This window comes from Streptomyces sp. NPDC002057 (genome assembly GCF_040296665.1).
Taxonomy (GTDB): Bacteria; Actinomycetota; Actinomycetes; order Streptomycetales; family Streptomycetaceae; genus Streptomyces.
The window spans coordinates 1-56783 of sequence record NZ_JBEOXR010000047.1 but is presented as its reverse complement, the minus strand read 5'-3'; the positions used below and the strand labels follow the sequence as shown (position 1 = coordinate 56783).

At 70.0% G+C, this 56783-nt stretch carries 49 protein-coding genes and 5 pseudogenes (1 of these 54 running past the window's edge); 25 read left to right on the top strand and 29 right to left on the bottom strand.

Going from position 1 to position 56783, the window contains the following annotated elements; genetic code table 11:
- A protein-coding gene (locus tag ABT129_RS29060; RefSeq protein ID WP_351907499.1) for a zinc-binding dehydrogenase crosses the window boundary here: on the top strand, positions 1-881 show its 3' portion. It extends 247 nt beyond the left edge of the window; only the last 881 of its 1128 coding nucleotides appear in the window; the start codon falls outside the window, past its left edge; it ends in the stop codon at positions 879-881.
- 222 nt (positions 882-1103) lie between these two features.
- Here ABT129_RS29060 and ABT129_RS29055 read toward each other — a convergent pair whose 3' ends face one another.
- Complete coding sequence (locus ABT129_RS29055; RefSeq protein WP_351907497.1) at positions 1104-1337, bottom strand: tetratricopeptide repeat protein; 234 nt, start codon at positions 1335-1337, stop codon at positions 1104-1106.
- Positions 1338-1411: 74 nt separating this feature from the next.
- Here ABT129_RS29055 and ABT129_RS29050 point away from each other — a divergent pair, with 74 nt between their 5' ends.
- Both ABT129_RS29050 and ABT129_RS29045 read left to right on the top strand, forming a co-directional pair.
- Positions 1412-1672, top strand: a complete 261-nt coding sequence (locus tag ABT129_RS29050; protein WP_351907495.1) for a hypothetical protein — start codon at positions 1412-1414, stop codon at positions 1670-1672.
- A gap of 7 nt (positions 1673-1679) precedes the next feature.
- Positions 1680-1820 (top strand): annotated as a pseudogene (locus tag ABT129_RS29045) (IS5/IS1182 family transposase); the annotation flags it as partial.
- A gap of 122 nt (positions 1821-1942) precedes the next feature.
- Here ABT129_RS29045 and ABT129_RS29040 read toward each other — a convergent pair.
- Complete coding sequence (locus ABT129_RS29040) at positions 1943-2629, bottom strand: hypothetical protein (protein WP_351907493.1); 687 nt, start codon at positions 2627-2629, stop codon at positions 1943-1945.
- Positions 2630-3858: 1229 nt separating this feature from the next.
- Here ABT129_RS29040 and ABT129_RS29035 point away from each other — a divergent pair.
- Complete coding sequence (locus tag ABT129_RS29035; RefSeq protein WP_351907491.1) at positions 3859-4485, top strand: NPCBM/NEW2 domain-containing protein; 627 nt, start codon at positions 3859-3861, stop codon at positions 4483-4485.
- 334 nt (positions 4486-4819) lie between these two features.
- Entirely contained in the window at positions 4820-5269 is a 450-nt protein-coding gene (locus tag ABT129_RS29030) for a hypothetical protein (protein ID WP_351907489.1), read from the top strand.
- Between the two features lie 8 nt (positions 5270-5277).
- Here ABT129_RS29030 and ABT129_RS29025 read toward each other — a convergent pair whose 3' ends face one another.
- Together ABT129_RS29025 and ABT129_RS29020 are read right to left on the bottom strand one after the other, a co-directional pair.
- Entirely contained in the window at positions 5278-6168 is an 891-nt protein-coding gene (locus ABT129_RS29025; protein WP_351907487.1) for an SDR family oxidoreductase, read from the bottom strand.
- 49 nt (positions 6169-6217) lie between these two features.
- A complete protein-coding gene (locus ABT129_RS29020) occupies positions 6218-6844 on the bottom strand; it encodes a flavodoxin family protein (RefSeq protein ID WP_351907485.1) in 627 nt (208 codons plus the stop codon).
- On the opposite strand from ABT129_RS29020, the gene ABT129_RS29015 reads away from it, so the two are divergent.
- From ABT129_RS29015 to ABT129_RS29005, 3 genes are all read left to right on the top strand, one after another.
- Positions 6741-7214, top strand: a complete 474-nt coding sequence (locus tag ABT129_RS29015; protein WP_351907483.1) for a DUF317 domain-containing protein — start codon at positions 6741-6743, stop codon at positions 7212-7214. The two genes, ABT129_RS29020 and ABT129_RS29015, sit on opposite strands and share 104 nt — an antisense overlap.
- The gene (locus tag ABT129_RS29010) at positions 7165-7323 is read left to right on the top strand and encodes an aldehyde dehydrogenase family protein (protein WP_351907523.1); all 159 of its coding nucleotides are present in this window, start codon (positions 7165-7167) and stop codon (positions 7321-7323) included. The genes ABT129_RS29015 and ABT129_RS29010 overlap by 50 nt, the downstream gene beginning before the upstream one ends.
- 436 nt (positions 7324-7759) lie before the next feature.
- Positions 7760-9172 carry an MFS transporter gene (locus ABT129_RS29005; RefSeq protein ID WP_351907481.1) on the top strand — a complete coding sequence of 471 codons (1413 nt, stop codon included), beginning with the start codon at positions 7760-7762 and terminating at the stop codon, positions 9170-9172.
- Positions 9173-9190: 18 nt separating this feature from the next.
- On the opposite strand, the gene ABT129_RS29000 is transcribed toward ABT129_RS29005, so the two are convergent.
- Together ABT129_RS29000 and ABT129_RS28995 are read right to left on the bottom strand one after the other, a co-directional pair.
- Positions 9191-9397, bottom strand: a complete 207-nt coding sequence (locus tag ABT129_RS29000; RefSeq protein WP_351907479.1) for a hypothetical protein — start codon at positions 9395-9397, stop codon at positions 9191-9193.
- Between the two features lie 100 nt (positions 9398-9497).
- Positions 9498-9986: a MarR family winged helix-turn-helix transcriptional regulator gene (locus tag ABT129_RS28995; RefSeq protein ID WP_351907477.1), complete on the bottom strand. Its 489-nt coding sequence runs from the start codon at positions 9984-9986 to the stop codon at positions 9498-9500.
- A gap of 79 nt (positions 9987-10065) precedes the next feature.
- Here ABT129_RS28995 and ABT129_RS28990 point away from each other — a divergent pair, with 79 nt between their 5' ends.
- The 4 genes and pseudogenes from ABT129_RS28990 to ABT129_RS28975 all read left to right on the top strand — a co-directional run bounded on the left by ABT129_RS28990 (position 10066) and on the right by ABT129_RS28975 (position 14868).
- Positions 10066-12201: an MMPL family transporter gene (locus ABT129_RS28990; RefSeq protein WP_351907475.1), complete on the top strand. Its 2136-nt coding sequence runs from the start codon at positions 10066-10068 to the stop codon at positions 12199-12201.
- Positions 12202-12718: 517 nt separating this feature from the next.
- Positions 12719-13057, top strand: a pseudogene (locus tag ABT129_RS28985) (P-loop NTPase fold protein); the annotation flags it as partial.
- Positions 13058-13898: 841 nt separating this feature from the next.
- Positions 13899-14135 (top strand): annotated as a pseudogene (locus ABT129_RS38115) (IS5/IS1182 family transposase); the annotation flags it as partial.
- A gap of 211 nt (positions 14136-14346) precedes the next feature.
- Entirely contained in the window at positions 14347-14868 is a 522-nt protein-coding gene (locus ABT129_RS28975) for a pyridoxamine 5'-phosphate oxidase family protein (RefSeq protein WP_351907473.1), read from the top strand.
- Positions 14869-15123: 255 nt separating this feature from the next.
- Here the strand turns inward: ABT129_RS28975 and ABT129_RS28970 are convergent, their stop codons facing one another.
- The 3 genes from ABT129_RS28970 to ABT129_RS28960 all read right to left on the bottom strand — a co-directional run bounded on the left by ABT129_RS28970 (position 15124) and on the right by ABT129_RS28960 (position 19022).
- Positions 15124-15378 carry a DUF6479 family protein gene (locus tag ABT129_RS28970; RefSeq protein ID WP_351907471.1) on the bottom strand — a complete coding sequence of 85 codons (255 nt, stop codon included), beginning with the start codon at positions 15376-15378 and terminating at the stop codon, positions 15124-15126.
- A gap of 855 nt (positions 15379-16233) precedes the next feature.
- Entirely contained in the window at positions 16234-17421 is a 1188-nt protein-coding gene (locus ABT129_RS28965; RefSeq protein ID WP_351907469.1) for a PP2C family protein-serine/threonine phosphatase, read from the bottom strand.
- A complete protein-coding gene (locus tag ABT129_RS28960; protein WP_351907467.1) occupies positions 17418-19022 on the bottom strand; it encodes a sensor histidine kinase in 1605 nt (534 codons plus the stop codon). Before ABT129_RS28960 ends, ABT129_RS28965 begins: the two co-directional genes overlap by 4 nt.
- Before the next feature lie 114 nt (positions 19023-19136).
- On the opposite strand from ABT129_RS28960, the gene ABT129_RS28955 reads away from it, so the two are divergent.
- The 4 genes and pseudogenes from ABT129_RS28955 (at position 19137) to ABT129_RS28940 (ending at position 22964) form a co-directional block, all read left to right on the top strand.
- Positions 19137-19907: a response regulator gene (locus ABT129_RS28955; protein ID WP_351907465.1), complete on the top strand. Its 771-nt coding sequence runs from the start codon at positions 19137-19139 to the stop codon at positions 19905-19907.
- Positions 19908-20654: 747 nt separating this feature from the next.
- Entirely contained in the window at positions 20655-21080 is a 426-nt protein-coding gene (locus ABT129_RS28950; RefSeq protein WP_351907463.1) for a VOC family protein, read from the top strand.
- 9 nt (positions 21081-21089) lie between these two features.
- A pseudogene (locus tag ABT129_RS28945) lies at positions 21090-21318 on the top strand (YybH family protein); the annotation flags it as partial.
- Positions 21319-22094: 776 nt separating this feature from the next.
- A complete protein-coding gene (locus ABT129_RS28940) occupies positions 22095-22964 on the top strand; it encodes an IS5 family transposase (RefSeq protein WP_351907461.1) in 870 nt (289 codons plus the stop codon).
- A gap of 77 nt (positions 22965-23041) precedes the next feature.
- Here the strand turns inward: ABT129_RS28940 and ABT129_RS28935 are convergent, their stop codons facing one another.
- Together ABT129_RS28935 and ABT129_RS28930 are read right to left on the bottom strand one after the other, a co-directional pair.
- A complete protein-coding gene (locus tag ABT129_RS28935) occupies positions 23042-23530 on the bottom strand; it encodes a DUF4265 domain-containing protein (RefSeq protein WP_351907459.1) in 489 nt (162 codons plus the stop codon).
- A gap of 331 nt (positions 23531-23861) precedes the next feature.
- On the bottom strand, positions 23862-24767 hold the full coding sequence (locus ABT129_RS28930; RefSeq protein ID WP_351907457.1) for a LysR family transcriptional regulator: 906 nt from the start codon (positions 24765-24767) through the stop codon (positions 23862-23864).
- A 128-nt stretch (positions 24768-24895) separates the two neighbouring features.
- Here ABT129_RS28930 and ABT129_RS28925 point away from each other — a divergent pair, with 128 nt between their 5' ends.
- Positions 24896-25711: an inositol monophosphatase family protein gene (locus ABT129_RS28925; RefSeq protein ID WP_351907455.1), complete on the top strand. Its 816-nt coding sequence runs from the start codon at positions 24896-24898 to the stop codon at positions 25709-25711.
- Between the two features lie 43 nt (positions 25712-25754).
- Positions 25755-26351: an NADPH-dependent F420 reductase gene (locus ABT129_RS28920; RefSeq protein WP_351907453.1), complete on the top strand. Its 597-nt coding sequence runs from the start codon at positions 25755-25757 to the stop codon at positions 26349-26351.
- 289 nt (positions 26352-26640) lie between these two features.
- On the opposite strand, the gene ABT129_RS28915 is transcribed toward ABT129_RS28920, so the two are convergent.
- Both ABT129_RS28915 and ABT129_RS28910 read right to left on the bottom strand, forming a co-directional pair.
- Entirely contained in the window at positions 26641-27576 is a 936-nt protein-coding gene (locus ABT129_RS28915) for a sugar kinase (protein WP_351907451.1), read from the bottom strand.
- Entirely contained in the window at positions 27573-28259 is a 687-nt protein-coding gene (locus tag ABT129_RS28910) for a bifunctional 4-hydroxy-2-oxoglutarate aldolase/2-dehydro-3-deoxy-phosphogluconate aldolase (protein WP_351907449.1), read from the bottom strand. Before ABT129_RS28910 ends, ABT129_RS28915 begins: the two co-directional genes overlap by 4 nt.
- Positions 28260-28386: 127 nt before the next feature.
- On the opposite strand from ABT129_RS28910, the gene ABT129_RS28905 reads away from it, so the two are divergent.
- The 3 genes from ABT129_RS28905 to ABT129_RS28895 are packed head-to-tail and all read left to right on the top strand — an operon-like array spanning position 28387 to position 31198.
- A complete protein-coding gene (locus ABT129_RS28905; RefSeq protein ID WP_351907447.1) occupies positions 28387-29550 on the top strand; it encodes a mandelate racemase/muconate lactonizing enzyme family protein in 1164 nt (387 codons plus the stop codon).
- A 2-nt stretch (positions 29551-29552) separates the two neighbouring features.
- The gene (locus ABT129_RS28900) at positions 29553-30470 is read left to right on the top strand and encodes a dihydrodipicolinate synthase family protein (RefSeq protein WP_351907445.1); all 918 of its coding nucleotides are present in this window, start codon (positions 29553-29555) and stop codon (positions 30468-30470) included.
- Positions 30467-31198, top strand: coding sequence for an SDR family NAD(P)-dependent oxidoreductase (locus ABT129_RS28895; RefSeq protein WP_351907443.1), 732 nt, complete (start codon positions 30467-30469; stop codon positions 31196-31198). Before ABT129_RS28900 ends, ABT129_RS28895 begins: the two co-directional genes overlap by 4 nt.
- A 190-nt stretch (positions 31199-31388) precedes the next feature.
- Here ABT129_RS28895 and ABT129_RS28890 read toward each other — a convergent pair whose 3' ends face one another.
- From ABT129_RS28890 to ABT129_RS28855, 8 genes are all read right to left on the bottom strand, one after another.
- The gene (locus ABT129_RS28890) at positions 31389-32318 is read right to left on the bottom strand and encodes an SMP-30/gluconolactonase/LRE family protein (RefSeq protein ID WP_351907521.1); all 930 of its coding nucleotides are present in this window, start codon (positions 32316-32318) and stop codon (positions 31389-31391) included.
- Positions 32315-33142, bottom strand: coding sequence for an IclR family transcriptional regulator (locus ABT129_RS28885; protein WP_351907441.1), 828 nt, complete (start codon positions 33140-33142; stop codon positions 32315-32317). The genes ABT129_RS28890 and ABT129_RS28885 overlap by 4 nt, the downstream gene beginning before the upstream one ends.
- Before the next feature lie 215 nt (positions 33143-33357).
- The gene (locus ABT129_RS28880; protein WP_351907439.1) at positions 33358-34668 is read right to left on the bottom strand and encodes an ABC transporter substrate-binding protein; all 1311 of its coding nucleotides are present in this window, start codon (positions 34666-34668) and stop codon (positions 33358-33360) included.
- A gap of 70 nt (positions 34669-34738) precedes the next feature.
- A complete protein-coding gene (locus ABT129_RS28875) occupies positions 34739-35632 on the bottom strand; it encodes a carbohydrate ABC transporter permease (RefSeq protein WP_351907437.1) in 894 nt (297 codons plus the stop codon).
- Positions 35629-36564 (bottom strand): carbohydrate ABC transporter permease, encoded by a 936-nt coding sequence (locus ABT129_RS28870; protein WP_351907435.1) that lies wholly within the window; start codon positions 36562-36564, stop codon positions 35629-35631. Before ABT129_RS28870 ends, ABT129_RS28875 begins: the two co-directional genes overlap by 4 nt.
- 359 nt (positions 36565-36923) lie before the next feature.
- The gene (locus ABT129_RS28865) at positions 36924-38504 is read right to left on the bottom strand and encodes a glycoside hydrolase family 16 protein (protein WP_351907433.1); all 1581 of its coding nucleotides are present in this window, start codon (positions 38502-38504) and stop codon (positions 36924-36926) included.
- Positions 38505-38901: 397 nt separating this feature from the next.
- The gene (locus ABT129_RS28860; RefSeq protein WP_351907431.1) at positions 38902-41760 is read right to left on the bottom strand and encodes a helix-turn-helix transcriptional regulator; all 2859 of its coding nucleotides are present in this window, start codon (positions 41758-41760) and stop codon (positions 38902-38904) included.
- Between the two features lie 138 nt (positions 41761-41898).
- Complete coding sequence (locus ABT129_RS28855) at positions 41899-42507, bottom strand: O-methyltransferase (RefSeq protein WP_351907429.1); 609 nt, start codon at positions 42505-42507, stop codon at positions 41899-41901.
- 83 nt (positions 42508-42590) lie between these two features.
- Between ABT129_RS28855 and ABT129_RS28850 the strand changes: the two genes are divergently transcribed.
- Positions 42591-43031 (top strand): MerR family transcriptional regulator, encoded by a 441-nt coding sequence (locus ABT129_RS28850; protein ID WP_351907427.1) that lies wholly within the window; start codon positions 42591-42593, stop codon positions 43029-43031.
- On the opposite strand, the gene ABT129_RS28845 is transcribed toward ABT129_RS28850, so the two are convergent.
- A complete protein-coding gene (locus ABT129_RS28845; protein WP_351907425.1) occupies positions 43028-43411 on the bottom strand; it encodes a hypothetical protein in 384 nt (127 codons plus the stop codon). The two genes, ABT129_RS28850 and ABT129_RS28845, sit on opposite strands and share 4 nt — an antisense overlap.
- A gap of 523 nt (positions 43412-43934) precedes the next feature.
- Positions 43935-44849 (bottom strand): MerR family transcriptional regulator, encoded by a 915-nt coding sequence (locus tag ABT129_RS28840; protein WP_351907423.1) that lies wholly within the window; start codon positions 44847-44849, stop codon positions 43935-43937.
- A 93-nt stretch (positions 44850-44942) separates the two neighbouring features.
- On the opposite strand from ABT129_RS28840, the gene ABT129_RS28835 reads away from it, so the two are divergent.
- On the top strand, positions 44943-46703 hold the full coding sequence (locus ABT129_RS28835; protein WP_351907421.1) for an alpha/beta hydrolase: 1761 nt from the start codon (positions 44943-44945) through the stop codon (positions 46701-46703).
- A 185-nt stretch (positions 46704-46888) separates the two neighbouring features.
- Here the strand turns inward: ABT129_RS28835 and ABT129_RS28830 are convergent.
- Positions 46889-47781 (bottom strand): annotated as a pseudogene (locus ABT129_RS28830) (IS5 family transposase).
- A 70-nt stretch (positions 47782-47851) separates the two neighbouring features.
- Positions 47852-48712: a S1 RNA-binding domain-containing protein gene (locus tag ABT129_RS28825; RefSeq protein ID WP_351907419.1), complete on the bottom strand. Its 861-nt coding sequence runs from the start codon at positions 48710-48712 to the stop codon at positions 47852-47854.
- A 150-nt stretch (positions 48713-48862) separates the two neighbouring features.
- On the opposite strand from ABT129_RS28825, the gene ABT129_RS38110 reads away from it, so the two are divergent.
- Positions 48863-50140, top strand: coding sequence for a serine/threonine-protein kinase (locus ABT129_RS38110; protein ID WP_502981947.1), 1278 nt, complete (start codon positions 48863-48865; stop codon positions 50138-50140).
- A complete protein-coding gene (locus ABT129_RS28815) occupies positions 50047-50988 on the top strand; it encodes an outer membrane protein assembly factor BamB family protein (protein WP_502981950.1) in 942 nt (313 codons plus the stop codon). The genes ABT129_RS38110 and ABT129_RS28815 overlap by 94 nt, the downstream gene beginning before the upstream one ends.
- 504 nt (positions 50989-51492) lie before the next feature.
- Here ABT129_RS28815 and ABT129_RS28810 read toward each other — a convergent pair.
- The 4 genes from ABT129_RS28810 to ABT129_RS28795 form a co-directional block, all read right to left on the bottom strand.
- Positions 51493-51822 carry a hypothetical protein gene (locus tag ABT129_RS28810; protein ID WP_351907415.1) on the bottom strand — a complete coding sequence of 110 codons (330 nt, stop codon included), beginning with the start codon at positions 51820-51822 and terminating at the stop codon, positions 51493-51495.
- A 371-nt stretch (positions 51823-52193) separates the two neighbouring features.
- Positions 52194-54074: a serine/threonine-protein kinase gene (locus ABT129_RS28805; protein ID WP_351907413.1), complete on the bottom strand. Its 1881-nt coding sequence runs from the start codon at positions 54072-54074 to the stop codon at positions 52194-52196.
- A 251-nt stretch (positions 54075-54325) separates the two neighbouring features.
- Positions 54326-55030: a class F sortase gene (locus tag ABT129_RS28800; protein ID WP_351907411.1), complete on the bottom strand. Its 705-nt coding sequence runs from the start codon at positions 55028-55030 to the stop codon at positions 54326-54328.
- Positions 55031-55139: 109 nt separating this feature from the next.
- Positions 55140-55754 carry a hypothetical protein gene (locus ABT129_RS28795; protein WP_351907409.1) on the bottom strand — a complete coding sequence of 205 codons (615 nt, stop codon included), beginning with the start codon at positions 55752-55754 and terminating at the stop codon, positions 55140-55142.
- Positions 55755-56783 lie beyond the last annotated feature (1029 nt).

Sequence of the window (56783 nt, the reverse complement as noted above, 5' to 3'; positions counted from 1 at the left end):
CCGACCTGGAGGTCGGCGACCACGTGGTGCTCTCGTGGGTTCCCAGTTGCGGAACCTGCCGGCAGTGCCGACTCGGCCGACCGTGGCAGTGCGAGCCCGTCGCCTCCGTCATCGCATCGGGCGGCGTTCTGTTCGACGGCACCAGCCGCTGGAGCCGCGACGGCGGCACCCTCCACCACTACCTGGGCGTTTCCTCCTTCGCCGAGCGCGTCGTGGTCCCGGCCTCGGGCGCCATACGGATCCGGCGGGACGCACCCCTGGACGTCGTCGCCCTGATCGGCTGCGCGGTAGCCACCGGCGTCGGGGCCGTCCGCAACACCGCCGCCGTCGAGGAAGGCGCCACCGTCGCCGTGATCGGCTGCGGCGGGGTGGGCCTGTCGTGCGTCCAGGGCGCCCGGCTGGCAGGGGCCTCCCGGATCGTCGCCGTCGACATCGACAGCTCGAAGCTGGACACCGCCCGCCGCCTGGGTGCCACCGACGCCGTCGACTCCTCACAGGTGGACGCCGTCCACGCGCTGAGGGGCGCCGTGCCCGAGGGCCTGGACTACGTCTTCGACGCCATCGGCAAGATCGCCACCACCGAGCAGGCCATCGCCGCGCTCGGCCAGGGAGGAGCCGCCGTCATCGTCGGCCTGCCTCCCATCGGGTCCACCGCCCGGTTCGCCCCCCTCACGCTGGCCGAAGCCAACCAGCGCATCCTCGGGTCGAACTACGGATCCGTCGATCCCCAGCAAGACATCCCACAGCTGGTCGACCTCTACATGGACGGCCTGCTCGACCTGGAATCCATGATCTCCGCCCGCCGCCCACTCGACCAGGCCCAGGCCGCACTCGACGACCTCGCCGCCGGCCGCGCCCTGCGCACCCTGCTCACCACCTAGGGCGGATAGCCCGCAGGATCGACAGGGCCGACGAACACGCCCTGAAACCCCCCGCTCGCAGCGACCTTGCCCGGCGGATCACCGCAGCAAGTCACCGGTCAGGGGCCCACACGCAGTGGTGGGCGTCTGCGACATTCACGTTGCACGCGGCTTCCCCACGGTGGGAAGCCGCGCCGTCGTCGGCAGCGTTTGCGGGACGATCCAGCCGTGTCCACGGCCAGTTCACCCAGACGGTCTCGCCCTCGTTGGCAGACGTCTAAGCCAAGCGGCGACATCCAGCGAACGTCGCAGGTCTGCGTCGAACCGCTCCGGGGTCGCCTCGGCGAGCGCGCGACGGATGCGAGTGGCTTCCTCGGCCGCGGCCAGAGCCTCCGCCCGCCGCCCCACCTTCCCCAGAGCGACGGACAGGTTATTCAGGGATGTGGCGAGGTCGGGCAGGTAGGCATCCGGGTTCACCTCCGCCAGCGGATGGTAGTGGCGTACGGCTGGTGAAGCATGGTGGTGAACCCGCTGCGCGACCGTCCCAGCCCATGATCATGGGGCTCGATGAAGACAGCGAGCCGGACGGCCCCGAGGAGTACCTCTCTGAAGGGGAGGAAGCGCGGGCTTTCGCCGAGCTGAACCGGCTGGCCGAGGAGCTGAAGGGGATCGATCCGGCGGCCTTCGGCGGCTACGAGGGTTTCTCTGGCCACGGCTCCTGGACCGCTGGCTCTACTGACCTCGACCTGACTGAGCCAGGGCCAAACGTCCCCGGAGTCCGGGGATGCCAGGTCGACCACCGACTGAGATGATCTTCATGTGGGCGCTGTGATCACGGTGTCGGAGCCGTCATGGATAGCACCGTACTCCGGGCTCACTTCGAAGGAGTTCGGCAATCTGATCACCGTGCTGCGGCGCGGAAGCTTGCCCATGGTTTGCAGTGGCCGTCCGTGGAGTCTTCAACCGGGAGCTCAGCGGCTTCCATCGCTCGGACATCGCGGTCTACTTCACCGTCGCCTTCTTGGCCTTGACCTTGGGGGGGGACAGCTGGCCCGAGACCGGAACGCGGTCCACAGGGGAAGCTACGTTCCACATAACTTCAGGGGCTGAGGCGACACTGCTTCCACCGCCCCACTCATGAACGTTCCCTTCATGACGTGCTTCCCAGGTTCTCTGGTCAGGAGGCCGCGTTCACGACGCCAGCGAACGCCCTCCCGGTCAGTGAAATCGACAGCCACTTCTTCGATCTCCACCTCCCATTCCTTCTTGAAGATGGGCCAGTTCAGCGGCGAGCTGTCAGAGCCGGGCAGAACGGGAATGTAGTGGTCCGGTCTGGGGGGCGACTCGTTGTACGCCAGGTTTTCGAATGTGAAGACCATGTCGGAGCACGGCGGCACGCTGGGCAGCGCCGCGCGGAAGAGGACCACATCCTCTTCGGGGTATCCGTCGGGCGGGAGGAGCACGGTGAAGATCATCTGGACAGTGGAGATGGGGTCGGGTGACCTGTTCATGAGATGCAGGCGGCTCTTGCCATCCTGTTGGAGGTCTGTCCAGAAGGAGATGCGGGCTGCTTGGGCCCGCTTCTTCTCTTCGGCCGCTTCCCCCGACTGGTCGAGTTGGTCTTGAGAGACCAAGGCCCCGAACAACGTCGCCACACCTGTGGTGATGAGACCTGCAAGGCTCGCGGCGATCGTGACGATCACGCCAGTCCTGACCAGCCGGGGGTGTTCCTGTCGCTTCGGGCTTTGAGGTACGTCTTCGTCTGCCACCCCTCGACGATGCGAGACGCCGGACGTTGCACGTTGAAGGCAGACATGTGACACAGCCGAGATCGATCATTCGGCTCATGCCCCACCGGTTGTGCGACATCCCGTGGGTCCTCTGAACCTCCCCGAGCCCTCAACCCCTCGGCCAGGGAGCGCCGGACGGGGCCAGAACGGACAGTCGGGCCGGGGTTCGGCGGGCGGCTGGGTACGTTCGCCGGTCGGCTGCCGCTGCCGGGTGGCCAGCAGTGCGGTGAGGGTGGCCGGTTCGGTGCCGGTGACGGTGGCGATCTTGTCGATGCTCAAGTGCAGCGTGCGGTGGAGCAGGTCGCCGTCCCGCCGCCTCCAGTGAAGACCGGTGGGGACCCGGACTGGGCTGAGCGACTCATGGTCATCACCGCCAGGCTCGCTCAGCGATCGGCCACGGACCTGACCAGCTGTTGGCCGTGGTGCGGCGGGGCTGTCGGCTGTCGGCTGTCGGCTGTCGGCTGTCGGCTGTCGGCTGTCGGCTGTCGGCTGTCGGCTGTCGGCTGTCGGCTGTCGGCTGTCGGAAAGCGTTGATCACCAAGCGGTACAGTCCCGGCCAAGAATCCAGCGGGCAAACATGGCCGTTGAAGTGCCGGTTCAGCTGACGTACGAGGTGACATGACGAGAGATATCTGACGGGTTGAAGATTCAGCTGCGCCACAGCCCGGCTGGCCGATGCGCGTCCCGCGTCCTGCGGACAGCCGCAGCCCTGCTCGGCGCGCTGATCATCGCCAACCTGATGGCGAGAGGCGTTGACGCCCCCGGCGGTGGGTTTGTGGAAGTTCCTCGGATGCGTGTGTGGGAAACGGGAGTGCTGGTGCTACACAAGAGCGGTCTGGTTCGGCGCAGGACTCGAGCGACTTTGGTCACTGATCACCAGACATCTCGGCGCCAATTGCCGCCGGCGTCGGTTCGGAAAGGTGACCGACTTCCGCTCTCGCGCCGGGTCGCGGGCCAGGCGCCGTCGGCAAGAAGAAGCAGCCGACGAAAGGCACGCCACGATGGGCCAACTCCGGTGCCACAGTGGCCACTTGCTCGTATGATCCGACTAGAGTGCGTGCCGGATGCAGCTGTGTCTGAGGGGGAATCGCATGAGCAACGACGCCGTACCACCGAACAGCGTGCCACCGGTTCCCACGTCTCCTCCCGTACCGCCACCGCCGGCTGCGCCGCCCGCAGCGGCCCCGCCGCCCCGCAGGATCGGGGAAGTGGCGGCGCTCATCTCGGCCCTTGCTGCCGTGGCTGGTGTGCTGCTCGGCTTCTTCGGGCTTCCGGCCGTGGTCAACTCGCCCACAGCGCGTAAGCAGGTATCGCAGGCGCCCGTCATCACGACGAGTCCGTCTCCCACGGTGGACGGAACGACCTCCCCGCCAGCCACCGGTCCTGACGACGTCTCGGAGGGTCCGTCGGAGGCACCGTCCCCGCCGCCGCCCGCCTTGCCGTCGGGCACTGTGCCACTGAGCGCTCTCGACCCGGTCTCTGGAGGCGACAGCTATGAGCTCAGGTCGGTGAACATGGGCTCCAAGCTCTACGACCAGGCGATGGTGTTCAACGAACAGTGCATCGGGCATGTCGAGTACAGCATCAATCAGCGGTACAGGTCTTTCTCCTTCGTGGCAGGGCTGGACGACAATGCCACGGCCGAATCGATCAAGTTCACGATCAGAGGCGATGGCCGAGTGCGGAAGACGGTCGGAGCGGAGATCAACCGTCCGCAGACCGTGACCGTGGACATGACGGGGGTGGTGAAACTAGTCATCGAGACCGAGATGCCGAACGGCTGCAAGCTCTCGGGTGTGCTTCCCGCCCTGGCGAACGCCACGCTCCACTCGTGACCGCGGGCGGCGGCACCCCTGGCAGCGGATGCCTGCCCTGAGTACCCGCCCCCGACCGGTACTCGGCACACCGTATGGCTCCACACATGATCGGCCGGACAGGTGCTAGAGCTGCCCTAGGGATATTGCCAGTGCACCGTCGGCTCGATCCCGGCGAGGAACCGCTGCAGTGTGCCCACGCTCGCAGGTGCGCACACCTTTCGGGGCGAATGCGCCCCCCTTCGCATGAACTCAAATAGTTCGTAACTCTGAGTAACGTTTCTGCTTCTTAGGGTGCGGCTTGGGGTGAGTCGACCGGCGAACCCCACACCCACCTCCGAGGAGTCAACTGATCATGACCACCCCTGTCGTCGACATCTGGGGCCCTGCCGCTCCGGAAGCCCGAGCCGAAATCTCCTCCTCACCGGAGCCTCACGATGAGTGGGAGCTCCCCGGCGGGAAGGCCTGGATCTTCTACAGGCCGCTGAACCGCAGGCAGCTCATCCGGCCGGTCATCCTCTCCGATGGCTTCTCCGGCGGGCCGAGCAGCCTAGACCGGCTCTGGGCGGGCCTGGAGGAGAACGGCGACTACCGCTTCATCTCCGAGCTCCACGCAACCGGCCGGGACGTGGTCATCCTGGGCTACGACGACCGGGCAGCATCGATCACGGCGAACGCCGACACCGCCATCGACTGCATCCGCCGAGCCCTGGCCGAGCGGGTGTCGGACTGCATACAGGGCGTCGCACCCGTCGGCGGAGCTGTGGACGGTGACAGGACTCTCCTGGTCCGGTTGGGAAAGTGACCGTCTTTTCACGGCAGCGGGGTTCCTCCCGTGGCGTTGATGATTTCTCCGGTGATGTAGCTGGCGTGGGGCGAGGCCAGGAAGACGTACGCAGGAGCCATCTCCGCGGGCTGGGCGGGTCTGCCCAGGGGCGACTGGCTGCCGAAGTCCTTCACGTCCGGCATCGTCGCGGGAATCAGAGGCGTCCACACCGGGCCGGGGGCGACCGCATTGACGCGGATACCGCGCTCGGCGAGCATCTGCGCCAGGCCTTGCGTGAACGAGATGATCGCCGACTTCGTCATCGCGTAGTCGAGCAGATGAGGGCTGGGCTGGTAGCCCTGAACGGATGTGGTGTTGATGATGGAGCCGCCGCGGGGAATGTGGCTCAAAGCGTTTCGGGTGAGCCAGAACATTCCGTAGAGGTTGGTCTTCATCACCCGGTCGAACTGCTCTGTGGTGATCGCCTCGATCCCGTCCGGCTGAGCCATCTGGTAGGCGGCGTTGTTGACGAGGATGTCGATGTGCCCGTGTTCGCTTACCGCACGGTCGATCAGGGACGCGCACTGGCTCTCGTCGCGGATGTCGCACACGACGGGCAGGGCTTTTCGGCCAGCTCCGTGGATCAGCCGCACGGTTTCCGTGGCCTCGTCAGCCTCCTCGGGCAGGTGGGTGAAGACGATGTCGGCGCCTTCGCGTGCGAAGGCTAGACAGACGGCCCTGCCGATGCCGGAATCGCCACCGGTGACGACCGCCGCCTTGCCGACGAGGACGTCGTGACCGCGGTACGAATCCTCACCATGGTCTGGACGTGGCCGCATTGAGCCAGTCGAGCCGGGATGGTCCTGCTCCTGGTCGGGAAACGGGGGACGCGGGTAAGCGGTCACTGGATCGGGAACGTGCGCTTGTTCCTGGGACATCGTGGTGGCCTCCGGGAGGGGTCTTCTGCTGCTCGGGTTCCGATCCCGTTCAGGATGCGGCGGGGTACGGGGAGGCCTTGAGGCGGCGGGCGAGGTGTGCGGTGTTGGCGGCAAGGGTCGCGGTCGCGTCCGCGGTCGCCTCCGGGGTCTTGTCGAGGTCCTGGTAGTCCGTCTTGTGCATGGCTTCGCCGACCCAGTAGGTCACGGCGTTCGGGGCGAGGGAGAAGCCGACGTCGTTGAGCCCCTGGAAGAGGTCGGCGCTCACCTTGTGCGCCCCGTCCTCGTTGCCGACGACGCACACGGCGGCAACCTTGCCGTAGGTGAGCATCCGGCCCTGCTCGTCGGTCTCGGACATCTCGGCGTTCAGCCGTTCCATCACCCGCTGGGCGGTACTCGCGGGATGACCGAGCCAGATCGGCGTCGACAGCACAAGAATGTCGCAGCCCAGAATCGTGCTGCGGATCTCCGGCCACGCATCACCGTCGCCCATGTCGGTCTCCACGCCGGCCCGCACATCATGGTCCGCGACACGGATCACCTTGCCGCTCACACCGTGCTCGCCCAGAGCCGCCATGGCCTGCTCGGCCAGCAGCTGCGAACTCGACCGGGCCGGAGAGGGGGACAACGTACAGACGAGAGCGACGGCACGTAGGGGGGTCGTTTCAGAGGCGTCCATGACCAACCACTACCCCCAGGCCTCATTCCTATCTCGTCTCACGAGACACTCAGGCCCAGATGGCCAGGGAGCGCCGGCCGAATTCGATCATGAAGCCCGACACCGCACCGATGTCGCCTGGACGACCGCCGAGTACGACGGCCCGGTCGGCGAACGCGTCTGGCACGCCGCGATCACCGCGGGCACGCCAGTCCCCTTGATCACGACGATCCTCCAGCGCCTCGACGCCCCTCCGGTCTGGTCCAGCGGGGCCTCGGAGACCGGCATACAGGTCGGCTTTTCGTCGCGCATCCCGCCCCCGCGCTGGTGCCGATCACCGGATCCACCAGGGCAGGCATCGAGGCCGCCCGATCGACCTCGGCCGGGCTGAAGCAGCCTCCCTGGAGCTGGGCGGCAACGCCCCCGCTCTCGTCTTCGACAACATGGACGTCGAGGCGGCCGCGGACGGCATCGCCCCCGCCTGCTTCGAGAACTCCTGACAGGACTACACCGCGCCACCCGCGTCGTGGCACACGAGAGGGTCCACGAGGCTCTGCTGGATTCCTTCACCCAGCGAGCCGGCGCTCTGGCGACGGGGCCCTGAGGGCGCGCTCCGGTTGTGCTGCGCTGTTCAGCGGTCCGAAGTCGTGCTTCTCGCCCGCCGGGATGTCGGAACGTCTGGGCGCCTCCCCGTCCACACCGGCGGCGGCCCGCGCCGACCGGAGTGCGAGGCTTTCCTGGCGAGCGGTGAATGGGTGGCAGGGCGTCCCTTCGGGTGCGGGCCGGATGGTCGTGTGTGACGCGCGGCGGCGCTGTTGGTGTGTTCTCGTCGCTCTGACCGTTCTCGGCGAATGGCCTTCGGACCGGAGCTGAGGACGGAGGAGGCATGCCGGATCCGAGGCCCGGCGCCGTCACGTCCGATGGAAGGACCGGAGCATGAACGCCGAACCGGGAGCCAGGGCGCGGACAGGAGCCTTCATCGCGGTCGCCGTCGCGCTCTTCTGCGTACAGGTCGACTTCTTTGCGCTCAACCTCGCCCTCCCCGGCATCGCGCGCGAGCTCGGCGTGTCCGCCTCCGCCACCCAGTGGACACTCTCCGCCTACATGCTCGCTGTGGGCTGCTTCTTCGTCATCGGCGGCCGGATCGGCGATGTCTTCGGACGCAGACCTGCCCTCCTGGCCGGCATCGCACTGTTTGTGATCGGCTCCATCGGCTGTGCGCTCGCGCCCGGGCTCGTGCTGCTCGTCGTCGCCCGCATCGTCCAGGGCATCGGCGCCGGTTTCGTCTTTCCGGTGTCGGTGTCGGTGATCACCAACGCCTTCTCCAGCGAGAACCGAGCCCGCGCGCTGGGAGCCGTCTTCGGTGTCGCGAACATCGGTACCGCCATCGGCCCGTTCATCGGCGGCGGCTTCACCGAGGGACCCGGCTGGCGGTGGATCTTCTGGCTGCTCGCGCCGCTGAGCGCAGTGGCGTTGATCATCGCCGTGCTGTTCGTGCCCGACTCCCGTGACGCCTCCGCGCCCCGTGAACTCGATCTGATCGGCTGCCTCGCACTGGTGTGCGCGCTCGCGTCGGTCACTCTCGCCGTCGAGCGCGGCGGCGCCTGGGGCTGGGATCACGCCCGTACCCTCACTCTGTTCGGCTTGGCGCTGCTTGCCGGTGCCCTATTCGTGCTGCGGGAGAACCGGACCCGCCATCCGCTCGTCGACCTACGACTGTTCCGGAACACTCCCTATGTGCTGGTGACGGGCATGGGCTCAGTCGCCAACATGGGCTACGCCGTGACGGTCTTCGTCGCGACGCTCTACCTCCAGGGTGTGCGCGGGCTGTCGCCGTTGATGGCGGGTGTGGTGTTTCTCGCCCCCGCCGTGGTGGTGGCGCTCACCGGTCCGCTGGGGGCGCGCCTCGCGCCCCGGATGCGGCCCACGGCCGTGATGGCGCTCGCCGGGGCGATTGCCGGGACGGGGATGATCGTGCTGACACTGGTCAGCGCCTGGTGGCTCTACGTTCCGGTGTTCGCATGGTGCGGACTCGGACTCGGACTCGGCTGGACGTTCTCCAGCGTGGCCACCCAGCAGGTCGTGGCGCCGGCGCGGGCGGGTGAGGCGTCCGGTGTGCTGCTGACGTTCCTCGTGACGCTGGGCGCCATCGCGCTCGCCGATGCGGCGGCCGCGATCACGGCAATGACCCCCGAGCAGCCGCCCGAAGCTGCCTACGACGCCATTCTGCGGTTCGGGGGTACGGTGATCATCGTCGCGTCCGTCGTGGTCATGACCGTTCGCCATCAGCTGGTCAGGCGTGGCAAGGTGCCTCCCCTGTCCATGCGAGCGCCTTGGCCGCCCCGATGAGCCGGCAGGAGCTTCCCACTACGGGACGCTGGTGGACCCGGCCGCTCTTGCCGCGCCGGCCGGACACGTGGCCGGCTCGATCGCCAGCAGCGGCGGCAGTCGCTGGAGCACCAGGTGCGCGTTGGACGGCAGGAGGACTGGCGGGGCTTCATTGAGCACCATGTCCGGGGCCCGGTCGAGGGCGAAGGGCCGCCGCAGCGGGTCCACCGATGCGCCGTGGACCACCCTGGACAGAGCCCGAGTATGCGGCGCAGGTGTGACACGAGCGCCCGCGCATCGCCTGCCCTCCGGATCTCCCCGTCCGCAGGTGTCCCCGCCGGTCACTTCACTGCTGCGCCCCGTGTTCTGCCGCCAGCGCGACATTGAGCGTCCTCAGGAAGTCGGCGACGGTCGTGAGCTGCTCCGGCGTGAACTGACTGCGCGCTGACTCCGTGGCTCGTGCCAGTGGCTGGAAGTACTGACGGGCCAGGGCGCGAGCGTCGGGGTTGTAGACGAGATGAACGACTCGTCGGTCCGCGCTCTCTCGAACGCGGCTGACGTGTCCCGAGCGTTCCAGCCGGTCGAGGCAGGCCGTGACGGCGCCCGAGGTGAGACGCAGTTCTTCCCTGAGAAGCGAAGGCGTGGCGGGCCCTCCCGTACCCATCGACGAATCCATGATCACGGCGAGGGCATGGATGTCCGTCGTGTGCAGCCCTTGCTGGTGCGCGAAGTCAAGCGTGCTGCGGTTCAGCTCCCGGTTCAGCGTGCGCAACAGCACGGCGTAGGCGAGCAGATCGCTGCCCTGGTCGGTCCCGGCTGATGAACGTGGCTGCATGAACCAAGTATAGGGTCACTCAATCATTGAGATAGTTTATCTTCGAGATACCTTGTTCACCTGCCTCGTTAGGGAATCGATGAACAGCGCGCGCCGACCAGTCCGCTGGCTGGTCCCCCTCATCCTCGTGGTTGTCTGGCTCGGCCTGGGTGGAGCCTTCGGCTCCTACGCCGGCAAGCTCGGTGAGGTCTCCACGAACGACCAGGCTGCCTTCCTGCCCCAGAACGCCGAATCCACCAAGGTGGTCAAAGAACAGAGCGCTTTCAACCAGCAGGAGACGCTGCCCGCCATCGTCGTCTGGACCGCGGACGGGGGCGGCGCCATCTCCGAGGGGCAGCAGAAAGCGGCGACCGCCGCACTACGGTCGCTGGCGAACGCGGAAGGTGTCGAGGGACCCCCTTCGCCCGCCTTCCGGTCAGACGACGGACAGGCGCTCCAGGGCGTGGTGCCGCTGAAGCCCGACCTGGGGGACAAACTCGGCGAGGTGCTGGACGGAATCGAGCGCGCCGCAGGTGATGTTCCGGCGACGCGGGCCCAGCTCGCCGGACCCGCGGCGACCCAAGGAGATCTGGGAGAAGCGTTCGCCGGCATCGACGGACTGCTGCTCGGTGTGGCGCTCGCCGCGGTACTCGTCATTCTGCTGCTGGTCTACCGCAGCATCCTGCTGCCCTTCCTGATCATCATCAGCTCCGTGTTCGCGCTCGGAGTCGCCAGCGCGATCGTGTACGTGCTCGCCGACAACGACATCGTCCGCGTCGACGGCCAGGTACAGGGCATTCTGTCCATCCTGGTGATCGGCGCGGCCACCGATTACGCCCTGCTGCTCACCGCACGATTCCGTGAAGAGCTCGCCACCACGAACGACCGTGCCTCAGCCGCCTGGGCCGCCACCCGGGGTTCCTTCGGAGCTGTAACCGCCAGCGCTGCCACCGTCGCGCTCGGACTGCTTGCCCTGCTGCTCAGCGACCTCACCAACAACAGGGCACTAGGGCCCGTCGGCGCGATCGGGGTGGTCTGCGCCGTCCTCACCACCCTCACGTTCCTTCCCGCGGTCCTGGCTCTGATGGGCAGGGTCGCCTTCTGGCCCGCCAAGCCGAAATCGGCCGACGCGGAAACGGGCGGTCACGGCATCTGGCGCCGTGTCGCCCACTGGGTGGACACCCGTCCGCGGCAGTTGTGGATCATCACCACCGGACTGCTGCTGATCGGTGCGGCGTTCTTCCCCGCCCTGCAGTCGAAGGGAGTGCCGCTCGATGAGCTGTTCGTGAACGACGCCCCGTCCGTATCAGCTCAGCAGACGCTGGGGAAGCACTTCCCGGGCGGCTCCGGGCAGCCGGCGGTCATCATCACCGACGCCGAGAGCCAGGCAGCGGTCCGGAAGGCCGCGGCCGGAACTCCCGGGGTGGCCAATGCGCAGGTGGTGACAGGCACCCCCGGCGGCCAGGCCTTGATCGTCGACGGCCGCGTCCGCATCGACGCAACTCTGACTGCGGCCCCTGACAGCGATGCAGCCAAGAAGACTGTGCAGAACCTGCGCGATCAGGTGCACGCCGCCAACGCGAACACTCTGGTAGGCGGGTACACGGCTCAGCAGTACGACACACAACGCACGGCCGAGCACGACAAGAACCTCATCATTCCGGTCGTCCTGGCGATCATCCTCGTCATTCTGATCGTCCTCCTGCGGTCCCTGCTCCTTCCCGTGCTCCTGGTCGCCACGGTGGGCCTGAACTACCTGGCGACTCTCGGCATCGCGGGACTCGTCTTCGAGCACGGGTTCGGCTTCTCCGGCACGGATGCCTCCGTGCCCCTGTACGGATTCGTCTTCCTCGTCGCGCTCGGAGTCGACTACAACATCTTCCTCATGTCGCGCGTCCGCGAGGAAACAGTCCGGCTGGGCACCAGGCAGGGAATGCTCCGGGGTCTCATCGCCACCGGCGGTGTGATCACATCGGCCGGTGTGGTCCTGGCCGCCACCTTCGCGGCACTCATCGTCATCCCCCTCGCGTTCTTGGCCCAGATCGCCTTCATCGTCGCGTTCGGCGTGCTGCTCGACACGATCGTGGTGCGGTCGCTTCTGGTACCCGCTCTCGTGAGGGACATCGGTCCTGCCGTCTGGTGGCCCAGCCGACTGGGGCGTGAAGCGGACGACGAGGACTCGCCCCTTGCCCGGACCGGACCGCAGCAGGATGCGGAGCTCGCCAAGAACAACTGACGGAAGCAGGGACACCGTGGCAGCAGCTGAGGCTGCTGCCACGGATCCTTTCCGCGCCGACCAAGGGCGTCGCCAACCGCTCAGCGCTGGACCGGGTCCGAGCCCGGACCGAAACCGGGGAGTCCTTGCGCTGATCGGCCCCTGGGGCTCAGGGAAGTCCAGCGTCCTGGGCAAGGTGACACGTCGCCTACGGGACGACGCGGCCAACGATGACGGGTGACTGGTCGCGGAACTCAACCCGTGGCTGTACTTCGATCTGGAGTCGCTGACGCTGGCACTGTTCAGCGAGATCCGCGAAGCCCCCCGAAGAATGAGGAGTGGTCCGAGGCGCGGGAGAAGATCGGCGGATTCGGCAAGGCCATCAGTTCTCTGGGGAAGGTCACCGCTCTCTTCGGCCTGGACTCCGAGGGGCTGATCCAGGAGGTCGGCAACCGCATCAGCGGCGGCACAAGCGCATCCACCGCCAAACACAAAGCCGAGGAAGTCCTTCGCAAAACGGGTCGCCGTCCTCGTCGTCATGGACGACCTGGACCGCCTTACTACCGAAGAACTCCGCGTCGTCTTCAAGCTGGTACGCCTCGTAGGCCATCTGCCAGGCATGTACTACCTGATCAGCTTCGACGACCGGACCCCGCTCGACGTCATGCAACGCAAGAAGCTCGTAGGTAACAGCGAGCCCCGTGCACGCGACTTCCTGGAAAGAATCACCCAGGCCCGGCTGGACCTTCCCGCCTTCCGCGAGCGCGACGCCGACTTTCTGGGTCAACTGCTCCCTCGCCGCAGTCCTTGCCTCGCGCAGCCTGAACCTGGCAGCAGCGAGCAGCTCAGGCTCTCCGAGGCCCACCACGGCTACCTGCATGGTCGGCTGCGCACCCCGCGGACCATCAAGCGGTTCGTCGGCCAGGTGGACGCCACCCTCGGCCAGCTCTTTGGCGACGTCGACATCATCGACTTCCTCATCGTCACCTTCCTGCGCACCAGCGAGCCCCGCGCCTACCAGTTGCTGTGGCAGCACCGAGCCGAACTCGCCGGCACCAGCGTCGACCTGCCCTCACGCCGCAGCGAACGGCCCGAGCAAGGCATCGAGCGCTGGCGCACCAGGCTGCAGGTAGCCGGCGTCGCCGAACAGCACCTGGACGGCGTGATCGGCCTGATGGGCATGTTGTTCGCGTCGCTCCCAAACACTCGGCTACGGCGCCCGCACCCAGGCCATCGCGCTGCGGCGCGGCATCGCTACTTCGACCGGTACATGGTCTTCGGCATCCCCGACGACGACCTTCCCGGCGCACTTTCGACACCGCCCTGCAGCAACTGGCCGACGGTACCCCCGGCGCCGAAACAGACGGACTCCTCCTGCGCCTGCGCGGCGACACCCAGCGCATTACCCGGCGCATCCAGTAGAAACGCGTCGCCTGCACCCCCTACCGGCTGCCAAAGTCCTCAATGCCGCAGCCCAGCACTACGGCCACTTGGCCTCCGCTCCCAAGGAGCCCTCGGTCTGTCTACCGCGGGCCGCGCCATAGACCTTGTTGCGATAAACCTCCTGACCGACCTCGCCGTCTCCGCATGTCGGCCCATCGACGAACTCACCGAGCTGCAGATCACGTTCATCTGGGCATGGCGCCTCACTAAGTCCGAGGTTTGCCGGACCTGGATCAACCAGGGTCCGGCCCGCGCACGTCCTGGACTAGGACGACAGCTCGAAGGCGATCAGCACCTGGCTCCGCCGCCGCAGGTTCCCGCACACGATTCCCGAGCGGGCCGACCAGGCTCGCAACCGGGCCCGGTGAGGCGACCGCGGAGGCCGCCCACCGGCCTTCGATCGCGAGGCCTACAAGCACCGCAACGTCGTGGAACGGTGCTTCAAGCGCATGAAGCCGCGGTGCGGCATCGCCACGCGGTACGACGAGCCGTACGCGCACTGGCTCACCGGGCAGGTGGCACTCACGGTCATCGGGCTTGGACAGCACTGTTGAATCCTGGTGGCAGCTCGTCAAACAAACGCGAATGCATGGACAAGCTTCCCGGTGCTCGTCCCCCGTGGTTCCATCCACGCACCACCGAGCGCAATCCGCGCGGAGCAACCTCAGCGCTGCTTCATCAATGGCGACAGAGGGTGTCGGGTTTTCGGCCGACGATGGACGTATGCGCGAAACCCCAGAAGAACTCACCAAGCTCCAGTCCCTCCTCGACTCCTCCCTCTCCGGCTCGACCGCACACCTCCGCTCGATCGTCGAGGGCCGCACCATCACGGCGGCGCAGCTCACCGCGGTCCTCTCCGGCATGTGCACGCTCGCCCTCTCCACGGTGACGGCAAAGGGTGAACCGCGGATCAGCGGCGCCGACGGGCACTTCCTGCACGGCCGGTGGCACTTCGGCACGGCGCGCAACGCCGCCAAGGCCCGTCATCTCGCGGCCCGTCCGGCCGCCAGCGTCGCGCACCTGCGCGGCGAGGACCTCGGCGTGTTCACCCACGGCACAGTGGAGGAGCTGAACCCCGAGGACGCCGAGACCACGGCCGACTGGCAGGAACTCCTAGCCCACTTGAAGGACTTCTACGGCGACGACGACGCCTGCGACTGGAACCGCGAGGTCGTCTACTACCGGCTGAACCCGCACTGGATGACCGTCTACGCCCCCGACCTCGACAAACTCACCGGGCCGTGAGCCGGGCCCGTCGACGAGGGCCCGCACCTACGCGTACGTGGCTGCGGGACCCAAGGACGCCCCGCACGACGGCGTACGGGCACGCCGCCGCGTGAGGCTGTTCACCCGGCACAGCTTGTTCGCAGGGTGGCCTTCACGTCGGTGCCACGATCCGGCGCGACACCGCGGCCTGTGAGGGCTCGATGCGCCGGCCCTACGCATCCGGGCTGTGACGTGCGGAGAGGGTCGGGACGTGAAGCCGGCGGGGATGCTGGTCTAGGACTCGTCGAAAGGTACCGGTTCGGTACTGGTGCGGAGCTGATAGGGGCGCAGCCGGTTCGACCTGTCGGACTTGGGGACCTGGACACGGCGGCGTCGTTCGGACATCTCTCCGGGGAACCGGTTGGTGGGCGGACGCAGAGGGTGCGCCGTGGGGTCCGGCGGAGGTCCTTCCTGATCCCTCAGCTTGCTCCCGAAGACGAAGGCGGCCAGCAGGACGGCGACGACGATGACTCCAATGAGAACGTGCACGTGAGCCCTCCATCAGGCGAATGTACCTTTTGCGGCTTTTCGCCTTTCTTGACTTGTCGGATGCGCCGGATATGAGGGAACAGTCGATCGGACGAATCCTCTCGGCCCGGCCGGGCAGCGCCGCCGCGACCGCCACGCTTTCGACGGACGGGCTCGTAACGTTGCTACCGTTCCGCATGGACGCCGAGGTGGCGGTGGGTGGGAATTCTGACCCCGGGCACCCTCTTCAACGGATCCGTCGTCCACACAGACGCGCTGCGGGAATTGGAGATATCACAGAGTGGGCGAACACCAGTCCTTCGCCGACTCTCCGCTGTACTCCGTCATGCTCCGCGGCTTCTGATCCACCACAACGAAGCGCCCGCCGGGTGCAAGGTACGACGGCTTCCCGGGCGGGCTCTGCCCTCATCATCTGTCAGACCATCACCAAGCACCCGGCGAATTCCCCCGGGCCCGGGCACTAACCGGCCAGGCTCGCGCCCACGGCCGCTCGGCGGCACGGAAGGGGCGCGGCCTCCGTCCGGTACAGGGTCGGGGATCCCGGAGACGTCGATCGTCTTTGTGGTCCGGCCGTCGAGGAGGAGGGTGACTTTGCCGGTGCCTGCGAGGACGAGGCTGGATGGGCGGAGGACGTCGAAGACCTGTCCTCCGCCCATCCTCATCTCCCCGCAGCAGGCCGTGTGGCAGAGATCCACAAGGCGCGGCGCGCCTGAGGACGCTCCGGCGGTGTCCAAGAACGGCACGTGAAACGTACGACTGCTACGCGAAGACATGGGCGATACGGACGGGCGTATCGCCCATGCCGAGGGCTCGTGGCTGTTCCTGGCCTGAGGGGCGAGCGAACTGCGGAAGGCGCTACTCCTCCGTCTTCCAGTCGAGCCTGAGTACGGCGAGATCATCGGTGTGACGTGCCGCGTTGAGGGCTTGGGCTTCCTTGATCAGGTGGTCTATGTGGACGGCGGGGTTGTTCGGAGGCAGCTCGCTGATGAGCCGGAGGAGGCCTTCCACCCCCAGCCGGTCGCGGCCGGAGCCGTGGTGTCCTTCGGTGAGCCCGTCGGTGTAGACGGTCAGTGCGCCGGTTGCGGGGAGCGGCAGGACGGTGGGGGGCCAGTGGCCGATCCCCGGGGCGAGGCCGAGGGCCGTACCGTGCGCCGCTGGTATCTCCCGGGTGCCTTCGGCCGTGGTGAGGAGGGGGCCGTGGTGACCGGCGAGGTGGAGGGTGGCGGTGGCCATGTCCTGGTCGAGGGTGATGATCGTGCAGGTGGCGAAGAGCGGCTCGTCGCCGCACTCGGCGACCAGGACGCGTTCCATCAGCCGCAGGAGTTCGGGGCCCTGGTGGCCGCCGAGGACGAGGGAGCGCCAGGCGATGCGGAGGCAGACGCCGACGGCGGCGGCGTCGGGGCCGTGTCCGCTCACGTCGCCGACGACCGCGTGCAGCAGTCCGTCGTCGCCCTCGACGACGTCGAGGAAGTCCCCGCCGAGCAGGGCGCCCTCCGCGCCGGGCAGATAGCGGCTCGTGACGGTGACGGCGGACGTGTCGAGGATGGGCTGGGGCAGCAGCCGCCGTTCGAGGCGGGCGTTCTCCTCTGCTCGGAGCCGGGCTTTCTGGGCCTGGGCGGCGGCGCGCTCGGTCTCGCTCCGGTAGACCGCGTAGCGCAGGGTCCGATGGAGTAGTTCCGCCTCGACCCGGCCCTTGACGAGGTAGTCCTGTGCACCGGCCGTCATGGCCTCCGTGCCGGCTTGTTTCTCCGACAGCCCGGTGAGGACGATCACGGCGGTGTGCGGTGCGAGGGCACGGACGGCCGCGACGGCCTCGGTGCCGGATATGTCGGGTAGATGCAGGTCGAGGAGCACGCAGTCGTGCAAGTTGGTGGAGAGCGCGGGACGGGCGTCGGCGAGGGTGGTTCGCGTGGTCAGCTCGAACCGCAGCCCGGTGTCGTGGAGGAGCTCCTCGACGAGCAGGGCGTCGGCGTCGTCGTCCTCGATCAGAAGGATGCGGTACATGGGCTCGGAGCCGTGAGTGGCCTGGGGGAAGCCGGTCATCTCGCCTGCTCCGCGTTGGCGCGGGTGGCCTCAGGCATGGTGGAGGGTCCCGTGATCGTGGGCGGGGTGCTGGCGAGGGTGAACGTGATCCGTGCCCCGTCGCGGTGGTCGGGGTCCACGGCGATGGTGCCGCCGTGGAACTCGACGATCTTCTTGCACATCGCCAGCCCGATGCCGCTGCCCTTGTAGGCGTCCTTGGTGTGCAGCCGCTGGAAGATCACGAAGACCTTCTCGGCGTACTCCGGAGCGATGCCGATGCCGTTGTCGGTGACGGCGAACTGCCACACGTCTCCGTCCCGCTCGGCGGAGACGTGGATGCGGGGCGCCGTGTCGGGGCGATGGAACTTGATGGCGTTGCCGATCAGGTTCTGCCACAGCATGCCGAGCTGGGCGCCGACGGCGGTCAGGGACGGCAGCGGATCATGGGTGATCGTCGCTCCGGTCTCCTCGATACTCACGCTCAGCGAGGACAGTGTCCGCTCGTGCACTTCCTCGAGGTCGACGCTCTTCAGGTCGTCCTGAAGGCGTCCCACCCGGGAGAACTCGAGAAGGTCGTTGATGAGGACCTGCATGCGGTTGGCTCCGTCGACCGCGTACGCGATGTACTGGTCCGCCCGTTCGTCCAGCTGGCTGCCGTAGCGGCGCTGGAGCAGCTGGGTGAAGCTGGAGACCTTGCGCAGCGGCTCCTGAAGATCGTGGGAGGCCACGTACGCGAACTGCTCCAGCTCGGCGTTGGAGCGCTGCAGATCGGCAGACTGCGCGTCGAGGCGGAGCCGTGCCTCCTCGGTGAAGGCCAGCTCCCGTACGAGGCGGCGGCGCATGAAGTCGATCTCCGCGCTCAGGTGGCGCAGGTCCGCCGGGCCCATGGGCGTGATGGGGTGTTCGAAGTCACCTCCGGCGATGGTCCGGGCGTCCGCGCCGAGCCTCTCCAGGGGGGTGGTGATGCCCCGGCGCAGGCCCTCGAAGACCAGAACCGCCAGCAGCACGATCAGCCCGGCGATGGCGATGAACACCCAGTTCCGCAGCTCCATCGTGTCCGCGAGGTCCTCCACCCCGCGTGCCCGTTCGGTACGCAGCCCCTCCTGCTGGGTCAGCAGCGCGGCCCGGATCGCGTCGAAGGCCTCCTTGCCTTCCGCGGCCCGCTCGGCGGTCAGGGGCGAGGGTGAGCCGGCCGGGGCGGCCGCGACCGGGCGGGCGATCCGTGCCTGCCAGGTCTCCACGGCGGCCTCCACCGCCGCCAGGTCCTTCATGCGAGCCGGGTCGTCATGCAGCAGCTCACGCAGCCGTGTGCTGAAGGTCTGCTGCTCCTTGAGGCCTTGCTGGTAGGGGGCGAGGAAATCGGAGGCGCCGGTCTGCCCGTAACCACGGATACCGGTCTCCTGGTTCAGCAGCGCCGACTCCAGACGGAAGGTCGTGCTCAGGGCCGGCGACTTGACGTTCACGAGGTCGTCGCTGAGCGAGGCCGTACGCCCCAGCACCCACGCCCCGGTGATTCCCAGGACGGTGAGAACCGTCATCGCGCCCGCCACGCCCACGCGCAGCCACCTGCGGGTCGTCCAGGTGGACAGCCTTCCCCCGCGTGGTTTCGCCGTTCCGCTCATGCCAACCCCTCCGATGCCGACCGCCCCCTCAGACACGGGCGACAGCGGACACTTTAGAGGGTGACCGACAATGAATGTTGTCGCAGGGTCGGATCCGGGCCTACAGTGCCAGTTATGCCTGGCAAGGACTTCGTTCTGCGCACCAATCCCGACGAGACAGCAGCCGTCGCGAAGGCCGCGGTCGCTCAGATGACAAGACGCCTTGCGAAGCAGCTGCTGGAAGACGTCCCGTCCGCACCCGACGAGGCGGCGGAGGCGCTGACGCGTCTGCATCTGCTGGAGCAGCTTCAGCAGGCCGCCGAGCAGCTCCAGCGGGGAGCGGCCCTGTCCGCGGCCCGCGGGGGCGCGGGCTACCCGCAGATCGGCGCCGCGTGCGGCATGACCCGCCAGGGTGCCCGCCGGCGCTGGCCGGGACTCTTCGACCACTCCGACGAAGCACCCATGGAGCACCTGATGTCCACCGCCCCTGCTCAGCCCTTCGACGTCCTCCTCGTCGAGGACGACGTGGCCGATGCCATGCTGATCGAAGAGGCCCTCTCCGAACGGGGCACCCGCAATCTGGTGCAGGTCACCGACGGTGTCGCGGCACTCGAACACCTCCGTGCGCCCGGCACCCGCCGCCCCGACCTCATCGTCCTGGACCTGAACATGCCCCGCATGAACGGCCGGGACCTGCTCAAGGTCCTCAAGACCGACGAGGACCTCCAGACCATCCCGGTCGTGGTCCTCACCACCTCTTCCGCCCCCGACGACGTGACCGGCGCCTACAGCAGCCACGCCAACGCGTACGTGACCAAGCCGGTCAACCTCGAGGAGTTCGAGCAGGCGGTCCAGAGCATCGACGCCTTCTACCTCGACACGGCCACCCGGGCTCCCCGCGACTGACCAGGTTGCGGTCCGACGTCCTTCCACTGCCTGCAAGCCCAGCGCAACACAGGCTTGCAGGCAGCTGCCGGTACGACCTCGCCACAAGCTCTGGCGAACCGGGACGAAGGATGAGGATCCCTGCCAGGATCCTTGGTTCAGGTTCCGCGCGCTCCTTGCCGGCCAAGCATCCTCGGGACGGCGGATCTGGGCACGGCCTGGGTCCTGTCGTCACATGGCACGCCCACATCAGGAGTGATGCGAGGGTGACGGACACTTCATAGGACTGTGGGTTTGTCGCAGCGGGGGGGCGAGGGGTCGGTGCGCTGGTCTGCGGGAGCAGCGCCTGCACGGCGATCGCCGCTTCGGCGGGGCGGGGCGGTGATGACGGGGGCGACAACTGTCTCTCGCGCGATCTTCATCACCGCTCCCACCGGCCTGGTCGGCCACGTCGGCCACGTCGGCCACCAGATGCTCGGCGTGCCAGTGTGTGTGGTCGCACGCGATTCCGCCCGGCTGGGCTCGAGTAGCCGGGGCGCGTAGAGGTCGTCCAAGTTTGCCCAGCGATCCCGATGCCTCGCCGAGGCGTTCGCCGACGCGAGAGCGCCCTGTGGCCGACCCCGCCGGCCCCGCAGGCCCGGCAGCGCCTACGGCCGGCTGCCGGCAGCCGTGCCAGGAGGTCCTCTGGCCCGCCGGCCTGGCTCTGATCACACAAGGCCCCCGCCGTGTCGTCCCGGCAGCGGCGGCCGGGCGCGGCACAGTGGAGGCATGGACACGAGCGACGACGGCCCCCTCGCAGGGGCCCGGGTGGCGACCCGGCTGCCCGCCCAGGACCTGGAACGGGCCCGGCGCTTCTACGCCGAGCATCTCGGCCTGGCGCCCGTGGACGAACGGCCCGGCGGCCTGCTGTACCGGTGCGGGGACACGGAGTTCGTCCTCTTCCGGTCCGCGGGGGCCTCCCCCGGTACCTTTACGCAGATGGCCATCGAGGTCCACGATCTCGACTCCGTCGTGGCGGAGCTGAGGCGGCGCGGTGTGGTGTTCGAGGAGGTGGACCTGCCCGGGTTCAGGACCCGGGACGGGATCGCCGAGATCGACGGGAACTACCCGAGCAAGGGCGCCCGGGGCGAACGCGGCGCCTGGTTCCGCGACAGCGAGGGAAACCTGCTCGGCATCGGCGAACCGGTCCTCTGAGCAGGCGCCGAGCGGTCCAACGCCGGTGACGCGGCCAGCGTGGCCGCGCTCTACGAGGAGGGGCCGGTGATGGCCTGTCCCCGGCGAGCTGACGGTCGGACGGGAGGCCATTCGCGAGCTGTGGGAGAAGGTGCTGACGAACCGCCTCCGCTTCGAACCCGAGTAGCCGCTGCCGACGCTGGTCAGCGAAGGCATCGCCCGCACCTTGACTCCGCTAAGGCACGGGTCCGGCGAACGTTGGAGCAGCGGGCGAGCCTTTAGATCTGTCCAGAGTGCGGCCGGGAGGACGATGGGCAGGACGATGCGGTCGCTCACGTCGTCCGGGGACGGTCCCACCGGCCGGCTGAGGTTGACGCAGGCCCGGTTGGACTATCTGGCAGAAGTGGCCGAGGCAGCCTATGGGTACATGACACGCGGTGGTCAGGGGTCGTGACTGTCAGCCCCGCGGCGATAGTTCGGCCAAGGCGCCGGATGCGAGGATGCTGATGGCAGGGTTCCATGAGGAGGGAAACATGGTTGTGCCGCATCCGACGGGGTTGATTTCGGTTCTGCTGGACCGGACTGCTCGCGTCGACGAGGGTGACGACGCCGCGATGGACCTTGAGGCGTACTAGGGTGAGTTCGTGGTGCAGGCGCTCGCCGATGTCGCCCGCTCGCCGGTCGACAACGAGCTTGTGCTTGCCTCGGCAGCGGAGTCCTCGGGTCGGATCCTGGCCCGGGACGGCGGGCTTCCTGAAGATCTCCTTGCGTCCCTTCGACCTGACGCACAGCGCATCGCGGAGGAAGTACTACGCGCGAATCGCCAAGTGGAACACCAAGCTCGCACCAGCCACTACAAACAACGCGGCCACGCACCCACCAGAAACTGCTCAGCCGTGAGGTCAAAGACCGTTGCAGGACTAGGCCGTTCGCCGGGCGCGGGGTTCGCAGCGTTGTTGCCTGCTGGCAGAGCGCCACTAGGCCGTGTTTTGAAAGTCGGCTCTCTTCCTCGCCTCGCATCGTGATGATCTCGGTGTGGGGCGAGGGGATCTTTCTGACGGGCAGTGGGCGGTGCTGGAGCCGCTGTTGCCGGTCGCGGTGTTGGGGCGGCCGTCGTTGGGCCGGCGGAGGCTGATCGACGGGATCCGGTTGCGGGTGCGGACTGGTGCTCCGTGGCGGGATCTGCCGTCGGAGTATGGGCCGTGGCAGACGGTCTACGGACTCTTCCTGCGCTGGCAACGCGACGGCACCTGGCCCGAACTGCTGACCCGGCTACAGGTCCGGGCGGATGCGGCCGGGCTGATCACGTGGGAGGTCAACGTCGACTCCACGATCTGCCGGGCCCATCAGCACGCCGCGGGCGCCCGCCGTCACGGCCAGTCCCAGAAGGAACCGCCGGGCGGAACCCGTGCCGAGCCCGACGACCACGGCCTGGGCCGATCCCGGGGAGGCTTCACCACCAAGATCCACCTGGCCTGCGAGCAAGGCCAGCGGCCACTATCTCTGCTGGTCACCGCAGGTCAGCGTGGTGACAGCCCTCAGTTCACCGCTGTCCTGGAAAGCATCCGGGTGCCCCGCACCGGACTCGGCCGTCCCCGTGTCCGGCCGCTGCGAGTGCGGGGCGACAAGGCGTACTCCTCCCGCGCCAACCGGGCCTACCTTCGAAAGCGGGGAATCCGGTGCACGATTCCGGAGCCTGCCGACCAGGCCGCCAATCGCAAGAGGCGAGGAAAGGGCGGCGGGCGGCCTCCTGCGTTCGATCGCGAGGACTACAAGGCCCGGCACGCGGTCGAGTGCGGGATCAACCGGCTCAAGCGCAACCGGGCGGTGGCGACGCGGTTCGACAAGCTTGCGGTCCGCTTCGAGGCCACCGTCCTGGTCGCCGCGATCGGCGAATGGATATGACGGGCCTGAGCGGTCGGTTCCTGCACGAGAACGATGCAGCCTGGCTCACTGCAGGCCGGGACGGGGCACTGCTGCCCTCACGGTCGCGCAGTGGCTTCCCAGGCGGCAGTGACACACCCTTCTTCCCAGTGCCACCACTCCTTCGTCTCGCCGTGCTCCAACAGCTCGCGGATTTTCAGCAGGTCTGCCTGCGGCGGGACCTCCAAGGCCACCATCCCGAACCGCTCGATGCCTTCGCCCGTCGTGCCGAGGCGATGGAAGACCTCCAGCACGCTCTGCCGGGCAGCGGCAGAGCCGTCGTCCTTCAGCACGATGAGCCGGATGGTGCAGTTCTGCGAGGGCTGCACCGTTTCTCCGGCCCAGAGAACACCGTCATCATCCGGTTGAACCCTGATGATGTCGCCACTGGCGACTCCGCGGACGAACCAGGGAGTGTTGTCCAGCCGCACCGTCCCATCGCCGAGGTCGACAGCCCACAGGCTCTCGACACTCGCCGGCGGCCAGCCGTCCTCGTCTATCTCCATGCGGAAATGGACCTTCACGTGGTCGTCACTGATGTTCGTCACCGAACCATCATCTACTTCGCACCCACCAGACCAGCCTGCGGAGCACCAAGGCGCATGCCTCCGGACCCGGCTGGCAGCCCGCGCCGACCGCCGCCAGGTGACCGGCTTCTAAAACACGGCCTAGCGCGCCATGGACGGTCGGGGCCTCCGCGTTCTGCTCGGACTCGTCGACCTCGTCAACCGGTCTGGCGAGGTTCCCGCCCAGTTGGCGTGCAAGCCCTTGTGCGTGCTGACCGGCAGCGGCACCTTCTCGGCCCGACGAGGAGCAGGCGTATGACCTCCGGCAGTTCGGCCGCGTCGTGGTCGTCGGCGAGCGACCCCGCGGCGCCGGCTACGACGGTCCTCGGGCGGTCAAGGCGGTTCGTGCCAGTTCTCGTAGCCAGGTGTGTGCGTGATCGTTGTCGTAGCGCTGATGCCACGACAGGTACATCGCCGCCGACGGCAGTTCGAGCGGCAGCGGGAGTACGGCCAGTCCGAGCTCGGACGCCGCTGAGCGCGTGGTGGCTTCGGGGACGGTGATCACGAGGTCGGAGCCGCGCGCGAACTCCAGCGCCGCCGCTTCCGTGGGCGCGGTCGCAACCACACGGCGGGTGAGGCCGAACCGTTCGAGGGCGGCGTCGACGGTGTTGCCGAGGTTTCCGCGCCGCGAGACGGTGACGTGGTCGGCGGCGGCGTAGCGCTGCGGGGTGACGGCACCGACGCGGGTGAGGGGGTGCCCCTGCCTCACCACGAGGACGAGAGGGGTGTCGCCCACGTGCTCGGTACGGACGTCCGGTGCGCCCTGCCGGTTGGCGTTCGCCTCCAGGTCGACCTCTCCGCGCCGCAACTCGGGCGTGTCGACGCTCGACTCCGCGACGAAGCGGAGTCGTACGCCGGGCGCCTGCTCGCGTACCGCCTCGAGGAGAGCGGGACCGCTCATGGCGACCAGGGAGTCGTGCCAGCGGAGGGTGAAGGTGCGCTCCAGGGTGGTCAGATCGAGTTCCCGGCTGGGTGCCAGCACCCCGTGGACCTGGTGCAGGAGGTCGTGGACCTGTTCCCGGACGGCGAGCGCGTACGGCGTCGGAGTCATCGTGCGGCCGGTGCGCACCAGGATCTGGTCGCCGGTCGTGCGGCGGATGCGGCCCAGGCTCCGGCTCATCGCCGGGGCGGTGACATGCAAGCGCGCGGCCGCGCCGGCCACGCTCCCTTCCTCCAGGAGTGCGTCGAGGGCCGTGAGCAGGTTCAGATCCAATTGCATGAGAGTAATCCTACACGTGCTTTACATGCATTTGAAGTTAATCATGGGGGCGCCTACCTTCGAGGAAGAGCACGGGCCGGATCGCACGGTCCGGCCCGAACAGCCCCTTCTCACACGGGAGTAGCACCATGCGCGAATCGCTCCGTACCACTGGGACCACCTCCGACGCCGACCTGCTCGCCCGGACGGCGGACGCTGTGCGCGCGGCAGGTTCGTCGCTGCGCGAGCGCTTCGGCGAGGTGGTCCGCTACCGGACCCGCGAGGAGCTGATGCGGGCGCTCGCCGTCAACGACGACACGGTCCTCGCCGTCCTTCGCCCCCGACTCAGCGGCCTGCGGCCGGAGGCCGGCTGGGTGGAGAACGAACTGGACGGCGGGTTGCTGCCGCCCGGTGAATGGTGGGTCGTGGATCCGGCGGAGGGCAATGTCAACCACCTGCACGCCCTGCCGGAATGGGCGGTGACGGCCACCCTCGTGCGGGACAACCGGCCGGTGCTCACCGTGGTCCACCTGCCGTTGACCGGCGAGACCTACACCGCGCTCGCCGGCGCGGGCGCCCACCTCGACGGAGCGCCGCTGCGCGTCTCCCCCACCGCCGACCTCGGCCTGAGCATCGTGGCCACCAGCCAGGCCAGGCCGGACGAGGACGAGAAGGTCGTGCGGCAGGTCGGCTCCTCGATCACCGCGATGCTCTTCGACGCGCTCGTCGTCCGCACCGCCGTTCCCGCGACCCTGCACCTGGTGGACGTCGCCGCCGGCCGGATCGACGCCTTCTGGCAGTTCGCCGGTGCCCGCGCGGACCTGCTGCCCGGGGCGCTGCTCGTCACCGAGGCCGGCGGCCAGGTCTCCGATGCCCAGGGCCTCCCCTGGACGCCGCGGAGCGGGAGCTTCCTGGCCGCCGCTCCCGGTGTCCATGCCTCGGCCGTCGCCTCGCTCTCGCGCTGACCGCCCACCGCACAGCCACCATGGATGGAAGGAACGCATCAACATGACCACCATCGCAGTCCTCGGCAACGGCCGCGTCGGCGGGAACCTGGCCGCCTCCCTCGAGCGGGCGGGACATCGGGTGACCTCCGCGGGCCGTGCGCCGGGCGCCGCCGCCGACGCCGCCCGGGCCGCCGGGATCGTCATCAACGCCACCCCGGGCGCCGGCTCGCTGGAACGGCTCACGGCCCTGCGCGCGGAACTGCGCGGCAAGATCCTCGTCGATGTCTCCAACGCCACCGTCGCCGGACCCGACGGGCTCCCCGCCGACCTGATCCACCCGGGCTCCAGCCTCGCCGAGCGACTCCAGGAGGCGCTTCCCGAGACGCGCGTCGTCAAGACGCTCAACACCATGCTCTTCCCGGTGATGACCTCGCCGTCCTCGCTCGCCGAAGCACCCGACGTCTTCCTCTCCGGCGAGGACCCGCAGGCCAAGCAGACGGTGCGCGAACTCCTCGCCGACCTCGGCTGGCGCGAGGAGTGGATCACCGATCTCGGTGGCATCCGGACCGCCCGCGCCACGGAGGCCGCCGTCCTGTTCGTACCGCACGTGATCCGGTCCAGCGGCTTCGCGCCCTTCGCGATCTCGATCGCCCGCTGATTCCCGCGTCCACCGGACGCGACCGCTAGGGCGCCGGGGGCCCGCGCGGTGGTGAGGGGCGCGCCGGTGAGCGTGGCCCGCAGCAGATTGCGGCGGAGGGGCGACGTCACTGCCGGACGGATTCCTCAGCCTGTCTGCGGAATCCGTCCGGCTACGCGGTGAGTTGCCGAATGGGGGACGGCTCCCGGGGCCTTCATCAGGGGCCTGCCTCCCGGGCACCGACGCACCCGACCCCGGTTCACGGTCGGGTGCGTCGGCCCGGGCGACGCCTCGGCCGCCCCCGGTGGGTTCAGCGGACGGCCGTGCCGGTCGACTGCCCCGCGAGTGCCAGGCCGTCCCGGTGGGGCAGCCCCTCCCAGTCCCCCTCCACTCCGACGCACGCCGCGCCCGTCGCGGCCGCCCGCCGGAGGCGTTGGTCGAGGATCAGCCCGTCGAGGTGGGCGGAGAGGTAGCCCGCCACGAAGGCGTCGCCGGCGCCGATGCTGTCCACGACGGCGACCGGCAGCGCGAGCTGGTAGTGGCTGTGCTCCGCGACGTGGGCGTGGGCGCCCGCGGCGCCCGCGGTGACCACCACTTCCTCGACTCCCCGCGCGAGCAGGTCGGCGACCGGGTCGGAGGCCGGGCTGAGGAGGTCGAGTTCGTCCTCGCTGGCGAAGACGGTCCGCACCCAGGGGACGAGCTCGCCCAGCGCGGCGGCGGCCTGCGGCCGGTCCCACAGGCGGCGGCGGAAGTTGACGTCCAGGCTCACCCTGGTCCCCGCCGCGTCGGCCGCCCGGGCCGTGGCGCGCACGGCCGCGCGGGCCGAGGCGGAGAGGGCGGGGGTGATGCCGGTGAGGTGCAGGATCCTCGGGCCCGCCGCGTCCAGGGCGGCCAGGCACTCCTCCTCGGTCAGGGTGGACCCGGCCGATCCGGTCCGGTGATAGCTGACGCGCGTCACGTCGTGTCCCGGGCGGTCGAAGGCCACGAAGCCGGTGAAGGCGCGGTCGGTGGAGCGGACGAAGCGGTCGTCGACTCCTTCGGCGCGCAGGGTGCGCCGGACGAGGGCGCCGGGCTCGTCCGCCCCGACCGCGCCCACCCACGAGACGTCGTGGCCGAGCCGGGCGAGGCCGATCGCCACGTTGCTCTCGGAGCCCGCCACCGACATCCGGGCCTCGCCGCCCAGTCGCATCGGCGCGGACGTCCGTATCGAGGCCATCGCCTCACCGATCGTCAGGACATCGGTCATCGGCGCGTCTCCTCGACGTGGTAGGCGTGGGCGCCGAGGACGGACGGGGTGGTCTCCGGCCGTACGCGTCCGATCTCAGCGAGGAGTTCGGCGGCGCGGGCCGCGAGGTCGTCCTGCGGGCCGCCGGACCCTGCCGTGCCCAGCAGGGGTGAGCCCACGCCGACCGCGCGGGCTCCGGCGGTCAGGTAGGCGCCTGCCTCGGAGACGGTGACACCGCCGACCGCCGTCAGCGGGGCGTCCGGCAGGGGTGCCAGGAGTTCGCGGAGGTAGCGCGGTCCGTGGACGCCGGCCGGGAACACCTTGACGGCGGTCGCCCCGCACTCCAGGGCTTCCATCACCTCCGTGGGAGTGAGCGCTCCGCACACCAGGGGGACGTTCAGCTCCACGCTGCGCCGGGCACCGGCGGTCAGTCCGGGAGTCACCGCGAAGGAGGCGCCCGCGGCGGCGACCGCCTCGGCCTGTCCGGTCGTCAGTACCGTTCCCGCGCCGATCAGGACGGACCGGGGGTGCTCCGCACGGGCCGCTGTGATGACGTCGACGGCGCCGGGCGTGGTCAGTGACACCTCCAGGGCGGTGATCCCCGCGCCGGCCAGGGTGCGGACGCACTCCAGGGCGAGTCCGGGCGTGTCCGCGCGGATGATGGCAAACACTCCGCGGCTCGTGAGTTCCGCCAGCAGGTCCACGTCTCTTCCTCCGTAGTGATGGGTCATCGGTCGTGGTCGGCGCCGTCTTCAGCGATTACGTGGATGTTACTTTCACAATGCGCGATAACCAAGGCATCATGTGGATTACCAACTACAGGGAGCGCCTGTGCGGATCACCGATGTGACGTCCTACGTCATCAAGCAGTCGACCGGCACCACGTACGACGGTCACGAGGAGGGGACGGGGGCCGGTCCGGTACGGGGTTACACGACGCGTCCGCCGTGGCGGAGCCTCTACCCGGCGGGGATGGAGACCCTGCTCGTCCGCGTCAGGACCGACGAGGGCCTGGAGGGCTGGGGCGAGGCGCTGGCACCGGTGGGTCCCGAGGTGGTCGGCGCGATCGTCGACCGGATGCTGGGCCCCTGGCTGGTGGGCCGCGATCCCCGGCCGGTCCGGCCGCTCTGGGACGGCATGCGCGACCTCATGCGGGAGCGCGGCCATCTGGTCGGCCATCAGGCCGACGCCATGGCGGCCCTCGACATCGCCCTGTGGGACCTCCTCGGGCGGGCCACGGGGCTGCCCGTCGCCCAGCTCCTCGGCGGGTCCTACCGTAAGAGCGTCCCCTCCTACGTCTCCGGCCTCGCCGAGCCGACCGACGAGGGGCGCGCCCTCCTGGCGGCCGAATGGGCCGCCCGGGGTGCCACCACGGTGAAGATCGCCGGGGGGAACGGCGTCGACGCCGACCTCGCCACCATCGACGCCGTCGCCGCCGCCGCCCCGGGACTGCGGATCGCTCTGGACGCGCACTGGGTCTACTCCCTCGCCGAAGCCCTCGAACTCGGGCGTGAACTCGACCGCAGACGGGTGCTGTTCTTCGAGGCGCCCCTCGTGCCCGAGGACGTCGACGGTCATCGTGAGCTCGCCGCCCGTCTGACCACGCCCGTCGCCGTCGGCGAATCCATGCGCAACCGCTACGAGTTCCGCGACTGGCTCGGCCGGCGCGCCCTCGGCCTCGCGCAGCCGGACGTCGCCCGGACCGGCATCACCGAGGCCATGACCATCGCGGCCCTCGCAGACGCCCACCACGTGCCGGTCGCCTTCCACCACTCCGTCGGTCTGGGGGTGGCCCTGGCCGCGGGGCTGCACGCCTCCGCCGCCGCCGGTAACAGCGCCTTCTTCGAACTCCAGCCGACCGTCGTGCCCTACGCCCAGCGGATCCTGCGCGAGCCGATGGACGCGGGCCCCGCCTCCTTCGCCCTGCCCGAGGGCCCGGGTCTGGGCATCGACGTCGACCTGGACACCGTCCGCACACTCGCCGAGGAGAACTGACCGTGCCGCACCGCACCGCCCCCACCGGACTCATCCCCATCCTCGCCACGCCGTTCCACGACGACGGCGGGCTCGACCTGGCCTCGCTCCGCTCCCTGGTGGAGTTCCAGCTCTCGGCAGGAGCCGACGGGCTCGCCGTGTTCGGCATGGCCAGCGAGGGCTTCGCGCTCACCGCGGCCGAGCGCGCCACCATAGTGCGCGAGGTCCGCGCCGTCGCCGGGGACCACGTCCCGCTCGTCGCCGGGGTCAACGGCACCAGCACGACGGTCGCCGTCGAACAGGCCAGACAGGCCACCGACGGCGGCGCCGACCAGCTGATGGTCCTGCCGCCCTACCTCGCCAAGCCCAACCGGTCGCAGTCGCTCGACTTCTACGCCGAGGTCGCGGCGGCGACCGAGGCCGGCGTGATGATCCAGGACGCGCCCGGCGTGACCGGCGTGCAGCTGGACACCGCCGCCATCGCCACCCTCGCCCGCGAACCGGGCATCACCTCGGTCAAGGTCGAGGCACCGCCGACCCCTCTGAAGACGGCGGCCGTCGCGGCCGCCGTCCCGATCGGCTTCGCAGTGCTCGGCGGACAGAACGCGCTCGCCCTGATCGAGGAGTACGACAACGGCAGCGTCGGCACCATGCCCGCCTGCGAGTTCACCGACCTGCTGCGGCCGGTCCTCGACGACCTGGCCGCCGGGCGGCGTGCGGAGGCGCGCGCCGGTTTCGCCCGGCTGCTGCCGCTGATCCACCTCGGCATGCGGCCCGGGCAGGCGTGGGCCGTCCACAAGGAGGTGCTGCGCCGCCGCGGCATCATCCGCTCCGCCGCCGTCCGCCTTCCCGCGCAGGTCCTCGATCCCCTGACGGCCCGGGCCCTGGACGAGATCCTGGGCGAGCTGCGCCCCGCGCGCCACGGGAGGGCCGCCGCGTGAGCAGGTCCGTGCTCCTCGTCGGAAGCTCCTCCCCCATCGGCCGGGCGATCAACGAGGTCTTCACCCGGGAGGGGGACCGCGTGATGGGGGTCAGTCTCGACGCCGATCCCCACGCGGAACACCAGCTGACGCTGGACGTCAGCACGCCCGAGGGGGCGGACGAGGCGGTGGCGCGGACCGTGGAGCGCCTGGGCGGCCTGGACGTCCTGGTCCTCGCGGCCGCCGTGATGGCACCGGGCCGGGCCCACGAGGTGTCCCCGGAGGACTGGCGCCGGGCGATCACCCACACCCTCGACACCGCCTTCTTCCCGGCCCGTGCCGCCCTGCGCGTCATGCCCGGAGGCGGGAGCGTCGTCGCGGTCGGCTCGGTCAACGCCACCCTCGCCGCGCCGTGGCTGCCGGGGTACTCCGCCGCGAAGGCGGCCGTGGAGGGTCTGGTGCGCCAACTCGCGCTCGACTACGGGCCCCGGGGCATCCGGGTGAACGCGGTGGCTCCCGGGATGATCGGCAACGAGGATCTCCCTGAGGTCGCCGAGGGGTACCCGCTCGGCAGGGTCGGCCGGCCGCACGAGGTTGCGGAAGCCGTGCTGTTCCTCGCGTCCGCCGGCTTCGTGACGGGAGCGGTGCTGCCGGTCGACGGGGGGCTCTCCATCGCGTCCCCTGCGGCGTTCCTCCGGCCGGATCTGAGGCAGCGGTTGCTCGGCGACGCGGAGCCCGGGCAGGCCTGAACGCACCGAGGGGGCGCCTCGTCGCAGGGGCGCCCCCTCATCTTCGCCGTTCCCGCGGTCCGGACGGTGGCCACTCCGGCGTCGTCGCCCCGGACTCGTCGTACCGGGGGTGTGACCCGGGGCGGCCACTCCGGCGTCGGCCCGGACTCGTCGTACCGGGGGTGTGGCCCGGGGCGGGCGCGCCGGGTCCTCAGCTCGTGCCGCCGCGGTCCGGGGGAACAGCCGGGCCGTGGGGTCCGTCGGGGGCGAGCGCCGCCCGGCGCGCCGCGGGGCCGCCGACACCGACGTCCACGGCGTAGGTCCATCCGGAGGCTTCCTCGCCCTCGACCCGCGCGGTCGTCACCACGAGCCGGGTCCCCACCAGGGCACAGGCCGTCGGCCGGGAGCACGGGAAGGGGATCCGGTCCCGCTCGGCGCCTTCGGCGTCGAACCGTACGACGGCCGCGCCGTCCCACAGGGCCACCCACACCCCGCCCTCGTCGTCGACGGTCAGACCGTCCGGGACACCGCCCGCGACCTCCAGCGCGGGGCCGTCCGGAATCAGCCCGCCCCGTCCGTCCTGCCGCAGGCGGTGGACGACCCGGTGGCCACTGTCGACCACGTAGGCCCGGGAGCCGTCCGGGCTCCAGCCGATTCCGTTGGACGCGAGCAGGCCGTCGTGGAGCACGGCGGCGGTGGGAGGTGTCCGGCCCGCGTCCACCGCGTGGAGCCTGCCCCAGGGACGCAGCGGCTTCACGGCGGACATCGAGCCGATCCAGAACCGGCCGTCCGGGGCGACGGCCCCGTCGTTGAGGTGGGCGCGTCCTTCGTCGGGTTCCAGCCCGAGGACCGGTACGGGGTCGGTGCCGGGGCGCCAGCGGAGGACAGCGGCTCCGTGACCGAGGAGCCAGTCCTCGCCCTCCCCCGCGCGTACGGCGCAGCCGAGGTTTCCGGGGAGCCCGAGGAGCAGGCGTGGGGCGGCGAGCAGGTCTCCGGGGGGAGCGTCCGGGCGTACGCCGGCCAGCCAGAGGCGTCCGGAGGTGATGTCGACCCAGCTCAGAGTCGCGCTGGCGGCGTCCAGGCGGGGGCCTTCGCCGAGGCCGGTCCGGGGGGCGGCCGTGCGGACCGGCTGGGCGTTCAGCGGGCTGTCTCCTTCGGAGCGGTCGTGGTGCGCCGGGCGGGGGCCCTGGTGACGGTGAAGCCGAGGGCGACGGAGATCTCGTCGGCCGTTTCGATGACGGTGAGGGCCAGTTCCTCCTGACGGCCCTGGAGACCGAGTTCCGACAGCGGGCCGCTCATGGACAGGGCCGCGACGACGCGGCCGGAGCGACCCCGGATGGGTGCGGCGATACAGGCCCGGCCGAAGGCGAGCTCCTCGACCTCCGTGGCGTACCCGCGGTTGCGGATCTCCTGGAGGGCCCGTTCCATGGTTGCCGCGTCGACGATCGTGTGGGGGGTGTAGGCGTCGACGAGGCCCTTGGTGAAGTAGTCGCGGACGTAGTCATCGCCCAGCTCGGCGAGGATCGCCTTGCCCATGCCGGTCGCGTGCAGGGGGGCGGTCCGGCCGGCCATGGTGAACGACTTGGGGGACTTCGCGCCCTCGAAGTTGGCCAGGTAGAAGAGGCGGTCGTCGCGGAGTTCCGCGAGGTTCACCCCGAGGCCCGTGGTCTGGGAAAGGTTCTGCGCGCTCTGGCGGGAGGCCCGGTAGAGGGGGTTGCTGTTGAGCGCGATGGAGCCGAGGGTCACGGCCATCGGTCCGAGGCGGTAGAGGCCCGTGCGCTCGTCCTGTTCGAGGAAGCCCTGCCGGTCCAGGGAGGAGACCATGCGGGAGACTGTGGACTGGACGAGGCCGGTCCGCGCGCAGAGTTCGGAGATCCGCAGTTCGCTGTGCTCGTCCGTGAAGCAGACCAGCAGGGACATGGCTCGCTCGACGGCCTGGGTGCCGCCCCCGGATTCCACCGACATGGTTCTCCTCGTCCGACGCGACCCGCCGCCACGCCTCTATTCATCCACAGAATGGAACTCTATTTCATATGATGACTGAGAGTACCGTAGAGCGTGGGAGCCACCAACCGGTTCCAGGCCATCGGCACGCGAACGTCCGCCATCCTGCCCGACTTCGGTCCGTACACGTGCAGGAGGCCCGTTCCGTCCCGGGCGGGACGGAACGGGCCTCGGGCCTACTTCTCCTGGTCGAGGACGTCCTGGACCTTCTTCCGGAGGGTATTGAGGCCGCTCTGCACGCCGGTCTGGCCGGCGAGGATCTCGGCCACCCCCTCGCCGATCGCGGTGTCGATCTGGGTGACGGAGGCGAGCCGGTCCCAGACGGCCGCTTGGGAGTGGTCGGCGACCGCGGTGCGGAAGGCGCTCTGGAAGGCGTCCTGGGCCAGTCCGGGCACCCGGGAGGAGACCCGGGCGTCGGCAGGGGCCAGCGCCGACCCCTCGTACAGCGCGGTCGCGGTCCTGACGTCGCCCGCGACGAAGGTGATGAAGTCCTTGCTCGTGACCTCGCCCTTGCCCTTGCTGCAGAACAGGCCGCTGCCCCAGAACCGGTTGGCGGACGGCAGGCTCCCGGACGCCGGCCGCCGGAAGGGGCGGATCGCGGCGGCCAGCTCGGCGGCGCCGCCGTTGGTGCGGACGAACTTGTGGGCGAGGGGCGCGTCGTCGTAGAGGACGGCCTGTCCGCGCGCGAACAGGATCCGGGCGTCGGCGCGGGCGACCCCCGACTTGGTCAGACCGGCCTTCTGCAGTTCCAGGTACCAGGTGACGGCCGCGACGCTGGCCGCGTCGCCGAGGGTGCACCGGCGGTCGGCGGTGACGATCTCGCTGCCCCGGCCCCAGATCCAGTGGACGGCGTCCTTGAGGTCGGGGTTCTTGGTGACCGCCGCGTACGGGATCAGCTTCTTGTCCTGCTTCTTGATGCGTTCGAGGGCGGCGGCGAAGTCCTCCACACTGCCGCCGCCGGTGAATCCCACCTCGGAGGTGATCCGGCTGTCGCCGACCAGGCCGATGCCGGAGGCGTTCAGCGGCAGGAAGTAGAGCTTGCCGTCGATCCGGAGCGAGTCGATGATCCGGTTCGGCAGCTGCATCCGGGCCGCCTCCGGCGACAGGTCGGCCAGGATGCCCGTGGGGACGAGGACCTGCCAGGGGCCGGCCTGGCCGACGCCGCCGAAGTCCCCCGATCTCGCCGCGAGGGCGAGCTGGGTGGCGGCCTGGTCGTAGGGGTAGACGACCGGCTTCACGGACTTGCCGCTCTTGGCCTGCCAGGCGTCGATGGCCCCCTGCCACGCCGCCTTCTGGGATTCCTCGCCCAGCACGTTGCCGTAGAACTTGATCGTGTCGATCTCGGCGGGACCGGCCTGGGCGGCACCCGAGGGGGCCGGGGTCGAGCAGCCGGAGACACCGAGGGCGCCCGCGACGCCGAGGGCCCCGAAGCCCGCGAGGAATCCCCGGCGGGACAGCGGCCGGGAGGGGGACTGGTGGTGCGACATGTCGGCTCCTGTACGAAGGGAGAGCACCTGCCGGGACAGGTGGAGGAGGTGGGACCGGTGGAGGGCCGGGTCAGCCCTTGACGGCGCCGGCGGCGAGGCCGGAGACGAAGTACCGCTGGAGGATCACGAAGAGCACCACCAGCGGCAGGGAGGTGACCACGGAGGAGGCCATGAGCGCGGGCCAGTCGGCCGCACCCTCGTGGATGAAGGCGGTCGTCATGCCCACCGGCAGGGTCTGCCGGTCGGGCCCCGCGAGGGTCAGCGCGAAGAGCAGATCGCTCCAGCCGCGCATGAAGGCGAACATCCCGGCGGTGACGAGCCCCGGTGCCACGAGCGGGAAGACGATGCGGAACAGCGTGCCGAGGTTCGAGAGCCCGTCGACCCGGGCCGCCTCGATGAGTTCGTCCGGCAGCCCGTCGATGATGCCCTTCAGCAGGAACGCCGACAGCGGCAGGGTGAAGGTGGTGAACGCGAGGATGACGGCCGTGTAGGTGTGCAGCAGTCCGGCCGAGCTGAACATCACGTACAGCGTCACGAGGAGGAGGGCGCCGGGCAGCAGCTGTCCGAGGAGGAACATCACCATGATGGCGTTGCGTCCCCGGTAGCGGAACTTCGACAGGGAGTAGGCCATGAGCCCGGAGACCACGACGGACAGCACGGCGGTGCCGGCGGAGACGACGACGGAGTTCCACAGGCTCCGCAGCAGGGTGGTGTCGTCGAAGAAGGCCCGGAAGTTGTCCAGGGTGGGACGGACCGGGAACAGCGGCCGGTCGGCGGCGAAGACGTCCTCGCGGGGCATGAAGGCCGTGGCGAACAGCCAGTACACCGGCAGCAGGCCGAACAGCGCGAGGAGGGTGAGTCCGGTGCCGCCGGCCCAGCCCAGCCGGGGATGGGTGATGGCCTCGCCGACATGGCGGCCGCCGCCCTTCGTCCGTACCGGGGTGGCGGGGGTGGCGGCGCTCATGTGCGGGACTCCAGCTTCTTGTCGAGCAGGAAGTACGCGCCGCACACCACGGACAGGGAGATCAGCCACAGGACTCCCATGGCGGCGGCGCGGCCGAGGGAGAACTCCGTGAAGGCGTAGTGGTAGAGGCTCACTGCGAGGGTCATCGTCGAGGTGCCGGGGCCGCCACCGGTCATGACGAAGATCATGTCGAACGAGCCGAAGTTGTAGATGAACTCCAGCATCGCGACCAGGGCGAGCGGTCCGAGCAGATGGGGCAGGGAGACGTGGCGGAAACGCTGCGCGCGGGTGGCTCCGTCGAGGGCCGCCGCCTCCAGCTGCTCGCGCGGCAGGGTCTGCAGGACCGCGAGGATCACCACCATCACCCACGGGAAGGTGTTCCAGGTCTTGGCCACCACGACCGCGGCCATCGCGGTCAGGGGCTGCCCGAGGACGTCGACGGTGGGCAGGTCCAGCCGGGTCAGCAGGTCGTTCACGACGCCGTAGCTGTCGTTGAAGATCCAGGCCCAGAGGAAGGAGACGACGACGCCGGGGAGCAGCCAGGGAAGCATGAGCAGGCCGCGCAGCGCGCCCCGGCCGGGGAGCCGGGAGTTGAGGAGGATCGCCAGGGCCAGCCCGACGAGGACGGGGAAGAGCGTGGCGAGGACGGAGAAGACCAGCGTGTTGACGAGCCGGTCGGTGAACACGGGCCAGACGTCGGTGTAGTTGTCCAGGCCGACGAACGCGCGGTCCGCCCGGACGAGCGACTGGTCGTAGAAGCTGGTCCACACTCCCGCGAGGAGCGGGTACACGGCGACCACGAGGAAGAGGGCGACCGCCGGCGCGGCGAGCATGAACCCGAACCTGCTGTCACGGGCGCCCAGCGGGCTGCGGGCCGGTCGGGCGGGCGGTGCCGGGGCGGGAGTCCGGGTGGAGGGAGGCTCGATGGTCACCGCCACGTCGGCTCCTTGGGTACGGGGGTCCGGTGGGACCGGTCGGGGGCGGGGTGGTGTGGGTGCATGGGCAGGCTCGGTTCCTGAGGGTTCGTGCGGGAGGCCGGCACTTCGGGCGCTGAGGCCTTGCGGCCTTCGGGCCCTTGGGGTCTGGGGTTTCTTGGGCTCTTGGGCCCTGCGGCGCTGGGACCCCGGGGCTTTCGGGTCCTTGGGCTCTGGAGCTTTCGGGCCCTGGGGCTCTGGGGCTTTCGGGCCCTGGGGCTCTGGGGCTTTCGGGCCCTGGGGCTCTGGAGCTCTGGAGCTTTCGGCGAGGGTGCCGGGGAAGGTCCGGCGGCTTCCCCGGCACCTCGCGGCGGAGCTCAGCCGAGGGCGGTGACCTTGACCCCGGCTGCGGTGAACAGCTGCTTGTAGCCCTTCAGTCCGGCGCGCCCGGTGCCGAAGACGAAGTCCTGCTTCGTGACCTTCTTGACGCCGTTGACGTAGCCGGTCAGCGTGTTGTCCTCGATGACCAGCTTGAGCGCGTACGGCGTGCCGGGCGTCGAGGCCAGTGGAGCGGTGGCCAGGACGGTGGAGACCCCGCCCACCTTCCTCGCCAGGGCCACGTGCTGCTTGGCCGGGTCGAGCTGCAGGTAGTAGTAGTTCTGGGCGTCCTTGGCCCGGCCGAGGAGGCCGGCTCCCTGGCCGGGAGCGTCGAGTGTGACGGTGGCCTCGACGCTGACGTTGGTCCAGTCCGGCGCGTAGCCGAGGTCGTTGGGCAGCGGCGGGTCGGTCACCGGCTGGCCCAGGATCCGGATCGCGTCACCGGTGGCCGAGGTGCTGCGCAGGGCGCTCGTGCCGCCCTGCGTCGTGGTCGTCCACTGGGAGCCGGGGTTCTTCCACCAGTCGGCGGCGTGCTGGGCGAAGTCCGCCGTCACGGAGGGCACCGCCTGGGGCAGGGTGGGCGGGGTGTTCTCGTCGGTGTAGGGCGGCGGGACCTGGCCGTCGGGGGCGTAGTAGGCGACCTTGTCGACCTCGAAGGTGCCGAAGTGGTGGCCGACGGGCACGTCGTCCCCGATGTAGTCCGTCGTGGTGAGGATCGAGGTGATCCAGATCGACATCGGCGAGTTGTACTTCGCCGCCTCGTACGCGGAGGTCGCGGGCAGCGGGTCCTTGATGGGGTTGGGCATGGTCTTCACGGGCTTGCCGTCGAGCACCCAGGTCAGCTCCGTGGGCGTGTAGTGGAGGCCGTAGCGGTGCTGCTCGTCCCAGGTGGACTTGCCGTTGCTCTTCTTCCAGGAGAAGCGGTCGAACTTGGTGTTCCGGATGTCGGTGCCCGAGGTGTTGTTGTTCCAGGTGATCAGGCCGCCGTCGAGCTTGGTGCTGCCGCTGCCGTTGTCGCAGGCCTTCGTCGACTGGACCTCGAAGATGTCCAGTTCGGTGAAGGGCCGTTCGTATACGGGCCGGGCCTCCGCGCCGTCCCATATCTGGGTCCAGAAGGCGGGGTGCCAGCCGGGCGTCAGGTGGGGGATGGTCGCGGTGATCTCGTAGTAGCCGTAGCCGAACCGCTCCTTGGAGGAGATGCCTCCGCCCCGGAACCCGTCCTTGTCCTTGGAGGCGCTCACCCGCTTCATGTCCACACGGAGCTTGCCGTCGGCGACCGAGACGTTGGAGTCGTTGGACCAGCTGGACTTGCGGACGTTCCACTTGGCCGGGTCGAGGGAGGACCCGGAGAACTCGTCGACGAACACCGGTTCCAGGCAGGACAGCGGATACGTGGGTTCGGCGCCGTCCCCGGGGGCGGGGCACGCGCCCGCCGGCGGTTCCTGGACGGTGGCGGGGGCGGCCTGGTCCGCCCGGGCACTGGCCGAGCCGACCCCGGCCAGGAGACTCCCCACGGACGCGACGCCGACGGCTCCCGCGAGCAGACGACGACGCAGGACATGGACACTTCGCACTGACATGTTGCGGCCCTTCCGAAGCAGCAGTGGATGCCCTCGTATCGTGGCTTTGTCATCCATGTAACGCAAGAGTCATTCAGAATATGTTTCCGCGATCCGTTGCGATGGATCCGCCTCACCCGCCCGAGACAGGCGACTCCGCGGCGCCGTTCGCCGAATATCGCACCCGGGTTCCGGCATGCGGGTGCGTCAAATGACCCTTCATCGCCGCTGATCAGGACATAAGGACCCTAAGTTAGGGGGGTGGGTAAGGGGCCCGTGGGGAGTCGCAGCCGCCACGGCGAGGCAGAATGGGGGCGTCGGTCCGTCGGCGCGCACGGAGGACGCACTCCGGGAGCGTGACCGACAGAAGGAAAGACGAGAATGGACTCATCATGTGGATGTAGCATCCAGCCACGGTTCAGCGGGCGAGCGCTCCGGCGAGCTCGGCTCGCTTCGTGATGCCGAGCTTGCGGTAGATCCGTGAGAGATGGACCTCGACGGTCTTCGGAGCGATGAAGAGCTGGTGCGCGATGGTCCGGTTGGTGCCGCCGAGGGCGGCCAGCTCGGCCACCCGGCGTTCGCTCGGGGTCAGGGACTCCCGCCCGGTCAGCGCGGCGCGCCGGGGCCGGGCGCCCGCGGCCCGCATGGCGGCGCGCACATCCTCCGCGAGCGGTACGGCGCCGCACCGGTCGGCGATGTCCAGGGCGATCCGCAGCCGGACACGGGCCTCCTGCGGCCGGCCGACCGCACACAGCGCCGTGCCCAGGTCGGCCAGTGCGGCCGCGTATTCGAGGCGGGCCACGGAACCCTCCAGGACCTCGGCCGCCTCCCTCAGCAACTCCACGGAACGCTCCGGCACGGGAGCGAGCGCGGCCAGCCCCCTGAGCGCCCGGCCCACGGGAGCCGGAGCACCCCAGCAGCGCGCGAGGTCCAGCTCACGAGCGGCCAACTCCCGGGCCCGCGCGGTGTCGCCCGCCGCGTGGAGCGCGGCCGCCGCGGTGATGCGCCACTGGACGACCGCCGGGTTCCGGATGCCCGCCGCCTCCGTCGCCCGGCCCACGGACAGGGCGGCGTCGGCGAGCCGATCCGCCGCTTCGCCCCGCGCGAGCGCCAGCCGGATCCGGGGGACGCCGAAGGTGTGCGCCGGCCCCTCGAAGCCCGAGTCGCCGGCGGAGCCCAGCACGTTCCGCGCCTCGTCCGTACGCCCCTGCTGGAGCAGCGCGTCGGCGAGTGCCGCCCGCAGCACGGGGGCCAGCAGGGGCGCACGCGCGATCCCGCGCTCGAAGAGGAGCGCGGCCCCCAGCCCCTCCCGGGCGTCGGCCTCCGCCTCGGCCAGATCGCCCGTGAGGATCCAGCCTCGGGCGCGCACGGCACAGGCCGTGGCCAGCATGCGGAGCGAGCCGCGTCTGCGCGCGTAGTCCATGAGCTCGTCGAGCTGGGCCATGGCCGACCGGTCCTCGCCGATGAGCAGGACGGCCAGGGCGAGGGCCAGCGCCGTGAGGGTGTGCTCGGAGGGTTCGAGGAGCCCGCTGGACAGGGCCCGGTGGGCGCGCTCAACGGCGTCGCGACGGCCCGTCATGGCGTCCTGGTACGCCAGGGCGCAGTCCAGCAGGCGGGCCCCTTGGCCCTCGGCCTCGGCCAGGACGCGCAGCGGGGCCAGCCGCTCCGGGAGCGTGGCCCGGCCGGAGCGGGTCGCGAAGGCGGTGAACAGGATCGTCGCGGAGACCCGGGCCCGCAGGTCGTCGGCCTGTCCGGTGGTGCCCGGCTCGATCTCGGCCGCCGCCCGTTCCAGCGCGGCGAGCGCCTCGGCGGAGGGCTGCACGTAGGTGGCGGCCTCGCCCAGCAGGGCGCCGATCCTGGCGCGCTCGACCGGTGTGGCGGCCAGCCGGCGGGCGCTGTGGAGGTAGCCGGCGGTGGCCGCGACGTCGAAGGCCAGCGAGACGCTCGCCAGCTCCAGCAGGACCGCCATCCGGTCGGCGGCGGGGGGTGGTTCTTCCAGACAGCGGTGCAGACAGGCGGCGGCCTCGGCGGGCGCGCCGATGGCCGAGGCGCGGGCGGCGGCGCGGCGGAGCAGCGCGGCCGTCTGCGGATCGCCCGCCGGTGGGGTGTGCAGGAGGTGCCCCGCGACGCGGGACAGGTCGGCGTCGCCGCCGCGGGCCTCGATGAGCCGGGCGGCCTCCCGGTGCATCCTCGCCCGTCCGGCGACGGACACCGCCCCGTACACGGCCGACCTGATCAAGGGGTGCACGAACCGCACACGGCGCACGCCGGTCGTGGGCTCGCCGTCGCAGACGATCTCGGGGAATCCGAGCTCGTCGAGCGCGCGCAGGACGGCGTCCGTGCCGACGCCCGCGAGGACCGCGGCGTCGGAGAGCGTGGCGTCGTCGCCGAGGAGGGCGATGGCACCGGCGACCTGCGCGGATTCCCTGCTCATGGCGGCCCGGCGGCGTGCGACGAGTCGGGCGACGGCATGCGGTCCCAGGCTCTCCACGCTCGGCGCGTGCGCCTCGTCCGGAGGGAGTCGGTGTTCGACCACCGCGCGGGCCAGCTCGCGAAGGAGGAGCGGGTTGCCCCGGGTGGCCCGGTGGCACGCCTCGGTGAACGCGGGATGGGCGGAACCCCCGATGTCCCGGTCCAGCAGGGCCGACGTGCCCGCGAGTGCGAGGGGGCGGGGCCGCAGGACGGTGAACGCCGGATCGGTGGCGAGCCGGTTCAGGAGCGGATCGGCGCCGGGCACATGGGGACGGACCGCCGCGACCACGGAGACGTTGACGTCGCCGAGCCGCGGCAGGAGGAAGGCGAGGAAGCGCAGCGACGGCGGATCGGCCCACTGCAGGTCGTCCACGAGGATCAGCAGGGACCCGCGCTCGGCGGCGTTGACCGCCAGCCACCACAGACCGTTCAGGGCGGCGTAGTCGCCGACCTCGGTGCCGGCCGTGTCCGTGTACCGCTCGATCACCGCCGCGGCGGGGGCGGCGGGTCCGGCGAGCAGTGCGGCGCGGGTCGCCGTGTCGGCGCCGGCGAGCAGGGGTCCGAACAACTGCCTGACCACACCGAAGGCGTACGAGGCCTCCAGTTCGCCGGCGCGCGCGGTGAGCACCCGTACACCCCGCTCCCCCGCCGCCGACCGAGCCTCTCCCAGCAGGGCGGTCTTCCCGATTCCGGCCACCCCTTCGAGCAGGAGGGCTCCGCTGCGGCCGCCCTCGAGTCGCTCCACGAGCCCGGAGAGCGCAGCCGCCTCCCGCTCGCGTTCGACAAGGAGGGGTCTGGCGCTCACGGCCGTCATTCTCTCCCCGCTGGTGGGAGCTCCGCAAAGGGGTTCGACCGTCGTCCCGGGCCGCGAGCGGAGGACGGCGGTGGCGTCACCGGGACGGGCGGCCGACCGGTCAGGCGGGACGCGCCGTGCGCCGCTGCCTCAGCTCTGCCGGACGCACCAGGCCGTCTCGCCGAGGGGGCACGTGCGCCAGTGGACCGGGTCGGCGAGGTGGTCGGTCACCTCGGCGGGCGGGCCGAGGACGAGGTTGCCCACGAGGAGCGTCCCGCCGACGCGCAGCAGGCGGCCGAGGGCGTGGACGAGCGGGAGGGTGGGGGTGAAGCCGTCGAAGAGCGCGAGGTCGTAGGCCCCGGCCTCCAGGGTGGGCAGGATCTGCTCGGCTCGCCCGGGCAGTACCTCGATCCGTGCGCCGCAGTCGTACCGGTCCGTCTCGCCGCGCGCGAGGCGTACGTGGTCGGGATCCGCCTCGATCGTGTCGACCCGGGCTCCGGGCACGGCGTGCGCCATCGACAGGGCCGTGTAGCCGAGGGCGGTGCCGACCTCGACGATCCTGCGGGCTCCCACCGCCGCCGCGACGGTGGCCGGGAGCGCGCCGTCGGCGTAGGCGTAGGCTCCGCAGCGGTGGCGTCTGCGGTGGAGGCGGGTGGCGCGTTGGACGTCGGCGAAGGGGTCGGGCACCGTCAGCGGTTCGCGGACCGCCGCGTAGGCGGTGACCGCGACCCCTCGTACGCGGTTCCATCTGCTGGCCATGCGGTGTCTCCGGTCCGTCGGGAGCGGGCTGTGTACCCGTACGGTGGCACTTGAAGCGGACTTCAAGTCAAGGAGGGTGTGTCATGGGCAGCGGCCAGGGGCAGGAGGTGCTCGACATCGGCGAGGTGGCCCGCATCACCGGGGTCAGCGCCTCCGCCCTTCGCTACTACGAGCGTCTGGGGCTGGTCACTCCGGCGGGACGGAACGGGCTGCGGCGTACGTACCCGCCCGAGGCCCTCGACCGGATCGCGCTGATCCTCAACGCCAGGACGAGCGGGTTCTCCCTGTCCGAACTCGCCGCGCTGTGCGCGGCGTCCGGGGACGAGGTACGGGCATCCCTGGCCGGCAAGGCCGAGGAACTCGATCGTCGCATCGAGGAGTTGCGGACCGCGCGGGCGCGGATCGAGCACGCTCTGACCTGTCGTCATCACTCCCCTCTGGACTGCCCCGACTTCCGCGGAGCGCTGCGGAAGGCCCTGCCCGACCCCATGTCGTCGCCCTCGGCCTCCTCTGGTCGGGGCTAGGCCAGGCCGTCGGGGTCGACCGTCTTGAGCCACAGGTCCACCAGGGGGATGCCGGTCCGGCCTTCGGCCCAGGCCCCACCGGTATTCGACGGTGAAGGTGTCCGGCGATCCGGGAGGGGCCGCGAGCTCTTGGCAGGTCGCCAGCGCTCCCCGTCAGTGCGTACGAGGCGCCCGGGCGCGTCGACGCGGTAGGCCTCCGGGACCAGGACCGCGCCGTTTACGTCGAGGCTGGTGACGTCGTACACGGGGCCGGGCAGCGCGACCTCGCACAGCTGGCCGCAGGAGCAGCCTGAAGTGCAGCCGCAGACGCTCGCGTTGTGCCACAGGCCGTCCGGCAGGGGGTGCGTGGTGAACATGTCGTCGTTGGCGGGGACGAACACCTCGCTGACGTCGGGGTGCCGGCAGGTCGTGCGGACCGCGAGGGTCGTGTTCTGGTACTTCGTTCCTGTCTGCTCAGTCGGGAGGTGCCCGGCGTCGGCGGCCCAGCGGGGCCGGTGGCCGCCGAGTCACACCCGGCGGTGCGGCCTGCGGGCCGCCCAGGAGCGGAGCGCGTAACGCAGCTGCTCGTGGGCGGCCCCTCCCGCACCGGAACGACGATGTGCGGCGCGTAGTCCGCGCCGGGGAGCGGCGGCGCGATCGTCGTCTCGATCGTCCGCCGATGGCCGGCGGGCCCGAGCGGGGTGAGGAGCGGGCCGGCGGCACCGGCGGCGTTCTTCGCCATCACGTCCCAGGGACCGACCCTCCAGGCGCCGCCCGCGCGGGTGGAGCCGGTGAGGGTGAGGGCGGCGGCCTCGTTCCGACATCCAGGTTGCCGAGCATTCCGCCGGTGACCCACGGCATGAGGAAGTACGGCCACGCGCCGTCCGCGCTTCCGCCGGGGGCGGCGCAGGGCATGCGAGGGGACTACGCGGCCGCGTCGGACCGCAGCGCCGCGAGCAGCCAGTCGTGGGCCGCCCCGGGGGTGACGACCGATGGCCCCATGAGGTCGCCGGCCAGCTCCCAGTAGCGGTCGATCCGCGGGTCTGCGGCCAGCACCGGGCCGAGCCTTCGCCGGAAGTCCGGCGTGTCCCGTACTCCTCCGGCCCCGGCGTACGCCGCGACGAAGCAGTCCAACGCGTCCCCGGGGCCGGGGAGGGCGCCATGCCGGAGGGGGACGGCGGCCAGCGCGTACGCCTCGCGGAGTCCGGCGTACAGGACCTCCGGGCGTCCTGGGCCGCGGTGGGCGGCGGGCTGTCCGCGGTCGTGGTCTCGGGGGCCGCAGGGGCTCGCGACCAGCGCGTGCAGTCGGGCGAAGGCCAGCACCTTCGCGGGGGTCGGCTCGGCGGGCACCTCGGGGACGGCCTGTCCGAGGATGTCGGACACCAGTCGGCCGGGCATCCGCGGCGGCAGCCAGCGTCGCCAGAACCGCGCCACCGCGTCCGTGCCGGGCATGGGCCCCATGGCGCCGACGAGCCGCAGTCGCTCCGCCCGCTCCTCGGCCGGGGCGTCCCGTAGCAGCGTGAGCGCCACTTCACGCCAGCGAAGGCCCGTCAACTCGGCTTTCACTCGACTGAGTTGGCCGTCGATGACGTCCTCCAGCGAGTGCTTGGCGTCCAGCGCCCGTGCGACGGCCGGCACCGGGAGGTCGAGGGTTCGCAGCGACCGGATCGTCTGTAGCCGCTCCAGGGCCTCGGGGCCGTACCGACGATGCCCGCCGCCGCTGCGGCCGGCCTCCGGGAGCAGGCCCTCGTCCGAGTAGAAGCGCACGGTCTTGACCGTGACGCCCGCGCGCTCGGCGAGTTCCCCGATGCTCCACAGGCCGTGGGATTCCGGCGACACCACTTGAACCTCCCGCTGGGGGAGTTCCTACCGTACTCGCGAGCCCGGATGGCCCTGGCGGCCGCTCCGGGAGCTTCGCGGAGGGAGACAGGAATGACGGTGTTCGTGCTGGTGGCGGGCGTCCACACCGGCGGGTGGGTGTGGGAGGGGACGGCGGCCCGACTGCGGGCGGCGGGCGCGGAGGCGCACTCGGTGACGCTGACGGGTCTGGAGCCGGGTGACGGGGGCGCGTCCGGGGCAGCGGCCGAGCGGGTCTTGGCGCGGGGGCGATGCGAGGAAGCGGGGCAGGTGAACCGGTCTGCCTGCGCGCCCGCGCGACCGGGGGAACCTCCGCGTGCGGCGACGACCCCGACGGGTCCGCAGCGCCCGACCGGCGCCGGGCCGGCTGCGCGGACGAACCAGCCGACGGCCGACCGCTCAGGGCCCCTGGAGCCGCGTGACACCGCGCGTACGTCGTCACCGGACATCGACCTGGAGACCCATGTCGCGGATGTGGTTCGGCTGATCGACGAGCTGGACGCCCCGGACCTCGTCCTCGTCGGGCACGGGTACGGCGTGCTGCCCGTGTCTGGCGCGGCGGACCGCCGCCCGGACCGGGTCGCCCGTCTGGTGCTGCTGGACACAGCCCCGCCCCGCGTCGGCGAATCCGCGCTCGCCCTGATCACCAACCCGGTGCTCCGCGCGGAGGCGGTACACCTGGCCGGGGAGCCCGACGGGGACGACCGGCACCCGCCCGGCTGGGTGATCCCCCCGCCGGACCGCGACGCCTGGCAGCGTCACGGGAGCACCGACGGCGTGCCGGACGATGCCATGGAACAGCTGACGCTGCGGGCCGTCCCTCACCCGGCCGCGACACTCGTGCGGCCGCTCCACCTCGCCGGTGCCGCGGCTGGGCTGCCGACGACCGGCGTGTTGTGCACGGCGAACGGGACGAGTATCGCGCTGATCGAGAACATGGTGCGGCTAGGGGATCCGCGACTGAGCGCGCTGGCCCGCCCCGAGGTGGGTTTCCTCGAACTGGACACCGGGCACTGGCCGATGCTGTCCGCGCCCGACGAGCTGGCCCGGACGCTGCTGCGGGCGGCGGCCGATGAGGGGCGGCGGATAAGCCCGCCGGACGGTGAACTCCCGCCACATCTCGGCCCGTTCGTGCTGGACCTACCGGTCCGGCCGCGCGAGCGGATCGGGCGGGTGGACCTGCATCTGCCCGACACGGACCACCCGCGTCCCGCGGTGATCATCGTCCACGGCGGCCCCGTACCGGACACCGCGGACCCGACGCCCCGCGACTGGCCAGCCTACCTCGGCTACGCCCGCCTAGCGGCGAGTCTGGGCGCGGTCGGCGCGACGGTCGACCACCGGCTGCACGGGCTCGACGACTACCCGCGCGCGGCGGCAGACGTGGCCGCGGCGGTGGAGACCGTACGGACGCATCCGTGCGTCGACGGTGACCGGATCGCACTGTGGTACTTCTCCGGCGGCGGGCTGCTCGCCGCCGATCCGCTGGGGGCGCCGCCTCGGTGGCTGCGCTGCGTGGCAGCGACGTATCCGGTGCTCGCGCCGCTGCCCAGCTGGGGGCTGGGCGAGAGCCGGTTTCAGCCCGCGGCCGCGGTGCGGGCGGCGGGGCGGCTGCCGATCGTTCTGACCCGGGTGGGCCGGGAGCTGCCGGAGATCGCGGCGACGGTCGCGGAGTTCCTGACGGCCGCGACCGCGTGCGGGGCGGACGTCGAGATCGTCGACGTGCCGAACGGGCAGCACGGGTTCGAGACCGTGGACCACATCGAGGAGGCGCGCGTCGGTGTACGGCGCGCGATGAGCGCGGTGCTGGGGCACCTGGGCGTAACAGGTCCATGACACCCCGAAAACTGCGGGCCGCCGGCCACCGCGGGTCAGCTCGACCTACAACAGCGCGGACCGGCTCAATCCTCTGCACACTGACGGGCAGCCACCGCAGGTTAGCGAGTTTCGAGTGGCCGGTGCCGAAGTCGTGGAGGGCGATGCCGACGCTCATGTCCGCCAGCTAGGACTTGTCCGGCCGATCATGTGCGGAGCCAGATGGCGACGGTCGCCGCAGTGGCGGTGTCGAGGAAGACGTAACCACGCTTGTCGTAGCGAGTGTCGACCGCCCGGAACTGTTTCATGCGGTTGATCGCCCGCTCGACGGTGTTGCGCTTCTTGTAGCGGTCCTCGTCGAAGCCGGGCGGCCGTCCACCGCGTGTGCCTTTGCGCAGGCGGGCGGCCTGGCTGTCACTCTTCTCCGGAATCGTATGGAGGCTGCCGCGCCGTCGCACATACCCGCGGACGGGGCCGTTGCTGTAGGCCCTGTCGGCCGCAAGGCTGTCGGGCTTCTTGCGTGGTCGTCCCCGGGCCGGTCCGGGGACTCGGATCTTCTCCAGCACCGCGATGAGCTGAATACAGTCGGCTCGCTGACCTGGTGTGACGATGAGGGACAGCGGACGGCAGCGGCCGTCCGCGCTCAGGTGGAGCTTGCTGGTGAACCCGCCGCGCGAGCGGCCCAGGCCCTCGCCTCCAGCACCACCTCCACCAGGCGGGCGTGCAGACTCTGCCACGGCGCTTCGTCCTGATGTTCTGGCTCCTCGGCCCCCTTTGAGCCGGGCGTCGGCGGTGGGTCGGTGCGAGCGCCCGCCGCATGCTGATGCGCCCGCACGATGGTGGAGTCGACCGAGATGTTTCAGTCGATCTCGCCTGCGGCGTCGGCCGCGGCCTGGACCTGCTGGAGGAGACGTTCCCAGGTGCCGTCGGCCGACCACAGGCGGTGGCGTTCGTAGACGGTCTTCCACGGTCCGAACCGTTCGGGCAGGTCACGCCACTGCACTCCGGTCCGCACCCGGTGAAGGATCCCGTCGATCACCTGTCGGTGATTCCGCCACCTGCCGCAACGCCCATTGCTGACCGGCAGGAATGCCTGCAGACGTTCTCACTCGGCATCACTCAGATCACCCCGCCCCATGCTCCATTCAACGGCTGGAGCACGCTGGCCGTCACCTGGCCGGCACGACACCTTCGCGCCGGGCGTCCTTCGGCCTGGACAGACGGATTCGGCGGGTCGGCAGGTCGATTTCCGTGACGATGACGATGATCTCCTCTCCTGCCTCAAAGTCTTCCAGCGGACTCACCGCGGGCCGACCGTCGATCTCTTTGGAAGGGATCAGCCCGACGATCCCGTCTCCGAGCTCGACGAAGACACCGATGGAAACTGTCTCCTCCACTGTCCCGCGGAGTTCCTGACCCACCGGCGTACAGTCGGCGAAAGCCCGCAGGGGGTCGGGCTCCAGCGCCTTCAAGGACAGTCTGGCCTCCGCGTTGTAGGTGTCGAACTGGAGGAACTCGCACGAGACACGCTGCCCCACCTGAACGACATCGGTGGGAGCGTCGATGTGCCGCCAGGACAGTTCAGGGATGACGATGAACCCGACACCGGGGAAGAGGGGATGGGCAGGGCCGTCGTCCAGGGCCACGAAGACCCCGAACCGTTCGATCGCCGCGACGGTGCCGGACAGGATGTCGCCGTCGTTCAGGGACTCCAGGAACGCCCAGAGTTCCGGGCTCTCAGACTGCCAATCCATACCGACACCATGGCACACGACATCGCGAGCCGACCATGACCTCGACAGACTGAAGCCCCGCCGTGCCCCAGCAACCGGGACCATGATCGGCCGGACAAGTCCTAGTTGGCCTTCCGGGATGACGATGCGGCCGACGGCTTCGATGAGGGTTGCCTGGTCGACGAGTTCGCGGGTGCGGGCTGCGATGAGCGGTCGGTGGCGGAAGTGGCGGCGGTGGCCGCCCTCCGAGCGCAGGGGGGTGATGAGGCGGGCTCTGTGTTCGAAGGGGGCTGCCATCCCCGCAGCCCCGTTGGCAGCCGCCAGGAAGCCACCCCGTCCCGCAGGGGTACGCCGGGATCGCGGAAGGCTATGCGTCGCCGACGCCCGCCTCGTACAGTCGATCGACCGGTGCGGATGTCGGAGGGGGCACCTGTGTCAAGTCGTGTGTTGTCCGGACGTTACCTGCTGGGGAACCGGATCGGGGCAGGCGGGATGGGCGTGGTGTGGCGTGCCCAGGATCTCGTGTTGCACCGTGAGGTCGCGGTCAAGACGGTCTCAGGGCCCGGTGTCACACCGGAGGCAGCTGTCCGGTTGGAGCGTGAGGCACGGGCGGCGGCTGGTCTGTCCACCAGCCCGCACGTCGTCACGGTCCACGACTTCGGGCGGGACGGCGAGACGCTGTTCATCGTGATGGAGCTGGCACCCGGCCGCACGCTGGACCGCGTCCTCGTGGCCGACGGCCCGCCGGCACCGGCCCGGGCGGTGGACTGGGCCCGCCAGGTGTGCGTGGCACTGGAGGCCGCACACGAGCGCGGGATCATCCGCCGTGACATCAAGCCCGCGAACGTCATCCTGACGCCCGACGGGACGGTCAAGGTCCTCGACTTCGGCATCGCCTGGTTCCACCCGGCCCTGGGTCTTGACCAGCTCAGCCAAGCCGGAGGCGTCCTGGGAAGCGCACCGTGGATGTCGCCGGAACAAGCGCGCGGGACCCCGGTCGGGCCCGCGTCCGACCTGTACTCCTTGGGCTGCCTGTTACACCACCTTCTCACCGGACAGCCCCCCTTCTCCGACCGGGACGCCCTCTCCCAAGTCGTCTCGCACGTGACCGAGGTGCCTGAACCGCCCTCCCGCACCTGCCCCGGGCTACCCACGGAAGTCGACACCCTGGTCGCCGACCTTCTGGCCAAGTCCCCCGATCATCGCCCCACGTCAGCGGCCGAGACCGCAGCCCGCCTCGGCGCGATCGCCGAACTACTGGGCGCTGCGGCAACCGCAGGCCGCGCCCGGCCTCGCGCTCCATCCCAGCGTTCCACCGAGCGACCGGTCAGCCGTCGTACCCTCCTGATCGGCATAGGGGTCGTCGTGACGGGAGGGACGAGCGCGGTGGTGGTCCCCAAAGTGCTGGACTTCCCTGAAGGCGGATCGGGGCAGGGCCTCGTCAAGACGAAGTGGAGGGTGCCAGGGGGGTTCCACTCGTTCGGCCAGGTCGGATCCGTAGTGCTGACTGCGGGGCCGGAGGAACCTGCGTTCCGAGCCTGGGACGCTCATACCGGGAAGAGTTGTGGCAGCTGCCCGAGAAGGCGGAGTTCGTCCCCGGATCCCTCACCTTCTCCCAGGACTCGCTTCTCATCCGCCGCTCATTCGAAACGGCTCAGTGTCTCGACGCACGGACAGGCAAGATCCGCTGGACCCACCGCCGGCAGCCGCAGAACAACGAGGTGACCACCGGCGGGTACGCGGTCTTCGTGGACGGCGCCCTGTTCACCGCCTTCGGAGCCTGGGTGTACCGGCTGGATCCACGGACAGGAACGGAGATCTGGTCCCGTCGGATGAACAGCAACCTCGGCACGGTCCCCGGCCTGGACCATCAAGGCGGACTGCTCTTCGCCAAGGACTGGAAACAATGGTGGACGGCCATCGACCCGGCCACCGGGGAACCTCGCTGGACGGTCCGGCCCGCCGATCCCGATCCCAGCAGCCCCGTGCAATTCGCCGGCGCGGCCAACGGCAAGGTCTACATGAAGAGCGACAAGGAACTTCGCGTCATCAACGCCACGGACGGCAGCGTCCTCGCACCCTTGAAAGCGAACGGCCAGATCCTCGCCGAGCACGACATCGCTTTCGGCACGAACTCGGCAGCAGAACGAACCGCCTGGTCGCTCACGGACGGCCGACCACTGTGGAGCCTGCCCGGCATCATCACGGACCTCGCCACAACCGGCACGACTGTCCTGCTGGCGAAATCCGCCCCCGCCAACGGCGTCGTCGCGGCCAACCTCCGCACCGGATCGGTCCTGTGGGAGGCGGACGACCTCGTCTTCATGGGCGGCCAGCCGGACGACAGCGAGAAGCAACCCTGGCTCTTCCACCGAAGAAGCGACCCCGCCCACTTGGTCCGGCTCGACCCGGCCACCGGGAAGCGGAGCAGCATCGGCACCTTCCCCCAGAGCCTGATGTCAGCTGCGTGGTTCGCCGGAACCTTGTACGCCACCTGCGGCGACACCGTCAAAGCCGCGTCCGTGGAGAACCTGAACCTCTACGCGACTGACGCTCCGAGTCTCCTGCCGTGAGAACTGCGAGCGCCCGCGCCGCCCTCATGACAACAGCACGAGCGTGATGACGGCAGCTCGTCAGCCGAGGAGTACCCCCGTCGTAGGCGGCACGGAGGCGGCGGTGGATCGGGACGAGGCAGCGGCAGATCCGCAGAGGAAGTCCACGGCCTGGCGCGGGGCCGTCCTCACCGCCACGGAACGCGAAGGCGCGGGCCATGACGTGTACGAAGCCGGGTGGGTCACCAGGCTGTCCGGCGGTGAGCACGGAGACCGCGCAGGCCACGATCGACGCGCAAGACGCCGCGCGGACGGCGGCGAACGCCTCTCAGGCACGCGCCCGGCTCCGCTCCCCCGGCCAGTTGCTCACAGAGCGCCAGGGCGAACGGCCGCCCCAGTCGCTCGGTGCCGTCCGGCAAGCCAACCTCCCCGGCCGCCTCCATACGCACAGTTTCACCGAGCTCGTAGCAGGGTTCCGCGTGCCTGCCCCCCCCGACGTACCGCATCGCGAAGCCAAAAACCGAGCTACAGGGGAACGTCTGATCGCACGAGGCGGACCCGAGCGGCTGGTATGCGGTCGGGCAGGTAGACGAATCCGTTGCCGTTGTCGAGGAGCATTCCCTCATCGATGCCGTCCACGGACCAGATATCAAGCGGTCCACCGGTGTTGTTGATCTGAAGGAAGAACCCTGCTTCCTCTTCGCCGCGACAGACGAAGATCCCCTCCACCTCGGGGCGGCGGCTGCCGGCGATTCCCCGTGCGGCGCCCATCCGGGTCCAATCCAGGCCATGCTGTTCGATCGACTGCCGATTGAGCACGGACGAAACGTGGAAGAGGTTCGAGGTATCAAGCACTCCAGGAGTATAGGAGGCGTCGAGGCTTCCTCCTCAGGTGACCGCGGTGCGGTCGATGGGCATCAGAGTTCCGCCCAGGACCACGAACGCCTTCGTGCGGCAACCGCCTCGCTCTGCTGGAGGGTGGGGGCGAGGGCGGGCAGGACGTACACGGCCTCGGAATCCTCCACCGCGGCATTCGGGACGCGCACATCCGGCAACGACCCCATCGAGTCAGGGTCGAAAAGGCGCTTCACGTCATCCCACAGCAGAGCAGCCACCTCGCCATGCTGCCCGGCTCGCCGACGCGACGCACCCCGTTTCCCTTGACCAAAGACAAAGGGGCACCGCCCGCTCTCGCCATCTGCTCCGCTCGAAGTCACCAGCACTGTCTATGCCCCGGTGCGGGTGAAGATGTAGGGCACGCCCCGCTTGGTGAGGATCCGTAGACGGTCCTTTCCCGCGGGACGGATGTCGAACGTACTGTGACCATGGCAGATACCCATGTCCGGTGGGGTGACCTGCGGCACCGCGCCAAAGACTCGGTCCCGGGTAGCCACAGTGACGATGGCCGACACGTAGCAGTCTCTGGGCATTTCACCCGCGGAGAACACGATCTCCGCTCCAGTCTTGAGACTGACGATTTCGAGACGCATCGACGGGGTGGTGTCCGAAGTCGACCATTTTCCCACATACGCACGCTGGATCCCTTCGTCCGGATCTGCCGAGACATCCTTGCGTAGAAGGGCGGTTGAGTTTCCGGCGCGCCACTTCAGTACGCCATCCGTGAGCGTGAGCGTCTGGGTGTCAGGGGAGCAAGACGGGCCCCCCTCATCGGTCGGATAGAGGTTCTTGTGCATCACGACGGCGCGATGGCCTGTGACGCCCATGTCGTGGACGGTTCCCAGGCAGACCCGTTCGGGGTACTGCAAAATAAAGTCCGCGCTGTGCCCTGTCGACGGGGCACCCTCTTGGATCGTGAAGCTGACGAACCGGATCCCGTCCTTCCTCGTATTGTCCGTGACCTCACCCGACCAGGAACCCACGAAGTCGCTGCTGTTCAGGGCGGAGGGTGTGACCGGGGCTGTCTGTCCCGGATTCTTGTCGCCATCCCCTGCCTTGCCTTCCTTGTCCAGCAGCGGAGTGAGTGTCACCCCCGCGCCGGCGAGAACGAGCAGTCCTGCGGCAAGAGCGAGCCTCCTCTGCCAGCCCTTCCGCTTCGGTAAGTGGCGACGTCGGTCCTCGGGTGTCCTCCCGTCGCTCGGCTCCAATCGCGGTCCAGTCTCCGGCTCCCTGTCCGGTTCCGCGCCTTCATGCGCCTCGGTCCCCGCCTGCCCTTGCGGCACCGGCGTAGCAGCCGCTGCGGGGATGTCCTGATTCAAAAGACGGTCCGCCTGGGAACCGAGTCGGGTGAGCAGTTCGGCAGGAAGCCAGGGAGGTCGGACATCGGTGGAGTACAGCGCGGACTGAGCGGCGATCTCGTCCGTCGTGGGTCTGTGCCGAGGGTCCTTGTGCAGACAGTCCCGCACCAGTTCCAGCAACCCGGAGGGAAGACCTGTAAGGTCTGCCTCCTCCTCGGCGGTGCGGAACATCAGCGCATGAGCCCCGCTGTCCAGGGCGCCGAACGGAGTTCGGCCGGTGGAGGCGTAGTGGAGGACCACGCCCAGGCAGAAGACGTCCGAGGCCGGGGTGAGGCGCCGCTCACCTCGGACTTGCTCCGGCGACATGAAGCCCGGCGATCCGATCACGGCACCGGTCCGCGTAAGGAAGCCGTCGACGGGCGTCTCAAGGGCGCGGGCGATGCCGAAGTCGATGACACGTGGCCCGTCGGGGGTGAGCAGAATGTTGGACGGCTTCACATCGCGGTGGACCAGGCCAGCCCCGTGGATGTCGCTCAGGGCCCGGGCAAGTCCGTTGGCGAGAGCGAGGACGGACGCCACTGGCAACGGCCCGTACTCGCGCGACACCACGGTATGCAGGTCGGGCCCCAGGATGTAGCCGGTAGCCACCCAGGGCGTCGGCCCCGCGGTATCGGCGTCGAGGACAGGGGCGGTCCAGTTCCCCCCGACCCTGCGCGCGGACTCTACTTCCTGGGCGAATCGGCGCCGAAACTCAGGACTGTGCGCGAAGCCGTCGTGCACCACCTTGATGGCCACGGTTCGTCCGCCCTCGGAACGACCGAGGTACACCCGTCCCATGCCACCGGCACCGAGACGGCCGATCAACCAGTACGGCCCGATGCGTGGGGGATCCTCAGGCGACAGCATGTCCACGACATGACACTAGGCCACCCATCATCGGAAGTCAGCTGATCGACGCCATGCCGCCGCCAGGCCGACTCCTCGCCCGCGTTACCCCCGTGTCCTGAAGCGTGATTCACCGCGCCCGCCGCACGACGCGCCCAGGGGGCCGGGGGCGTTGTCGCGCCCGCAGCACTAGAACCAACCCGAAGCGGACATCACGCCGACGGTTGGTCGCGAACCCGGTCGTGTCTGCCGCTCGACGGGTGGCCTTCAGGGGTGGGTCAGTCGGCGGGCTGCAGGTGAGCGAAGACGACGAGGTTCTCTGTGTAGTCCTTGGCCGTTCGGTCGTAGGTTCCCGCGCAGGTGATGAGCCTGACCAGTGCGTCGGGGGTGTCGTCGTAGACCCGCTCGTCGGGGAAGTCGTCCTTGTGGAACTTCTCCACCGAGTCGATGACGAAGGCGGCTGAGCTGCCGTCGCTGCGCTTGACCTCGAAGCGGTCGCCGGCGTCGAGTTCGCCGAGCCGGGCGAAGACGGCTGGGGCGGTGGCGGTGTCGAGGTGTCCCGCGATGAGTGCGGTCCCCCGCTCTCCCGGGGAGATGCCGGAGGCGTGCCAGCCGACCAGATTGGTGTCATCGGCGGGTGGAGGGTTCAGCGCGCCGGAAGGGCCGATCTCCAAGCCGGTGAACGGCGCGTCCACCCCGATCTTGGGAATCCTCAGACGAATGGGGGCCGACCTCGGCATCGCCAGACCGTCCAGCGGGGCGGCGGCACTCGCGGATCCATCCGGTGAGGGAAGCCTTGCGTGGTCCGGTGCGGCTGCCGCAGCAGCTTCGGAGGAGGCCCCGCGCGCGGGCGCCGTATCCAGCATCGGGCGGCCGAAGACAAGTAGGAGTGCCGCCAGGACCATGGTCCAGAACACGGCAGGGACGAGCCATCGCGCTCGGCGCCGAGACGCCACCCGGCTGACGGGGTCCGGTCGGGTCATCACCAGAGATACCTTCACATTCGGGGCGGCGGAACCAGGATCAGCAAGGCACAAGAAATGAGCCAGTTGCGGGGCCCCTCCAGAAGGCGGCCCCGCAACTGGCACACGGTCACGCCGAGGTGCCGGCGGCCTTCCTGCGGCGGTAGAGCACAGCCGCGGCCAGGCCGCCCGCGAGCACCATGGCGCCGGTCGCGTTCATGCCGCCGCCCGTGAGGCCGCCACCGCCGGTGTGCATGCCGCCCTTGGGCTTCTCATGCTTGGAGCCCTCGCCGGACTCCTTGTCCTTGTCCTTGTCCTTGGACCACTCGTCGGCGTTGACGAGGGACAGGGCGCCGGCGCCGGTGTGCATGCCGCCCTTCGGCTTGTCGTAGTCCTTCTCGTGCTTGTCGCTCTTGTCGTGCTCCTTGGACCACTCGTCGCCGCTCGCGACGGACAGGGCACCCGAGCCGGTGTGCATACCACCGTGCGGCTTGTCGTGCTCCTTCTTACCGTGGTCCTTCTTGTCGTGGTCCTTCTTGTCGTGCTCGTCCTCGGCGCTGACGAGGGACAGGGCACCGGCGCCGGTGTGGACGCCGCCCTTCGGCTTGTGGTGCTCACGCTCCTGACTGTGGGACGAGTCGTCCTTGTCCCAGTCTCCGGCGGTGTTCGCGTAGGCGCCGGGTGCGGCGAGCGCCAGGGTGCCGGCGGCGGCTGTCGCGGCGAAAAGAATGCGGGCAGAGCGCATCGATGGACTTCCCTTCGTCTGCTGCGCCAGCTGACTGTCTGTCGGCTTCTCATGCGCAGCGACATGGCCCACCGTCAGCCGGTGCCTGACGGGCCGCCACTTGAGCGGGGGCATACGGGCCTAGGGCGGCAACGTGACATCGGCATCACCTCCGTCGGCTGAGGGTCCGAGCGCAGAGCCCCTCGCGGCTGCCCGCAGCGCTGCTGAGAACTGTTGCTGCTGGTAGGTGCCCATCCGCTGTGTGTGATTCTCCGCGTTGCCCTTCAGCGGGAACCGAAGTCAAGCCTGTGGCGCGGTTCACCCTTGAGGGTGACGCGTGTTACGCGGACCCAACCGTGCGGCGGGTGTGCCGGAGGGCCTGACGTGACCTCAGTGAGGTCCGTAGAGCAGTCGCCCCATGGGTGGCATTGCATCGAGTGACATGGCGGGGCAAAGGGCTCCGGCTCCTTTCGGTGAGTGTCCGGGACGGAAGGAGCCGGCGAGTCCGGCAGACCGATCACGCTCCGCCTGACGGCGGGAGTCTGTGGCTTGAACAGGAGGGGACGGGCTGAGGGGGGGGAGAACGAGAGACCGTTCTCCCCCTTCGTAACTCCGTCCCAGCATCGCCCTAGCTGTGCGGCCGTGCCTCCACCGTCCGTTCGATCACCCCTGCGGACAGCACGTGCGACGCCGCCAGGGCCCAGCATCCCCATCCCGTTCGTTGGGTCCGATGGCTGATCCGGGTCCGGCCGGAGATGACCGTGACGGGCTGGGCGACCGGGTGATCGGGCCGAAGGAGTGACCGGCGTTGCTTTGCTGGTCCGTATGGCTGTCCTGGAGAGCAGTAGCGCCTCCGGCGTGTTCGTGTCGTGGGGTGACGCCGGTATCCGGCCGGTTTCCAGCCCACCAAGGAGAACACCCCATGCGTATACCCCTGCTCGCTCCCGTCGTCGCGGCCACGGTGCTGAGCCCGCTCGCCCTCGCCACCACAGCGGCTGCCACGCCGGGACAGCCCGCCGTGAGCAAGGCTGCCGTGGCAGGTGACGCTCA

Coding starts and splice junctions, on each gene's coding strand:
- ABT129_RS28915 (WP_351907451.1), bottom strand. CDS start 27,576: ATGACCGATGTCCTGACGATCGGTGAGGCGATGGCCTCGATACGGACG.
- ABT129_RS28930 (WP_351907457.1), bottom strand. CDS start 24,767: ATGCAATTGGATCTGAACCTGCTCACGGCCCTCGACGCACTCCTGGAG.
- ABT129_RS28885 (WP_351907441.1), bottom strand. CDS start 33,142: ATGTCGGTGGAATCCGGGGGCGGCACCCAGGCCGTCGAGCGAGCCATG.
- ABT129_RS28795 (WP_351907409.1), bottom strand. CDS start 55,754: ATGCGCTCTGCCCGCATTCTTTTCGCCGCGACAGCCGCCGCCGGCACC.
- ABT129_RS28955 (WP_351907465.1), top strand. CDS start 19,137: ATGCCTGGCAAGGACTTCGTTCTGCGCACCAATCCCGACGAGACAGCA.
- ABT129_RS28835 (WP_351907421.1), top strand. CDS start 44,943: ATGACGGTGTTCGTGCTGGTGGCGGGCGTCCACACCGGCGGGTGGGTG.
- ABT129_RS28880 (WP_351907439.1), bottom strand. CDS start 34,668: ATGTCGCACCACCAGTCCCCCTCCCGGCCGCTGTCCCGCCGGGGATTC.
- ABT129_RS28800 (WP_351907411.1), bottom strand. CDS start 55,030: ATGACCCGACCGGACCCCGTCAGCCGGGTGGCGTCTCGGCGCCGAGCG.
- ABT129_RS28925 (WP_351907455.1), top strand. CDS start 24,896: ATGCGCGAATCGCTCCGTACCACTGGGACCACCTCCGACGCCGACCTG.
- ABT129_RS28875 (WP_351907437.1), bottom strand. CDS start 35,632: ATGAGCGCCGCCACCCCCGCCACCCCGGTACGGACGAAGGGCGGCGGC.
- ABT129_RS28855 (WP_351907429.1), bottom strand. CDS start 42,507: ATGGCCAGCAGATGGAACCGCGTACGAGGGGTCGCGGTCACCGCCTAC.
- ABT129_RS29030 (WP_351907489.1), top strand. CDS start 4,820: ATGACCACCCCTGTCGTCGACATCTGGGGCCCTGCCGCTCCGGAAGCC.
- ABT129_RS29020 (WP_351907485.1), bottom strand. CDS start 6,844: ATGGACGCCTCTGAAACGACCCCCCTACGTGCCGTCGCTCTCGTCTGT.
- ABT129_RS28825 (WP_351907419.1), bottom strand. CDS start 48,712: ATGGCAGCCCCCTTCGAACACAGAGCCCGCCTCATCACCCCCCTGCGC.
- ABT129_RS28850 (WP_351907427.1), top strand. CDS start 42,591: ATGGGCAGCGGCCAGGGGCAGGAGGTGCTCGACATCGGCGAGGTGGCC.
- ABT129_RS28995 (WP_351907477.1), bottom strand. CDS start 9,986: ATGCAGCCACGTTCATCAGCCGGGACCGACCAGGGCAGCGATCTGCTC.
- ABT129_RS28950 (WP_351907463.1), top strand. CDS start 20,655: ATGGACACGAGCGACGACGGCCCCCTCGCAGGGGCCCGGGTGGCGACC.
- ABT129_RS29050 (WP_351907495.1), top strand. CDS start 1,412: ATGATCATGGGGCTCGATGAAGACAGCGAGCCGGACGGCCCCGAGGAG.
- ABT129_RS29005 (WP_351907481.1), top strand. CDS start 7,760: ATGAACGCCGAACCGGGAGCCAGGGCGCGGACAGGAGCCTTCATCGCG.
- ABT129_RS28975 (WP_351907473.1), top strand. CDS start 14,347: ATGCGCGAAACCCCAGAAGAACTCACCAAGCTCCAGTCCCTCCTCGAC.
- ABT129_RS28965 (WP_351907469.1), bottom strand. CDS start 17,421: ATGACCGGCTTCCCCCAGGCCACTCACGGCTCCGAGCCCATGTACCGC.
- ABT129_RS28990 (WP_351907475.1), top strand. CDS start 10,066: ATGAACAGCGCGCGCCGACCAGTCCGCTGGCTGGTCCCCCTCATCCTC.
- ABT129_RS28865 (WP_351907433.1), bottom strand. CDS start 38,504: ATGTCAGTGCGAAGTGTCCATGTCCTGCGTCGTCGTCTGCTCGCGGGA.
- ABT129_RS29025 (WP_351907487.1), bottom strand. CDS start 6,168: ATGTCCCAGGAACAAGCGCACGTTCCCGATCCAGTGACCGCTTACCCG.
- ABT129_RS28920 (WP_351907453.1), top strand. CDS start 25,755: ATGACCACCATCGCAGTCCTCGGCAACGGCCGCGTCGGCGGGAACCTG.
- ABT129_RS28960 (WP_351907467.1), bottom strand. CDS start 19,022: ATGAGCGGAACGGCGAAACCACGCGGGGGAAGGCTGTCCACCTGGACG.
- ABT129_RS29015 (WP_351907483.1), top strand. CDS start 6,741: ATGGCCTGCTCGGCCAGCAGCTGCGAACTCGACCGGGCCGGAGAGGGG.